Consider the following 54134-nt stretch of genomic DNA (forward strand, 5'->3'; position numbering starts at 1 on the left):
GGCTCGACGCGGTCCTGGACGTGCTGGCCGGTGCCGGCCATGCCCTGGACGTCGTCACCACCGCCGGGACGGCGACCGCGCCGCTGGCGGCCGTGCACCCGCGCGTGACCGAGCTCCAGCCGGGGTCCTACGCGCTGATGGACCGCGCGTACGCGCAGATCGGCGGCGTCGCGTTCGCGCAGGCGGCGTTCGTCCTGACGACCGTGACCGCCGTCCTCGGACCGGGGGAGGTCATCGTCGACGCGGGGAGTCGCGCGATCAGCAGCGACCTCGGCCTGCCGCAGGTCGACGGCCTGGACGCGACCTGGACGGTCGCGGGCGACGAACACGGTCGCATCACCGGGGAGGTCGGGCGTCTGCGACCCGGGGACGTGCTGCGGCTGATCCCGTCCCACACGGACACGACCGTCGTCCTGCACGGTGCAGTCGTCCCCGCACCGGGCTGAGGCGGCCGACCGACCGGATAGGCCGTGAGGCAACCGGCTTGTTCGGTCAGCGCACGAACCGCGGGCGGCGGAGGGCTCAAAGGTCTCGCGCCCACGAGTGCAGCGCGGTGGTCTCCACCTCGGTGAGGCCGGCAGCGGGCAGCGTCGGGACCAGCAGCGTCGGCCCCGGACGGGCCGTAGCCCACCGCTCGCAGGCCTCGTCGAGGAAGTCGTCGATCCACGCCAGTGGCCGATCGGGCCCGCAGAACGCGTCGATCGCGTCCAGCTTCCAGTGGCCCGCGACGCTGGTGCCGGCACCGCGACTGTTCTTGATCGGAATGACCGGCCACGGTCCAAGACCCAGCAATCCGGGTAGGTGATCGTTGGCGCGCTCCTCCCAGCCGGTGCACCAGACCGGATCGAAGTCCGACAGCAGGTCCAGCAGGTGCGTGGCGGCAGTCGAAGAAAGCAGGTGGGGGACACCTTCAATCTGTGCCCAGACGCCGGGTGGACGGGTGTCCGGTGTGAATCCGAACAGGCTGATCACGCCGTCTATGTCCACCAAAAGGGCTGGTTTGCTCCGCATTTACGAGAAGAGACTGACGATCCTCCACGACCGACACCATTCTGAGAGCAGCCCGGTACCCTCGAATGAGGTCGTGACCTTCAAGGTGAAGGGGAGTACCTCCGATAAGAGGGTTGTCCCCCCGCCATCCGCACGTAGGACCCGCCGCGAAGGCGCGCGACCCTCCTCCTCTCTTTTATGAGCACACAAATCGGACTCGTCCTCGCCCTTCTCTGCGCCGTCGCAGCCAACCTGGGCTTCTTCTACAAGCACCGTGGCTGCAACGAGGTGCCGACCGTCGACGTGAAGCACCCGCTTCGCACCGCCCGGTCGCTCTGGAGCTCGAAGTGGTTCGCGGTCGGCATGCTCCTCGGATTCGTCGGCTGGATCCTGCATGTCGGTGCGATCGCGATGGCACCGCTCTCGACGGTCCAGGTCGTGCTGTCCGGCGGCGTCGTGCTCATCGCCGTCATGGCGGACAAGATCTTCGGCTTCGCGGTCGACAAGCGTCAGTGGTGGGGCCTCGGCCTGACCGCCGTCGGCCTTGCGCTGCTCGGCCTGACGATGCCCGGGAGCCACGGCGCCGGCGGCGGCTACTCGCTGCAGGCCCTGGTCGTCTTCGAGGGCATCCTGCTCGGCATGGGCGGGCTGCTCATCCTCGGCCCGCGGACCGGCGCGCCGGCGCAGCACCACGGCGTCATGCTCGCCGCGGCCACCGGCATCCTCTTCGGCGTCTGCAACGTCGCCGTGAAGGCCCTGACCGAGGTCATCGGCCTCAACGGCATGATCGGCCTGCTCAGCCCCTGGCTGCTCGTCGCCATCGTCGCGTCGGCCACCGCCTTCTACGCCTCGGCCCGCTCGCTGCAGGACGGCGATGCCGTCTCGGTGATCGCAATCACCGGCACCGCGGCCAGCATCTCCGGCATCTCCGGCGGCATCCTCGTCTTCGGCGACCCGATGGCGGGCACCGCGCTCGGCATCGTCGTCCAGAGCGTCGCCTTCCTGATGGTGATCGTGGCGAGCGCCCTGACGCCCGCGCCGATCCGCTCGTCGGAGGCTGCCGCGAGCGGCAGCCGCACCGCCGTCGCCGCCGCCTGAACAGGGCCCCGGCTCCACGCGGCCGCCGCTCGCGCGGGCGGCGCCCCGCGTCGGACCACATTGCGGTTGGCGCGCTGACAACGCGGCGGTAGGGTTGGCGCGCCGTGGACGCCGCCTCCTTCTTCCAGTACCCGTCGGGCACGGACCCGGACTCCGGTCCGCCCGCCGTGCCGCACGGCGCGTTCCAGGCCGGCCCGACCAGCTTCCTCGCCGACCAGGGCGAAGCCGACTGGGCGCAGCTGCTCGCGCAGACCACGACGGTCCGCTTCCGCGCGGGCGACACCGTGCTGGTGGCCGGGGCCGAGGACCGGGCCTTCTACCTGCTGGTCGCCGGACGCGTGGCGGTCGATGGCGCCGACGGTCCGCCCATCGAGGCGCCCGCGGTGCTCGGCGACGCTGCCTTCTTCGACGGCCTGCCGCGTGCCGTCGCAGTAACCGCGCTCGGCCCCGGCGAGGCGATCCGCCTGTCCTGGCAGGCGTTCGAGGCGCTCGCGGTGCGCCACCCGCGGCTGGCCCAGGCCCTCCTGGGCGACCTGGGGCGCATCGCCGCCGCCCGGCAGCGGGCGTCAGCCGCGCAGGTCGGCGCGTTCTCCGGATGACCACCCGTCCGACGACCCACCGAGAGAGGTAACGGACCCATGGCCGATCGCGTGGCGTTTCCCAACTACACGCAGATCCCGAGCCGCGTCCCGCTCAAGGCGTGGCAGGCGATCCGCGTGGGCTCGCTGCTGTTCGCGTTCGCCGTCGCGGTGCTGCTGGTCGTGGACGAGGCCACCGGCCTGTTCATCTTCTGGAAGCTCATCATCCCGGCGCTGCCGATGCTGTTCCTCGTCGCCCCGGGACTCTGGCGCAACATCTGCCCGCTCGCCGCCTCCAACCAGACCCCCCGGGTCCTGGGGCTGACGAAGGCGCTCACCGCCCCTGCGTGGCTGAAGGAGTACGGCTACGTCATCGCGATCACCGGCTTCTTCGCCTTCATCACGCTGCGCAAGATCGTCTTCGACGACAGCGGACCGGCGACGGCGCTGCTCCTGGTCGGCGCGATGACGGCGGCGTTCGTCGGCGGCATGTTCCTGAAGGGCAAGAGCGGCTGGTGCTCGAGCCTCTGCCCGTTGCTGCCCGTGCAGCGGATCTACGGGCAGACGCCGCTCGCGCTCGTCGCCAACTCGCACTGCCAGCCGTGCGTCGGCTGCACGAAGTCCTGCTACGACTTCAACCCGCGCGTCGCCTACCTGGCCGACCTGAACGACCCGGACCCGTACTGGGCCGGGTACCGCCGGTTCTTCGTCGCCGCCTTCCCGGGCCTGATCGTCGCGTTCTTCACGACCGAGGCGCCGCCCGCGACGCCGGTCCTCGAGCTCTACGCGCGGTTCCTCGGCTTCGCGGCCGTCTCGATCGCCGTGTTCGTGCTGCTCCAGACGTTCGCCAAAGTCAGCCTCCACAAGCTGACGACGCTCTTCGGGGCGGCGGCGTTCAACCTCTTCTACTGGTGCGGGCTGCCCAACACCTACGAGGCGATCGCCGAGCGGGCCACGCCCACGGCCGTCGAGTGGGGCATGCACGCTGCGATCCTCGCGCTCACCCTGGTCTGGGTGCTCCAGACCTACCGCAAGGAGGGCGCGTTCGCGGCACAGCAGCAACCGGCCGGCGCCGGTGCCCGGGGCGGGGGCGCGGCCATCACCCTGGACGGCACCGGGGAGAAGTCCGTCGTCGCGCAGCGCACGCTCGGCGCCGGGACGCCGGAGGTCGCCTTCGCGGGGGACGACGTCAGCGTCGCGGTGTCCGCGGGCCAGACCCTGCTCGAGGTCGCCGAGGCGCAGGGCAAGCAGATCGAGTCCGGCTGCCGCATGGGCGTCTGCGGCGCCGATCCCGTCTGCGTCACGGGCGGCATGGAGAACCTGTCGGCGATCTCCGACGACGAGCGCTCGACCCTGGAGCGGCTCGGCTACGCGGACAACACGCGCATGGCCTGCTGCGCGCGCGTCAGCGGACCGGTCGAGGTCGCGCTCACCCCGGAGCGACCGAAGCAGAAGACCGCCTCCCAGATCGCCGGCTTCCAGTACGACCGCTCCATCGAGCGCGTCGTCGTCGTCGGCAACGGCATCGCCGGCGTCACCGCCGCCGACCACGTCCGCCGCCGCCATCCGGTCTGCACGATCGACCTCGTGGCGGACGAGCCGCACCCGCTCTACAACCGCATGGGCATCGCGCGGCTGGTCTACGGGCGCTCGGCGATGCAGGGACTGCACCTGAACCCGGACGCGTGGTACGAGGACAACGCGATCACGACCTGGCTCAACACGCGTGCGACGCGGATCGACCGCCAGGCGAAGACGGTCACGCTCGGGACCGGCGACGTGCTGTCCTACGACCGCCTGATCCTCGCGATGGGCTCGTCGGCGCTCGTCCCCCGCATCGACGGGTTCGGCCTGCCCGGGACCACGGTCCTGCGGACGGCCTCGGACGCACTCGACCTACGCGCGTTCGTGCAGCGCCACGAGGCGACGCGCGCGGCCGTCGCCGGCGGCGGGCTCCTGGGGCTCGAGGCGGCGTACGCGCTGTCGAAGCTCGGCGTCCAGGCCGCGGTCCTGGAACGCGGTGACCGGTTGCTGCGACGGCAGCTCGACGCACGCTCGTCACAGCTGCTGCGCGAGTACCTGGAGGGCCTCGGGCTGGCCGTCATGGTCGGTGCCGAGACGGCTGCGGTCAGCGGCGACGAGCGGCTGCGCGCGATCACGCTGAAGGACGGCCGGACGCTGAACGCCGACATCCTCGTGGTCGCTGCGGGCATCGACCCGAACGTCGCCCTCGCCCGGGACGCGGGGCTCGACGTCGCCCGCGGCGTCCTGGTCGACGACCGGATGCGCACCTCGGACCGGGTCGTCTTCGCCGCGGGGGACGTGGCGGAGTACGGCGGCGGCATTCCGGGTCTGTGGCCTGCGGCCGTCGAGCAGGCGACGATCGCGGCGGACAACGCGGTCGGCGCCGGGACGGGGAGGACCAAGCGGTACGAGGGGTCGATCCCCGTCACGGTCCTGAAGGTCGTCGGGATCGAGCTGACCTCGATCGGCGAGTTCGAGGAGTCGCCGGGCGACGACGTCATCGCGCTCGAGGAATCCGGGTCGCGGTACCGCAAGCTCGTGATCCGGGACGGGCGCATCGTCGGGGCGATCCTGCTGGGCTACTCGGCCGAGGTCTCGCCCGTGACGACCGCCGTCAAGCGCGGGTTCGCCGTCACGCCGCTGCTCCCGCGGCTGCGCGCGGGCGAGTGGACGTCGCTGGCCGACCTCTCGGGCGAGCACCCGCTGGTGCCGGTCGCGGTCGCCCACCCGACCTGAGCCCGAAGGGGCTGCCACTCACCCTTGTCCGCCGTGCGTCAGGTCCCCGGGTCGATCCGGGTGACGGTGCCGTCGCCGGCGTTCGAGACCCACACCGAGTCCGCGCCGACCGCGATCCCGGCCGGCTTGGACCCGACGGGAATCGGCGAGCCGACGACCCGCCCCGTGCCCGCCAGGATGCGCGTGACCGTGCTGTCCGCGGTGTTGGTGACCCACAGCGAGCCGAACCCCAGGACGAGCTCGCGCGGCTCGCCGCCCACCGGGATCGGGGCGCCGACGACCTTGCCGGTGACCTTGTCGATGCGGGTCACGGTGTCGTCGCCGCTGTTGGCCACCCAGACCGTCTTCTCGCCCTCGACCACGGACCGCGGGTCCTTGCCGACCGGGATCGGCCGGCCGATCGTGCTCGTGTCGCTGACGTCGAGCCGCGTGACGGTGTCGTCGCCCGAGTTCGCGATCCACACCGTCGACTCGCCGACGAACACCCCTGCCGGCTTCTTGCCGACGCCGATCGGCCCGCCGACGAGGACCGGTGTCGCGCGGTCGATCCGCTGGACCGTGTCGTCCCCCGAGTTCACGACCCACACGAGCTGCTTGCCGATCGAGACGCCCTCCGGGTCCTTGCCGACCGGTATCTTGCGGCCGGCGACCGGGACCTTGCCGCCCGCGTCGACCCGCCGGACGAAGCCCTCCTTCGTCGAGGTGGTCCAGACGACGCCCTTGCCGACCGCGACCGAGTCCGGGTTGCCGCCGACGTCGATCGGGTCGCCGACGACCGTGTTCGTCCCGGCGTCGATCCGGGCGAGCGTCGAGTCGCCGACGTTGACCACGAAGACGTTGCTGCCGTCGACGCCGATCCCCTCGGGTCCCTTGCCGACGTCGATCGTCGCCGCGGGCGTGGCCGGGGTGGCGGGCTCCGCGTCCGGGTCGGCCGCGGTGGTGCCGGTGGTGGTCCCGGTGGCCGTGGCGCCGGTGGTCGTCGCCGGTGGTGTCGACGCCTGGGCCGGCGTAGTCGCGGTGTCGTCGTCCCCGCCACCCCCGACGACGCCGGTCGCGGCCAGGACGGCGGCGACGATCAGCACGCCGAGGACCGCGGGCAGCGCCACCCCGAGCGCGACTCGCCGCCGTCGTCCGCCGTCGCCGGACCCGTCCGCGCCGGACCCGCCTGCGTCGTCCTCGCCGCCCGCTCCCGTCGCGCTGTCCGCCGCAGCGGCAGCAGCGCCTGTACCGACGCCCGCGCCGGAGGCGACCCCGGGGCCCGCACCCGCTGAGGTTCCCCCGGTCCCGCCGCCCGTCGCCGCCACCGCAGCCCGCCCCAGCTCACCGGCCGACGCGTAGCGGTCCGCCGGGTCCTTCGCGAGCGCACGCTCGAGGACGGCGTCCAGGGCGTCCGGCAGCCCGGCCCGGGCCTCCGAGAGCCGCGGCACCGCGTCGTGGACGTGCGCGTACATCGTGGCGACATCGGTCCCGCGCTGGAACGGCGCCGCGCCCGTCAGCGCGTGCCACAGCACGCAGCCGAGGGCGTAGACGTCGGACGCGGCGGACGCCTGGGTGCCCTGGATCTGCTCAGGCGAGATGTACGACAGCGTGCCGACGAAGAGCCCGGTGCGGGTGAGGTTCTCGCCGTCCCCCGCGGCCGTCGTGAGCCCGAAGTCGGTGAGGTAGACGTGCTCGCCGTCCTCGACCGTCACGAGGACGTTGGCCGGCTTGACGTCGCGGTGGACAAGCCCCCGCCGGTGGGCCGCGTCCAATGCGGCGGCGACCTGGGCGACGAGCCCGGTCGCGCGCTCGGCGGCGAGGCCCTCCGGACTGGACAGGATCATCTCGCTGAGGTCGGTGCCGTCGACGTAGCGCATGGCGATGAACAGCTGCCCGTCGAGCTCCCCGGCCTCGTAGACCGGGATGACGTTCGGGTGGTCGATCGACGCGGTCAGGCGCGACTCGCGCACGAACCGCTCGCGGAAGCCCGGGTCGGTCGCCAGGTCGCCGGCGATCAGCTTGAGGGCGACGGTCCGGTCCAGGCCCTCCTGCGTCGCGCGGTAGACGACCCCCATCCCGCCGCGTCCCGCCACCGCATCGAGGCGGTAGCCGCCGAACTTCGTCCCCAGTTTCGGCTCGCCCATGCCGGTGTTATACCGGCGTCCCGCCCGTCCCCCGGCAGGATTTCCCCGACGGGAGCGCTCAGGCCGCGCTGTGCGCGCCCGAACGCAGCACCGACGCGAGCAGTTCCGGGTCGTCGCTGAACGGCGCGTGGCCGCAGCCGGGGAGGGGCACGTGGCGTGCGCCGGGAAGCACCCGCCGCGCCCGCTCGCGCTGGCGGGTGAGCAGCAGCAGGTCGTAGTCGCCCCAGGCGATCGTCACCGGGACGCCGCTCAGCTGCTCGGCGTCGTGGAAGGTGTAGTCGGCGAAGGCCGCGCAGCAGGCGTCGAACGCGGGCGCCTTCGTCAGCAGGTCCATGTGGTCGAGCGCCGCCTCGCCGTCCATCAGCCAAGGGCGCCACACGAGCTGCCGCAGCAGCGCGGTGCGGCCCGCCGGACTGCGCAGCAGGGCCGGCAGCACCGGGGCGATCCCCGCGAGCAGCTTGCGGGAGAGCTGCAGGGACTCCTGGCAGAAGCGACGCTCGCGCGGGGTCCAGAAGCCCGCGGGGGAGACTGCTGTCGCACTGCGGACCGCGCCCATCCGCGCGAGCTCGAGGGCGATCGCACCGCCCATCGAGTTGCCCGCCACGTGCGGGAGCTCGATGCCGGCCTCCTCGAAGAACCGCACGACCCGCACCGCCTGGTCCTCCACGGACGGCCCCGTGCCGTCGTGGGGGCTGTGCCCGAAGCCCGGAAGGTCGATCGCGAGCACGTCGAAGTCGCGTGCGAGCGCGTCGAGGACCGGCTCCCAGATGCGCCATTGGCTGCCGATGCCATGGACGAGGACCAGCGGCTCGCCGGAGCCGCGCCGTACGTGGTTCAGGGACACCGCCTGAGCCTAACCCGGTGCAGCCGTGCTGCCGTTGTGGACACACGCCAAGGGTGGCCTTGGCCACATGTGCCGATGCCCATCCGTCCCCACCCCGGGTAGCCTCGACGCAGGCGGTCTGTTGTCCAAAGCGATGACGACTGCATCAGATCGGACAAAAGACCTCGGAGAGGATCCGGATGGCGACCACGCAGCCGCACACCACGAGCGACCTGCAGGACCTGGCGAAGCGGCATCTGTGGATGCACTTCAGCCGGATGGGGGCCTACGCGAGCGGCGCCGAGATCCCGATCATCGTCAAGGGCGACGGCTGTCACGTCTGGGACGAGCACGGGAAGAAGTACTTCGACGGGCTCAGTGCCCTGTTCTGCGTGAACATCGGCCACGGCCGGGCGGACGTCGCGCAGGCCGGGGCCGACCAGGCCAAGGAGCTCGGGTTCTTCACCAACTGGAGCTACGCGCACCCGCGGGCGATCGAGCTCGCCGCGCGGATCGCGGGTCTCGCCCCCGGTGACCTGAACCGCGTCTTCTTCACGAGCGGCGGCGGCGAGAGCGTCGAGACCGCGATCAAGCTCGTCCGCCAGTTCCACAAGCTGACGGGCAGTCCGAACAAGACGAAGCTCATCGCCCGGGAGACCGCCTACCACGGCACCACGCTGGGCGCCCTCGCCGCCACCGGCATCACGAACCTGCGCCAGCCGTTCGAGCCGTTCACGCCGGGGGGCTGCCACGTCCCGAACACGAACCTGTACCGGCTGCCCGAGGGCCAGGGGGTCGAGACGCTCGCCGAGTCGATCCGCGACCGCATCATCTTCGAGGGGCCGGAGACCGTCGCCGCCGTCATCCTCGAACCGGTCCAGAACGCCGGCGGCTGCTTCACCCCGCCCGAGGGCTACTTCCAGCGCGTCCGCGAGATCTGCGACGAGCTCGACGTGCTGCTGATCTCCGACGAGGTCATCTGCTCGTGGGGACGCCTCGGCGAGTACTTCGGCGCCGAGCGCTACGGCTACCAGCCGGACATCATCACGACGGCGAAGGGCCTGACGTCGTCCTACGCCCCGATGGGCGCGGTCATCGCGTCCGACCGGCTGATGGAGCCGTTCCTGGAGGGGACGGCCTCGTTCGCCCACGGCTTCACGTGGGGCGGGCACCCGATGTGCGCCGCCGTCGCGATGGCGAACCTCGACGTCTTCGCGGAGGAGGGCATCCTCGAGAACGTCCGTGACAACGAGGCCGGGTTCCGCGGGATGCTCGAGTCCCTGCGCGACATCCCGATCGTCGGCGACGTCCGCGGCGCCGGGTACTTCCAGGCGGTCGAGCTCGTCAAGGACCGGGACACGAAGCAGTCCTTCTCCAAGGACGAGTCCGAGTCGCTGCTGCGCGGCTTCCTCTCCGGCGAGCTCTACCGCCGCGGCCTGATCTGCCGGGCGGACGACCGCGGCGACCCGGTCATCCAGCTCTCGCCGCCGCTGATCTCGGGTCCGGAGCACTTCGAGGAGATCGAGTCGATCCTGCGGCCGACGCTCGAAGATGCCTCCAAGCGGATGCTCGCCTGACCGATGCTGACGCTCCGCGACCTGGTCCGTGACCTGCAGGTCCCCGTGCGCAGCGGGGACGAGCAACTCGACCGTCCCGTGCGCTGGGTGCACATCTCCGAGCTCGAGGACCCGACGCCCTGGCTGTCCGGTGGCGAGCTGCTGCTGACGACCGGCCTGGCGCTCTCGACCGACGACGGGCAGCGCGCGTTCGTGCACGCGCTCGACGACCACGGGCTGGCGGGCCTCGGGTTCGGCCTCGGCTTCGCGCACGCGTCGATCCCGGACGCGCTGCTCGACGCCGCCCGGCAGCGGAACTTCCCGATCCTCGAGATCCCCTACGAGCAGCCGTTCATCGCGGTGACCGAGAAGGCGTTCACCCGCCTGGTGAACGAGCAGTACGCCGTCCTGCAGCGGTCGATCGCCGCGCAGGAGCGGCTGCAGCGGATCGTCCTCTCCGAGCGCGGGCTGGACGCGATCGTGGCGGCGATCGCCGCGCTGGTCGGCGGGACCGCCCTGGTCTTCGACGGTCGCGGGGAACCGATGTCCTCGCACGCGTTCCGGCGCGAGCTGCCCGAGCCGGCCGTCGCCCGCATCGCCGCCGAGCTGCACGACCGCGCGCGCCGCGGCGAACGCCGTGCGTTCGTCCCGAGCGACCCCGACCTGGGCCCGCGGGCCCTCGCCCTGCCGATCCTGGCGACGGAGGCGAGCGAGCGCGGCGGCGTGCCGCAGGCCTGGCTCGTCGCCGTCAAGGACGCCGGCGGGCTGTCCGAGCTGGACCGCCTGGTCCTGCACCAGGCCGTCACCGTCGTGGCGCTGGAGCTGCTGCGCCACCGGGTCGCCGACACGACCGAACGGCGCCTGGCGGGGGACGTGCTGAACGCGCTGGTGTCCGGGGAGGTCGAGGGCGCCGAGCTGACGCGCCGGCTGCAGCCGTTCGGGCTGGGCGGGGACGTGACGGCCCTGGTCGTCCAGGCGACGGCGCCGGGCGCGAGCGCGGTCGCGGCCTGCGAGGGGGCGGTCGCGGCGGCGCTCAGGGACGAGGCGGTCGGCGGCCTGGTGGCGGCGACCGGCGGACTCGTCTGCGCGCTGATGCCGGGCGTGGGGGACGAGGAGCTCTTCGAGCTCGCCGGGCGGATCGTCGCGCGCGTGAGCGCGCAGTCGGCGAGCCCGCCGGACGCCGGTGTCGGGCGCGCCGTGCCGGCGGGCCGTGCGCGCGAGACCTTCCACGAGGCGCGGTGCGCGATGGAGGCCGTGCTGCTCGGCGGCGAGGGGGCCGCGGACGCGGACGGTGTCCGCGCCGGGACGCCGCCACGGGTTGCGACCTACCGCGACCTCGGGTCGTTCCAGCTGTTGCTCTCGCTGCAGGACTCGGACGCGCTGCGGCTGTTCTGCGACTCGCTGCTGGCCCCGATCGAGCGCGGGGAGGGCCACTATGGCGGCGAGCTCATGCGGTCGCTCGAGGCGTTCATCGAGTGCAACGGCCAGTGGGAGGCCGCCGCGCGCCGGCTGTACTGCCACCGCCACACGCTGCGGTACCGGATCCGGAAGATCGAGGAGCTCACCGGCCGCGACCTCGGGTCGGCGCGCGACCGGATCGAGTTCTGGCTCGCGCTGCGCGGCCGCGAGATAGCCGTGCGTCGTCCCGCCGGGTCGGATCCGCGGGCGCCGGCGCTGGCGAACGGCCTCACGGGAACGCGGGCGAGCGGCGAGGGCGGTGCGGACGGTCGCGGTGGTGCCGGCGGGGTCCGGCTGCTCGGCGCGGAACCGGACGCGGACGCCGGGGACGGGGCCGGGGCGGGCGCGGCGTGAGGGTCGCGGTCCTCGGGGCGGCGGGCATCATCGCCCCGGCGATCGTGCGCGACCTCGCGGACGCCCCCGGGATCGACGGGCTGACGCTGCTGGACCTCGACGGTGACGCGGCGCGGGCGGTCGCCGCCACACACGGCGGCGGGATCGCCACCGGCGCCGCCGTCGACGCCCACGATCGCCAGGCGCTGACGCTCGCGATCGAGGGTCACGGCCTGCTGCTGAACGCCGCGAGCTACCGCGTGAACCTCGCCGCCATGGACGCGGCGCTGGCGGCCGGCGTCAACTACGTCGACCTCGGCGGCCTCTACCACGTCACCCTGCAGCAGCTGCGACTGGACGCGGCGTTCGCCGCGTCGGGGCTCGTCGCGATCCTGGGCTGCGGCGCCGGGCCGGGCAAGACGAACGTCATGGCCGCGCGGGCCGCCCGCGAGCTCGACGTGGTCCACGCGATCCGCTGCGCGTCGGCCGGACACGACGAGACGCCGCCGCCGGGACTGGCCGTCCCCTACGCGCTGCAGACGCTGATCGACGAGCTGACCGAGGCGCCGATGACGGTCCGCGACGGGCTCCCGACGCCGCTGGAGCCGCTGGCAGCGGGCGGGTACATCGCCTTTCCGGAGCCGATCGGGGACCGCCCGACCATCTTCACGCTGCACTCCGAGGTGGCGACCCTGCCGGGCACGCTCGGCGCCGCGGCCTGCGACTTCCGGCTCGCGCTGGCGCCGACGGTCGAGGCCGCGCTGCGCGAGGTGGTCGCCGCCGGGACGCCGGTGGCCGACGTCCCGGTCGTGCCGTCGTCCCCGCGGACCTGGTCGGCGCAGCACGTCGAGGTGTCGGGCCTGCGCGGCGGATCGCCGGCCGTCGTCACCATGACCGCCGTCACGCAGCCGCACGCGGAATGGGGCCTCGGCGGCGGACCGGTCTCGACGGCGACCGTCGCGGCCGCCGTCGCACGGCTGCTGGCGCGCGGGGCCCTCGGCCCGGTCGGCGGCGTCCTGCCGGTCGAGTCCGCGGTCACGCCTGAGCTGCTGTTCCCCGAGCTCGAGGCCCGCGGCTGCACGTTCTCCCTGCGTCTAGACACCACGAGCGAGGTCCACACACCATGAAGGTCGGCGTCCCCAGCGAGATCAAGACGGACGAGTACCGGGTGGGCATGACGCCCGCCGGGGTGCGGGAGCTGGTCGAGCACGGCCACGCGGTGTTCGTGCAGTCGGGGGCCGGTGTCGGCTCGGCCATCGCCGACGCGGACTACGAGGCGCAGGGCGCGACGGTGCTGCCGGACGCCGACGCCGTGTTCGACGCAGCCGAGCTGATCGTGAAGGTGAAGGAGCCGCAGCCGGTCGAGGTCGCGCGCCTGACGCCGGGACACACGCTGTTCACCTACCTGCACCTCGCCCCGGACCCCGAGCTGACCGCCGGGCTGATCGCGTCGGGGGCGACCTGCATCGCCTACGAGACCGTGGAGGACGCGCGGGGACGGCTGCCGCTCCTGGCCCCGATGAGCGAGGTCGCCGGGAAGATCGCGACGCAGGCCGGCGCGTTCATGCTGGAGAAGCCCCTCGGCGGGCGCGGGCTGCTGCTCGGCGGGGTGCCGGGGGTCGCGGCCGGCAAGGTGATGGTGATCGGCGGCGGCGTCGTGGGGCAGAACGCGGCCGAGATCGCCATCGGGATGGGCGCCGAGGTCTACGTCTTCGACCGCTCGATCGACCGGTTGCGCGACCTCGAGACCATCCTCAACAACCGTGCGTCGACGGTCTACGCGTCGACGCTGGCGATCGAGGAGCTGCTGCCGGAGGTCGACCTCGTCGTTGGTGCGGTGCTCGTCCACGGCGCCAAGGCGCCGCGGGTGATCACGCGGGCGCAGCTCGGTCTGATGAAGCGCAACGCCGTCCTGGTGGACGTCTCGATCGACCAGGGCGGGTGCTTCGAGACCTCGCGGGCGACGACGCACACCGACCCCACCTACGAGGTCGACGGGATCACCCACTACTGCGTGGCGAACATGCCGGGGGCCGTGCCGATCACGTCGACCTATGCGCTGACGAACGCCACGATGCCGTACGTGGTCCGGCTGGCGACGCAGGGGGTGCACGCCGCCCTCGGTGCCGATCCCGGCTTCATGGCGGGGCTGAACGTGGCGGCGGGCAAGCTGACCTACGCGCCGGTCGGCCGCGACCAGGACCTCGAGTTCACCGCGCCGGAGGCGGCGCTGGCCGCGGTCGGGTCGGGGCCGGCCTGAGCGCGCGCTGCTCCCCGGTCTGTGCCGGAAGTGCTCGGCGGGTGCGCCGTTGCTCGCGCGGACCGGGGCGGACGTGGCGATCCGTGGTGCCCTGGACAGATGTGGTTCGGCATCCTGACTCCCGGCGCGCACGCCTCGCGCCCCACCCCGACCGTCGACGAGGTCACGATCTACGCGTGGACGCGTGATGGTCGCGCGCGAATAGACGGCCCCGCGTACGCGCTGCACGGCGGTCTGCGGGTGCTGCGGCGGCAGTTCCACGAGCAAGAGGGCGGGCGCTCGAGCCCGCCACGGTGCTTCGTCTGCCGCGAGCCGATCCCGGTCCCGGCGCCGGCCGAGGCCCGCGCGGACGCGATCGACACGGGCCCCGGCCAGGCGCCTCCGTCGCTCGATGAGATCGACGACGCCGCCCACTCGGCGGCCGCAGCGCTCGCCGGCGGCACGGCCTCGCTGGTGCTGGTCCACCTCGACGATCTCCCTGCAGACGGCACCGATCCGTCGCCGCTGGAGGAGGAGGCGCTCGTGGTGCTGCCGGGTCAGCCGGCGGCACTGCTCGTGCCGCTGCTGGCCTTGCCGCCGGTGCTCGAGATCGCCGAGGCGGCGCTCCAGGCGGACGCACCGGTGCCCTGCGAGCGGTGCGGGACCGTCCTGCCGGCCGGCTCGCGTGAGCGGGATGCCGCCAATCGCCAGGACCGACGCGCGGCGGCCCGGCGGTCCCGGTCGCCGGCTCGCCGCGGCGGACGGCGGGCGGCATGAGGCGCTGCACGCCCCCGCGGTACCGCACCGCGCTGTCAGACCCTCCGTTGCTACAGTCCGCCGTCGCATGCCCACGACTTCCCAGTTGATCCGCAAGGGCCGTAAGCCCAAGGCCAAGAAGCTCGCGACCCCCGGTCTGAAGTCCGGCAAGGGACGCAAGACCAAGACCGCTGCCCCGCAGCGGCGAGGCGTGTGCACCCGTGTGTACACGACCACGCCCAAGAAGCCGAACTCCGCGCTCCGCAAGGTGTGCCGTGTCCGGATCTCCGGCGGCATCGAGGTCACGGCTTACATCCCCGGCGAGGGCCACAACCTCCAGGAGCACTCCGTCGTGCTCGTGCGTGGCGGCCGCGTCAAGGATCTCCCGGGTGTGCGCTACAAGGTCGTGCGTGGCACGCTGGACGCCTCCGGTGTCAACGACCGCAAGAAGGCGCGGTCGCAGTACGGCGTCAAGAAGAAGTAGTTCGGAAAAGAGACTTAGAGCATGCCCCGTCGCGCAGCAGCACATATCCGGACGATCGAGCCGGACGCCGTCCACCGCTCCCGTCTGGTCCAGCAGGTCATCAACAAGGTGATGCTGGACGGCAAGAAGTCGACCGCCGAGCGGATCGTCTACGACGCCCTCGCCATCATCGGCGAGAAGACCGGCAAGGATCCCATCGAGCAGCTCGAGGCGGCCCTCAAGGTCCTCACCCCGCAGCTCGAGGTGCGTTCCCGCCGCGTCGGTGGCGCCACCTACCAGGTGCCGGTCGAGGTTCCGACCCGCCGCGCGAAGACCCTCGCGGTCCGCTGGCTCGTCGAGTTCGCTCGTCAGCGCCGTGAGAAGACGATGGCCCAGCGCCTCGCCAACGAGCTGATGGACGCCCTCAACAACCAGGGCGGCGCCTTCAAGCGCAAGGACGACATCTTCCGCATGGCGCAGGCCAACAAGGCCTTCGCGCACTACCGCTGGTAGCGGTCCGCTCGCGCCCGGGATGACCGGGCGCCGCAGCACTGCAGGATCCGGCGTCGCCCCTTGGGCGGCGTTCGTCGTTCCGGGCCGGAGCGACGGAAGGGGTTCGCGGCAACCGGCCGGCGGCGCACCACCTCGCTGACGTTCTTCCTCGAGGTCCCGAGCGCGCCCCTGCCCGCTGAGGAACCTGGTCTGGCGCTCAGCGACCGGCCGCCACGTCAGTCGGTGAACCACTCGCGAACGGGCGGCTTCGCCGCCGGGGACTCGGCGGCGTCGGGCCTGGCCGGGGGCTCGGTGGTGTCCTCGCCCGGCGTCGGGCCCGGCCCGGCTTGGTCGCCTCGGCGTGTGCCCGCACCGGACCCCGCCGGAGCCGTGCCCGCGGCCCGATCCGGCGCGCGCTCAGGATGGGGGTCCAGGCGCCGTTCGTCGCGCGGCTCCGCACCGGGGTCGGCCCCGCGGGGCGTGCGCGGCGGCTCGGAGGGCGCGGCACCCTGTGCGCTGTCGCCGCGCCTCCCGAGGCGACCCAGCAGTCCGCCCGACCGAGCAGGCCGGTCGGCCGCGGCGGGAGCTGCCCCGGCCGCCTCCCTGGCAGCGCGCCGAGCCGCGCGGGCGGCGTTCGCCGCTCGCGCCTTCGCGGTCGCGCCCGGGACGCCCGCGAAGTCCGGCGCCGCGCCGCCGTCCTCCGGCGCGTGGGTGGGGCCAGGTGTGCCGCCCGGCGTCGCGGGTGCCCCGGAGCTCTGGTCACGGTCGACGCGCGCCCGCTCGGCCTCCGCGGCTGCGACAGCGTCGGCAGCGGCACGCACTTCGGCTGCGCGTTCGGCCTCGGCTGCGCGTTCGGCCTCGGCTGCGCGTTCGGCCTCGGCTGCGCGTTCGGCCTCGGCTGCGCGTTCGGCCTCGGCTGCGCGTTCGGCTTCGGCGCGGGCTTCCGCGTCGTGCCCTGCCTGCGCCCGAGCGGCGGCCTCGCGTTCGCGCTGCTCGAGTTGCTCGCGCTCGTCCGCGCGGGCACGCTCCTGTGCCCGGCGTTCGGCGGCAGCTTCGCGCGCCGCGGCTTCACGGGCCTCCGCCTGCGCCCGACGGCGTCCCCGATCCGATTCCGCGGAATCGCCGGCCGAGCGGGCCGCCGGTCCGCGGGTCGTGGACAGCTTCTGCCGCCAACCGCGTCCCGACTGCGCGGAACCACGCGTCCCCGTACTCGCATCCGGTTCGGCCGCGCCACCGGGCGCGCCGGTCACCTCCGCCGGCCGTGTCGTCCGCCCTGATTCCGCGGAATCGTCCCGCTCGGCCTGGGCGCGGCCCCCGACGGTCCTGCCTCTGGCCCGCCGCCCCGCCTTTGCGGAACCGCCCGCGCCCCGGACCCCGTCCCGCGCCGCGACGCCGGCGTCGGTGGGCTCGGGCCACGACTGCGATGCCGGGGCGTCGACGTCGGCGTCGAAGGGCTCGAACCGCGACCCCGACCCCGCCCCGGACTGTGCGCTCGACCCCCGCCCGGCCCGGGCCCGGGGCACCGCGGGCTGCTCGGCGGTGGTGCCGCCCACTCCCAGCAGCAGCATGCCCCCTCCGGCCATCAGCAAGAGAGCCCCACCCAGGGTCTCGAGGTAGAAGCCCGTCCCCGCCCCGGCGGTCACGTCGTCGTAACGGAGGCCGATCATCCCGGTGTCGTGGATGTTCCGCGCGTCCCCGAGGATCGCGATGCCCAGAGCGATCACGCCGGCGGCGCCCAGGCCGAAGGCGGCCGGGGCGGCGTTCTGCAGGGCGCCGGCGAGCATCATCGCGGCGAACACGGCCACGACGATCAGCGCGATGCCGTGACGGTCGGCGCCGTTGAGGGTGGTGTCGATCCCGGCCGGCGCGGCAGCCCCGTCGCCGATGCGGATCTGGATGACCGTGGCACGCGTGGTGAGCACCAGGAGGCACACGCCGACGGCCCCCGCGACGGCCAGGAAAGCACGCAGGAGCAGGCCGAATTCGGGGGTCCGGGAGGGTCCCGAGGATGCGCGAGCCCCTCTGCTATCGTTCATCGTCGCTTCCGGACCTGGCGCGCTCACGCACGCCCTTCCACCGGTAGCGGTTCACGATTCCATGAAGACCCAGGGCACATAGCGCCAGCCTCAGGACATTCTCCTGATGTGCGCGCGGGCCTCAGGGGCCCGTTTTCTTTGCTCGACTTCATGGGCGTGACCCTAGCCGGACCGCAGGAAAACGCCGTATCGAGATAGCCTTCACTGGTTCGCCCACCGCGGACCGCCCGTCAAAACCGCAGAGGAGCAACTGAAGTGGCCAAGGAGAAGTTCGAGCGCGACAAGCCGCACGTGAACGTCGGCACCATCGGTCATATCGACCACGGCAAGACCACGCTCACCGCGGCCATCACCACGGTGCTCGCGGAGAAGATGGGCGGCGAGGCCAAGAGCTTCGCGGAGATCGACAACGCTCCCGAGGAGAAGGAGCGCGGCATCACGATCGCGACCTCCCACGTGGAGTACCAGACCGAGACGCGCCACTACGCGCACGTCGACTGCCCCGGGCACGCCGACTACGTCAAGAACATGATCACCGGCGCGGCCCAGATGGACGGCGCGATTCTCGTCGTGTCCGCCGCTGACGGCCCGATGCCCCAGACGCGTGAGCACATCCTGCTCGCCCGTCAGGTCGGCGTGCCGTACATCGTCGTGTTCCTGAACAAGGCCGACATGGTCGACGACGAGGAGCTCCTGGAGCTCGTCGAGGTCGAGGTGCGCGAGCTGCTGTCCATGTACGACTTCCCCGGCGACGACATCCCGTTCATCACGGGCTCGGCAACGGGTGCCCTCAACGGCGAGGAGCAGTACAAGCAGTCGATCTACGACCTCGCGGACGCGCTGGACACCTACATCCCGCAGCCCGAGCGTGACCTCGACAAGCCGTTCCTGATGCCGGTCGAGGACGTCTTCTCGATCACGGGCCGTGGCACCGTCGCCACCGGCCGCATCGAGACCGGCGTCATCAACACCGGTGACAACGTCGAGATCGTCGGCATCCGCGACACGACCACCACGGTCGTCACCGGCGTCGAGATGTTCCGCAAGATCCTCGACCGCGGCGAGGCCGGCGACAACGTCGGTTGCCTCCTGCGTGGCACCAAGCGCGAGGACATCGAGCGCGGCCAGGTGCTCGTCAAGCCCGGCTCGATCACGCCGCACACCAAGTACAAGGCCGAGGTCTACGTCCTGAAGAAGGAGGAGGGTGGCCGTCACACGCCGTTCTTCACCGGCTACCGGCCGCAGTTCTACTTCCGTACGACGGACGTGACCGGCGTCGCCAACCTGCCCGAGGGCACGGAGATGGTCATGCCCGGCGACAACGTCCAGATGGAGATCGAGCTCATCCAGCCGATCGCCATGGATCCGGGCCTCCGCTTCGCCATCCGCGAGGGTGGGCGCACGGTCGGCTCGGGCGTCGTGACCGAAGTCATCAAGTAGCGAGAAGCACCACGCAGCCGAGGCGGACCCTGAAGTTCGGAGGGTCCGCCTTCGGCGCGTCAAAGGAGCACCGCGGCGGAAGCCGCACCCGCAGGACCAGAGGGACACAGCGCAGACGTCCAGCGCATAGCCAACACCAGACGGCAGACGGAAAGACACCAGCACCATGGCGACCGCCACCCAGAACAAGATCCGCATCCGACTCAAGGCCTACGACACGTCGGCCATCGAGTCCGCGGCCAAGGAGATCGTCGAGACGGCGACGCGCACCGGCGCGACCGTCTCCGGTCCCGTGCCGCTCCCCACGGAGAAGAACATCTACTGCGTGATCCGCTCGCCCTTCAAGGACAAGGACTCGCGCGAGCACTTCGAGATCCGCACCCACAAGCGGCTGATCGACATTCACCAGCCCACGCCCAAGACCGTCGACTCGCTGCAGCGCCTGGATCACCTCCCGGCCGGTGTCGACATCGAGATCAAGTTGGTCGGCTGAGCCATGCCCGCGATTCTCGCCAAGAAACTGGGCATGACCCAGCTCTTCATGGAGGACGGCCGCATCGAGCGGGTCACCGTCCTGGAGGCCGGCCCGTGTCCGGTCACCGCCATCCGCTCCGAGGAGAAGGACGGCTACAACGCCGTGCAGCTCGCGTTCGGCGCCACCAAGGAGAAGCACCTCTCCAAGGCCGAGCTCGGCCATCTGAAGAAGGCCGACGCGCCCCCGATGCGCCACGTCGTGGAGTTCCGGGACGAGGCCGCCGAGCTGATGGTCGGAGAGACCGTCACCGTCGAGGCGTTCGAGGTCGGCCAGAAGGTCAAGGTCGCCGGCACCTCCAAGGGCAAGGGCTTCCAGGGCACGATCAAGCGCCACAACTTCGCCAGCGGCCCCAAGTCGCACGGCTCGCACAACGTGCGTGCACCGGGATCCATCGGTGCGTCCGCCTGGCCCGCCCGCGTGATGAAGGGCATCCGCGGCCCCGGCCAGATGGGCAACAAGCGCGTGACGCAGAAGGGCCTGACCATCGTTCAGGTCGATCCGACGCAGAACCTGCTGCTGGTGCGTGGCTCCGTCCCGGGCTCGCGCAACGGCGTGGTGGAGGTCCGTACCGATGCCTAGTGCCAAGAACCTGAGCGGCGGCGACCCCGTCAAGCTCGACGACAACGCGTACGGCGCCTCGTTCAACGGGCCGCTCGTCCACGAGTCGGTCCGCGCGGAGCTCAACGCCCGTCGTCAGGGCACCCACGCCACCAAGACCCGCGGCAACGTCCGCGGCGGTGGCGCGAAGCCGTGGCGCCAGAAGGGCACCGGCCGCGCCCGTGCCGGCTCGAGCCGTTCGCCGATCTGGACCGGCGGCGGAACGATCTTCGGCCCGCAGCCGCGTCACTACACCTTCAAGGTCAACCGCAAGGAGAAGAAGGCCGCGCTGCGGTCCGCCCTCTCCGTGCACGCCGAGCGCGAGACGCTGGCGGTCCTCGACCCGAAGGCGTTCGACACGCCGTCCGCAAAGGCCGCGACGAAGTTGATCGCGGACTGGGGCGTGAAGGGCTCCGTGCTCGTCATCCTCACCGAGGCGCAGGCGCAGGTCGCGCTCTCGTTCCGCAACCTCGCGCAGGTCCGCGCGGTGCTCCCCGCCGAGGGTGTCGGCGTCGCCGACGTCATCGGCGCCGCCAACATCGTCGCGTCGGCCGAGGCCCTCGCGGAGCTTGCCACCCGCGCCAACGGCACCAAGCAGGAGGCCTAGAGCCATGGACGCCACCCAGGTCATCATCCGTCCGGTCGTCAGCGAGAAGAGCTACGTGCTCGCCGCCGTCGACAAGTACACGTTCCGCGTGCACCCGGACGCCCACAAGACCGAGATCCGCCAGGCCGTCGAAGAGCTCTTCGAGGTCCACGTCGTCTCCGTCAACACGTCGTCGGTGAAGTCCAAGCCGAAGCGCCGTGGCATCACCAAGGGCCGCACGCGCTCCTGGAAGAAGGCCATCGTGCAGGTCCGTCCCGGCGAGTCCATCCCGATCTTCCAGGGCCTGCAGGGCCTCGAGGGGTAGTTGATTCACGATGGCCATCCGCAAGCCCAAGCCGACGAGCCCGGGACGCCGCTTCGCGACGTACCCCGACTTCGCCGAGATCACCAAGACGACCCCCGAGCGCACGCTCGTCGAGGGCCTGAAGAAGTCCGGTGGTCGTAACTCCAACGGTCGCAAGACGTCCCGCCATCGCGGCGGCGGCGCCAAGCGCCTGTACCGCAAGATCGACTTCAAGCGGACCCGCGACGGGATCCCCGCCAAGGTCGCCGCGATCGAGTACGACCCCAACCGGACCGCCTACATCGCCCTCCTGCACTACGCGGACGGCGTCAAGGCCTACATCCTCGCGCCGGCGCGCCTGACGGTCGGCATGACCGTCATGTCCGGCCCGACGGCGGAGATCAGCGTGGGCAACTGCCTCCCGCTGGCCAACCTCCCCATCGGTACGGTCATCCACAACGTGGAGCTGCAGCCGGGCCGCGGCGGGCAGATGGGCCGGTCCGCCGGCACGTCGATCCAGCTGATGGCCAAGGACGGCGACATGGCCACGCTGCGCCTGCCCTCGGGCGAGATGCGGCTGGTCCGCGCCGAGTGCCGCGGCACCGTCGGCACGATCGGCAACGCCGATCATCAGAACGTGACGATCGGCACCGCCGGTCGCAAGCGCCACATGGGCGTCCGTCCGCAGACGCGTGGTACCGCCATGAACCCGGTGGACCACCCGCACGGCGGCGGCGAGGGCTCGACGACCCCCGGTCGTCACCCGGTCACCCCGTGGGGCGTCCCGACGCTCGGGTACCGCACCCGGAAGAAGAACAAGGCGTCCGACAAGCACATCGTCCGCGCCCGCAAGCGCGGCAAGGGCAAGCGTTAGGAACTGATGTCCCGCTCAAGCAAGAAGGGCCCCTGGGTCGAGGAGCGTCTGATGGCGCGCATCGAAGCCCAGAACACGGCCAACACGAAGACCATGGTGAAGACCTGGTCCCGCGCCTCGACGATCTTCCCGGAGATGGTCGGCCACACGATCGCTGTCCACGACGGCCGCAAGCACGTGCCCGTGTTCGTGAGCGAGTCGATGGTCGGCCACAAGCTCGGCGAGTTCGCGCCGACCCGCACCTACCGCGGCCACGCAGACACAGGGAAGCGCCGATGACCGAAGAACCCAAGAACACCGAGGCGGACGTCGAGGAGACGCCCGTCGCGGAGACTCCCGCCGCGGAGAGCCCGACCGAGACGGAGGCTCCCGCCGAGGAGCCCGCCGTGGTCGAGGAACCGGTCGCAGATGCGCCGCAGCCCGAACCCGCTACCGAGAAGCCCAGTGAGCCCGTCACCACGACGAAGCCCGCTGCGAAGGCTCCGGCAGCGAAGTCTGCGCCCGTGCGCAAGCGCGGCTCGGACAGCGGTGAGCGTCCGGTCGTGCGTGCCCAGGCCAAGTACGTGAGGACGTCCGCCCGCAAGGCGCGCCTGGTCTGCGACCAGATCCGCGGCAAGGGCGTCGACGAGGCCTACGCCATCCTCGCCCACACCCCGCGAGCGGTTGCGGAGGACTGGGAGAAGCTCCTGAAGTCCGCCGTCGCCAACGCGGAGAACAACCACGAGCTGATCGGGGACGACCTCAAGATCGTCGCCGTGTTCGCTGACGAGGGACCGACGCTGAAGCGTTTCCGCCCGCGGGCCATGGGCCGCGCGACGCCGATCCGCAAGCGGACCTCGCACCTGACCATCCAGCTCACCCCGAAGGACTGACCATGGGACAGAAAGTCCATCCCGAGTCCATGCGCGTGGGGTACATCCACGACTGGAAGTCGAACTGGTTCAACGAGAAGAACTTCGCGGACTACCTTGCCGAGGACGTCGCCATCCGGCGCCACATCGTCGGCAAGCTCAGCCACGCAGGTCTCTCGCAGATCACGATCCGCAAGGACTCGAACGATGTGGAGATCAACATCCACACCGCGCGGCCCGGCATCGTGATCGGCAAGTCCGGCTCCGAAGTCGATGCCCTGCGTCGTGACCTCCACAAGATCACGAACAAGTCCGTCAAGGTGAACATCCTCGAGATCAAGCGTCCCGAGCTCGATGCCAACCTCGTCGCGCAGTCGATCGCGGAGCAGCTGCGCAACCGCGTCGCGTTCCGTCGCGCCATGAAGCGCGCGCTGACCAGCGCGATGCGCTCGGGCGCCAAGGGCTGCAAGGTCCAGGTGTCCGGCCGGCTCGGCGGCGCCGAGATGGCCCGCACCGAGTCCTACTCGGACGGTCGCGTCCCGCTGCACACCATGCGCGCGGACATCGACTACGGCTTCTACGAGGCCGTGACGACCTTCGGCCGCATCGGCGTGAAGTGCTGGATCAACAAGGGCGAGATCATGCCCGAGGGCTTCAGCGGCGTCGACCTGACCGAGATCGACGCACCGCAGCGTGCCGACGACCGTGACGGTCGCGGCGGCGGTGGCGGCGGTCGCGGTGACGGTCGCGGCGGCGGCGGTCGTGGCCGTGGACCGGGTGGCCCCGGCGGCCCCGGTGGCCGTGGCGGCGGACCGGGCGGCCGTGGCGGCGGACCCGGTGGACCTGGCGGCCGAGGCGGCCAGGGTGGCGGCGGACGCGGCGGCCAGGGTGGCGGCGGACGTCCCGGCGGCGGCTACGGCGGCGGAGGTGGCCGGTAATGCTCGCTCCTAAGCGCGTGAAGCACCGCAAGGTGCACCGCGGTCGCAAGGCCGGCCTCAGCCGTGCCCAGACGACCGTGCAGTTCGGCGACTACGGCCTCAAGGTCCTGGACGCCGGCTGGCTCACCAACCGCCAGATCGAAGCGGCTCGTATCGCGATGACCCGCAAGATCAAGCGTGGCGGCAAGGTCTGGATCAACTGCTTCCCGGACAAGTCGGTCACGAAGAAGCCCGCCGAGACCCGCATGGGCTCCGGTAAGGGCTCGCCCGAGGGCTGGGTCGCGGTCGTCAAGCCGGGCCGCGTGGTCTTCGAGCTCGCCGGCGTGCCGGAGCCGCTGGCCCGTGAGGCGATGCGCCTCGCCGGTCGCAAGCTTCCGGTCCGCACCAAGTTCGTGCTCCGAGAGGACGGCCAGTGATGGATACCAAGGCACTCCGCGACCTCGACGACGCCGAGGTCATCAAGCAGGTCAAGACGGCGCGCCGAGAGGTCTTCGGCCTGCGCTTCCAGCACGCCACCGGCGAGCTGGAGAACACCGCGGGCCTCCGCAGCGCGAAGCGCGATCTGGCCCGTGCCCTCACGGTCGCGCGTCAGCGCGGCCTCGACGAGAACACGAAGGCGTAGAGATGGCTGACGAGACCCCCGAGACCCCCGAGAACGAGACGCCCGAGGCGGCCGCCGCCCCGGAGCCCGCCGCCAAGGCGGAGCCCGTCGTCCAGCTCACCCCCAAGGAGCGCAAGGCCGCGGCCCGCGCCCGTCGCGGCAAGCGCCGTGGTGCGACGCCCGAGGAGCGTGCCGAGGCGCGCGCCAAGAAGGCCGTCGCCCGCCGTCGCCGCCGCGAGCAGGAGCGCGAGAAGGCGAAGGCCGCCAAGGCCGCCGCTCCGCCCGTCGAGCAGGCCGTCGCCGCGCCGAAGGGCACCGGCAAGCCGAAGGTGCGCCAGGGCATCGTCACGTCCGACAAGGGCGACAAGACGATCACCGTCAGCATCGACGACGCCCGCCGGCACCGGAAGTACCAGAAGATCGTCCGCTCGACGCACAAGCTCCACGCGCACGACGAGAAGAACGACGCCGGCACCGGCGATCTCGTCCGCGTGATCGAGTGCCGTCCCATGAGCGCCACCAAGCGTTGGCGCCTCGATGAAGTGCTGGAGCGTGCGAAGTGATCCAGACCGAGACCCGTCTCCGTGTCGCCGACAACACCGGCGCCAAGGAGATCCTCTGCATCCGCGTGAACGGCGGCTCCCGTCGTCGCTACGCCGGCGTGGGGGACATCATCACCGCGACGGTCAAGCAGGCCGCGCCCCAGGGCACGGTCAAGAAGGGCGAGGTCGTCAAGGCCGTCGTCGTCCGGACGAAGAAGTCGTTCGGCCGTGAGGACGGCACGTACATCGCCTTCGACGAGAACGCCGCGGTCATCATCGACGCGTCGAACAACCCGCGCGGGACGCGCATCTTCGGCCCGGTTGCCCGCGAGCTCCGCGATCGCAACTTCATGAAGATCGTCTCGCTCGCCCCGGAGGTGCTCTGACCCATGGCCGCCCTGAAGATCCGCAGCGGTGACGACGTCATCGTCATCAGCGGCAAGGACCGCGGCAAGACCGGCAAGGTCTTGCGCGTCGACCCGAAGAAGAACCGGGTCTACGTCGAGGGGATGAACATCATCAAGCGCCACCAGCGCCCCACGCAGTCGACGGACCCGGTGAAGGCCGCCGGTGGCGTCGTCGAGAAGGAAGCACCGATCCACATCTCCAACGTCCAGCTCATCGACCCGAAGAGCAAGAAGCCGACCCGCGTCGGCATCTCCCGCGACGGTGGCACGCGCAACCGTGTCGCCAAGCGCTCGGGCGAGAAGCTCGACTGAGCCCGGTTACAGAATGTCCCAAACTCTCACGAACGCCCGCCTCAAGCAGCGCTACCTGGACGAGATCCAGCCGGCCCTGATCGAGCGCTTCGGCTACACGACGCCGATGATGGCGCCCAAGCTGGTCAAGGTCACCCTGAACATGGGGCTCGGCGAGGCCAAGCAGGACAACAAGCAGTTCGCGGCCGCCGTCGAGCAGCTCGCGACGATCGCCGGCCAGAAGCCGAACACGCGCCTGGCCCGCAAGTCGATCGCGCAGTTCAAGGTCCGCGAGGGCATGCCCGTCGGCGCGTCGGTGACGCTGCGCCGCGAGCGCGCCTACGAGTTCATCGACCGGCTGACGTCCGTCGCGCTCCCGCGCGTGCGTGACTTCCGCGGGCTGAAGTTCACGTCCTTCGACGGGCGCGGCAACTACTCGATGGGCATCAAGGAGCAGACGATCTTCCCGGAGATCGACTACGACGCAATCGATGCGGTCCGTGGCCTCGACGTCACGATCACCACCACCGCCAAGACCGATGCCGAGGCGTACGCGCTGCTCGAGGCCTTCGGCTTCCCGTTCACCAAGGACGGGAACCCCTACATCACCGCCGAAACCACGGAGGCCTGACGCACCATGGCCAAGACGTCCCAGCGCGTGAAGCAGGCGCGCGGATCCAAGTTCTCCACCCGGGAGTACACCCGGTGCCGCCGTTGTGGCCGCGCCCGCTCCGTGTACCGCAAGTTCGGCCTGTGCCGCATCTGCCTGCGCGAGATGGCCCACAACGGCTACATCCCCGGCATGACGAAGAGCAGTTGGTGATCACATGTCGATGACCGACCCCATCGCCGACTTCCTGACCCGTATCCGCAACGCCATCCGCGCGTCGCACGAGACGGTCGACATCCCGGCGTCCACCTTCAAGAAGGAGCTCGCGAAGATCCTCAAGGAGCAGGGCTACATCCTGTCCTGGGAGGAGATCGCGCCGACGCCCGACCGTCCGGCGGAGCTCATTCGCATCCAGCTCAAGTACACCGACGATCGCCGCTCGGCCATCTCCGGCCTGAAGCGTGTCTCCCGTCCCGGCCAGCGGTTCTACGCGCCCAGCGCGCGTCTGCCGAAGGTCCAGGGCGGCATGGGCACCGCGATCATCTCGACGTCCAAGGGCGTCATGACCGGTCACGACGCGCGTAAAGCGGGCGTCGGTGGCGAGGTCGTGGCCCATGTCTGGTAGGTAGACCATGTCCCGTATCGGTCGTAAGCCCATTCCCGTCCCGGCCTCCGTGTCGATCTCGATCGAGCCTGAGCTCGTGACGGTCAACGGACCCAAGGGCGAGCTCCAGGAGCGCATCCATCGCGACATGACCGTCGCGCACGAGGGTGACGAGCTGATCGTCACCCGCCCGACGGATCGCGGCGAGCATCGTGCCCTGCACGGTCTCACGCGGTCGCTCGTCGCCAACATGGTGGAAGGCGTCACCACGGGGTTCACCAAGACCCTCGAGATCCAGGGCGTCGGGTACCGCGCGGTGCTGAAGGGCAAGGACCTCGAGCTCGCGCTCGGGTACTCGCACCCCATCAGCATCCCGGCGCCGGACGGCATCGAGTTCGAGGTCCCGGTCCCCACGCGCATCGTCGTGAAGGGTGCCTCCAAGCAGGTCGTCGGTGAGACGGCCGCACTGATCCGCAAGCAGCGCAAGCCGGAGCCCTACAAGGGCAAGGGCGTGCGGTACGAGGGCGAGTACGTCGCCCGGAAGGTCGGTAAGCGCGCATGAGCGTCGTCACCAAGCCTGCGCGGCGCCTCAAGCGCCGCCGTCGCGTCCGCGCGAAGATCACGGGGTCGGACGTCCGTCCCCGCATCTCCGTGTTCCGCTCCAACAAGGGCATCAGCGCCCAGCTCGTCGACGACGTCGCGGGCGTCACGCTCGCCTCGGTCCAGTGGACCGAGGACGCGTTGCGCACGCTGCCGAAGATGGAGCAGGCCACCGAGGCCGGCAAGGTCCTTGCGGACCGGGCCAAGGCCAAGGGCATCGAGTCGGCGGTCTTCGACCGTGGCGGCTACCAGTACCACGGCCGTGTCAAGGCGTTCGCCGAGGGCGTTCGCGAAGGAGGATTGACGGTATGAGGACCGCTATCGATCGCAGCGTCAGCCCGGCTGGGCTCGACCTGCAGGAGCGCGTCGTCGAGATCAACCGCGTCGCCAAGGTCGTCAAGGGTGGTCGTCGGTTCTCCTTCACCGCCCTCGTCGTCGTCGGTGACGAGCGCGATGTCGTCGGCGTCGGCTACGGCAAGGCCAACGAGGTCCCGCTCGCGATCCAGAAGGGCGTCGAGCAGGCCAAGAAGAACCTGATGCGCGTCCCGAAGCACAACTCGACGATCACGCACGAGTCGCTCGGCGTCTTCGGCGCGGGTCGCGTCTTCCTGAAGCCGGCCTCGCCCGGTACCGGCGTCATCGCCGGCGGTGGCGTGCGCGCGGTGCTCGAGCTCGCGGGCATCCACGACATCCTGAGCAAGTCGCTCGGGTCGCAGAACCCCATCAACCTCGTCAAGGCGACGGTCACCGCGCTCGCGCAGCTGCGCAAGCCGGAGGAGGTCGCGGAGATCCGCGGCCTGTCGATCAACGCCGTGCTCGGCCTCGCGCCGAAGGACGAGACCCCCAACGAGATCATCGACGGCAGCGGCGGCCACGACGCCCCGCACATCGAAGAGGCTCCGAGCGACCACGCGGCGCACGTCGCGGTCGAAGAGGCCGGCGACGACGTCACGACGGTCGGCGAGGCCGCTGCGGCCGCCGAGGCCGCGGCTCCGGCCGAGGACGCCCCGGCGGACGACGCCCCGGCCGCCGAGGCCGAGGCCGCTCCCGCCGCGGAGGAGGCCCCCGCGGCCGACGCCGAGGCCGCGCCTGCTGCCGCTGAGGAGGCGCCCGAATGAGCGACTACAAGGTCACGCAGACGAAGTCCAAGAACGGCTCCGACCAGAAGCAGCTCGACACGCTGAGGTCCCTGGGCCTCGGCAAGATCGGCAAGACGGTCGAGGTCAAGGACTCCCCCCAGGCGCGGGGCATGCTGCACCGCGTCCGTCACCTCGTGAAGGTGGAGAACAATGGCTGAACCCACGTACGACCCCAAGGACGTCGGCCTGCACAACCTGCAGCCGGCCCCGGGCTCCCGCAAGCCCCGCAAGCGCGTCGGCCGCGGCCACGGCTCCGGCATGGGCAAGACCGCCGGCCGTGGCCAGGACGGTTACGGCTCGCGTTCGGGCGCCAAGGACCGCCAGCGGTTCGAGGGCGGCCAGATGCCGCTGCACATGCGGATGCGCAAGCTGCGCGGCCCGCACATGAAGAAGTCGATGCCGTTCGAGATGTTCCGCACGCACACGCAGGGCGTGAACATCCAGATGCTCGAGCGTCGCTTCGAGTCCGGTGCGGACGTGACGCTGGACGCCCTGAAGTCCGCCGGCCTCGCGAAGGCCAAGGACGTCCCGGTGAAGATCCTCGCGAAGGGATCCATCACCAAGCCGCTGAACGTGCACGCGCACAAGTTCAGCGCCGCCGCCAAGGAGGCCATCGAGGCCGCCGGCGGCACCTGCACGATCGTCGAGTGAGCCCGGGGCGCGCTGCGGCGCGCCCCTCAACAGCTCGTCGCTACTCTCTGGAACTCCATGCTCTCCACGATCCTCAGTGCCTTCACCGTCGCGGAGATCCGCAAGAAGCTCGCCTTCACGGCGCTGATTCTCGCGCTCTACCGCGTCGGCTCCCACGTCCCGGTCCCCGGCGTCGACATCGACGCGGTCCAGGAGGTCCAGGAGCAGTTCGGCAACGGCGGCGTCCTGAACCTGCTGAACACGTTCAGCGGCGGCGGCCTGAGCCGAATCGCGCTGTTCGCGCTCGGGATCATGCCGTACATCACGGCGTCGATCATCCTGCAGCTGCTGACGGTCGTCGTGCCGTCGCTGGAGAAGCTGCAGAAGGAGGGCGAGGTCGGGACGCAGCGCATCACGCAGTACACGCGCTACCTGACGGTCGGCCTCGCGTTCGCGCAGTCCATCGGCTACGTCTTCCTCTTCAAGAGCTTCTCGCCGAACGCCGGCACGCCGGTCATCCCGAACTTCGACGTCCCGCACGTCTTCCTCGTCGTGATGTCGCTGACGGCGGGCACGATCCTGCTGATGTGGATGGGCGAGCTCATCACCCAGCGCGGCATCGGCAACGGCATCTCGCTGATGATCTTCGCGTCGATCGTCGCCGGCCTCCCGAACGGCCTGCAGGCCTGGTGGACGAGCCCGGACCAGGTCTTCCGCGTGATGATGCCGTTCATCGCCCTCGGCGTGATCGCGGCCATCGTCTTCATGCAGGAGGGGCAGCGGCGGATCCCGGTCCAGTACGCCAAGCGCGTCATCGGCCGCCGGATGAGCGGCGGCGGCCAGACCTACCTGCCGCTGCGGGTCAACATGGCCGGCGTCATCCCGGTCATCTTCGCGGCCTCGATCATGGCCTTCCCGCCCACCGTCGGTCAGCTGATCCAGCAGCCGTGGGCGCAGGACGTCGCGAACTTCTTCAGTCCCAGCAAGGCGCCGTACATCATCGGCGAGTCGATCATGATCATCATCTTCACCTACTTCTACACGGCGGTGACGTTCAACCCCGTGGATCAGGCCGACAACCTGAAGAAGTACGGCGGCTTCATCCCGGGCGTCAGACCCGGACGGCCGACGGCCGAGTTCCTGGACCGCATCCTGGCCCGCCTGACGTTCCCCGGCGCGCTCTACCTGGCGGCGGTCGCGGCGTTCCCGACGATCCTCATCAACTCGACGCAGGCTAACTTCTTCTTCGGCGGGACCTCGCTCCTGATCGTCGTCGGCGTGGCTCTCGACACCATGAAGCAGCTCGAGGCCCAGCTGATGATGCGCAACTACGAGGGATTCCTGAAGTAAGTAGGGTCCAGCGACCGTGTCTGAGCTGAACCTCATCCTCCTGGGCCCGCCGGGCGCCGGGAAGGGCACCCAGGCCGTGCGCCTGGTCCAGGACTTCCCGATCGCGTCGATCTCGACCGGCGACATGCTCCGGGCCGCAGTCTCCGAGGGCACGCCGCTCGGGCTGAAGGCGAAGAGCTTCATGGACGCCGGCGGCCTCGTCCCGGACGACGTCATCATCGGCGTCGCGCTGGAGCGCCTGCGCGCCGACGACGTCCGCGACGGGTTCCTGCTGGACGGCTTCCCGCGCACCGTCGGCCAGGCCGACGCGCTCGAGCAGGACATGGAGGAGACCGGCCGGAAGATGACGGCCGTCCTCCTGATCGAGGTCGAGGACGAGGAGATCGTCCGCCGTGTCTCCGGTCGGCGGGTCTCGAAGTCCGGCCGCACCTACCACGTCGAGTTCGACGCGCCGAAGCACGAGGGCCGCTGCGACATCGACGGCTCACCGCTGATCCAGCGCGAGGACGACAAGCCCGAGGTGGTGCGCGAGCGCCTCTCGGTCTACCACGAGCAGACGATGCCGCTCATCGAGTACTACGACGAGCGCGGGCTCCTGCGCCGCTTCGACGGCTCGCGCTCCCCGACCGAGGTCCACGACCACATCCGGGCGACGGTCGCGACCCTGCGCCTCGAGGACGCGCTCTGAGCGCGACGCCCGGCGCCGCCGGGCCTTCGGTTTCATGATCATCCGCAAGTCGCCAGAAGAGATCGAGAAGATGGCCGCCGCCGGCGCCATCCACGCCCGGACGATGAAGCTCGTCGCGGGCAAGGTGCGCGAGGGTGTCAGCACCGCGGACCTCGACGCCGCAGCGGAGAAGTACATCCGCTCGCAAGGCGCGACGCCGGCCTTCAAGGGCTACCGGGGGTTCCCGGGATCGATCTGCGCGTCGCCGAACTCGATGGTCGTCCACGGGATCCCCGGGCCGTACCGCCTCGGTCGCGGGGACATCATCTCGGTCGACATCGGGGTCGTCTACGACGGCTGGGTCGCCGATGGCGCGGTCACCTTCGCCGTCGGCCCGATCACCCCGATCGCGCGCAAGCTGCTCGAGGTGACGGAGCGGTCGCTGTTCGCCGCCGTCGAGCAGTGCCGTCCCGGCAACCGGCTGGGGGACGTCTCCAACGCGGTGCAGACCGTCGTCGAGGCGGAGGGCCTCAGCGTCGTGCGCTCGCTCGTCGGGCACGGCATCGGGCGCGCCATGCACGAGGACCCGCAGATCCCGAACTACGGCGAGCCGGGCCGCGGCCCGAAGCTCGAGCCCGGGATGGTGCTGGCGGTGGAGCCGATGGTCAACGCCGGCCGGCACATGGTGCGGATGGGCGACGACGGCTGGTCGATCTACTCCCAGGACGGGTCGCTGGCCGCGCACTTCGAGTTCACCATCGCGGTCACGGAGGCGGGTCCCCGGATCCTGACCCCGTGGCACGAGGAGCTCGCCGTCGACCTCGCGGCGACGTAGCAGTCCCGTCGGACGGACTGGTCGCACGGCGTCTTGCGTCCCAGCTTTGCTATCTTGACGAACCCGTGCGCGCTTGGGCATTCATGCGTGCGCGCCTCCGCGACTGGTAGCGGCAGCCTGCAGCGGCAGCCAGAGCCACGTCGCCGGAATAACAGCCGAAAGGGATCATGAAAGTACGACCGTCGGTCAAGCCGATGTGTGAGAAGTGCAAGATCATCCGCCGCCACGGCGCGGTTCTCGTGATCTGCCAGAACCCGCGTCACAAGCAGCGCCAGGGGTAAATAACGCATGGCACGTATCTCCGGGATCAACATCCCGCTCAACAAGCGCGTCGAGGTGGGTCTCACCTACATCTACGGCATCGGTCGCTCCACTTCGAACGATCTGCTCACGCAGGCCGGGATCTCTCCCGACACCTACGTGCGCGATCTCACCGAGGCTGAGGTCACCAAGCTCCGCGACCTGATCGACGGCGACCTCACGGTCGAAGGCGATCTGCGGCGCGAGCGCAGCCAGAACATCAAGCGTCTGATGGAGATCGGCTGCTACCGCGGCCTCCGTCATCGCCGCGGGCTCCCGGTCCGTGGTCAGAAGACGAAGACCAACGCCCGTACGCGCAAGGGTCCCAAGCGCATGTCCGTCGCAGGCAAGAAGAAGGCCGGTAAGAAGTAATGCCCGCTCCCAAGCGCCCGTCGCGCGGCCGCCGCAAGCCGAAGAAGAACATCCCCATCGGCCAGGCCCACATCAAGACGTCCTTCAACAACACGATCGTGTCGCTGACCGATCGCGAGGGCAACGTCATCGCGTGGGAGTCCGCCGGCGGCGCCGGGTTCAAGGGCTCGCGCAAGTCGACCCCCTTTGCCGCGCAGGTCACGGCCGACGCTGCTGCCCGCAAGGGCATCGAGCAGGGCCTGCAGAAGGTCGAGGTCTTCGTGAAGGGCCCCGGCTCCGGTCGCGAGACCGCCATCCGCTCGCTCCAGGCCGCCGGCCTGGAGGTCACCGGCGTCAAGGACGTCACCCCGCAGGCCCACAACGGCTGCCGCCCTCGCAAGCGGCGCCGGGTCTAAGGGCGAAGGGAACACCTAGAACATGGCTCGAGATACCAGCCCCCAGTGCAAGCAGTGCCGTCGTGAAGGCCAGAAGCTCTTCCTCAAGGGCGAGCGCTGCCTGACGGACAAGTGCGGCGTCGAGCGCCGCGCGTACCCGCCGGGCGACCACGGCCGCGGCCGCCAGAAGCAGTCCGAGTACCGGGTGCAGCTGCGCGAGAAGCAGAAGGCGCGTCGCTACTACGGCGTCCTCGAAAAGCAGTTCCGGCACTACTACGACAAGGCGTCCCGCCAGGACGGCATCACGGGCGAGAACCTGCTGACGCTCCTCGAGCGCCGCTTCGACAACGTGCTCGTGCGCCTCGGCTTCGCCGCCTCGCGTCGCCAGGCCCGTCAGCTGATCCGCCACGGCCACTGGAACATCAACGGCCGCCGCGTCGACATCCCCAGCTACCAGCTGAAGGAGGGCGACGTCATCTCGGTCAAGAACGGCACGCCGGCCGAGGCCCTCATCCGTGACGCGACCGAGCTCACTGCTCAGGTCCCCGCCTGGCTGCAGGCGGACCACGACGCCCTGACGGCGAAGGTGCTGCGCCAGCCCGAGCGGCGGGAGATCACCGCCCCGGTGCAGGAGCAGCTCATCGTCGAGCTCTACTCGAAGTAGCAACATTGCTGGACCCGCTGCGCGCGACGCTCACTGCGGCGCGCGCGGCGGCCACGAACACCGGGCGGCCTCCCTCCTCCGCCTCTTGACACGACAGACAGGACCCCTTAGATGCTCGACTTCCAGGATCCCCGGATCACCAGCGAATCCGTCGAGGAGAACCGCGGCCAGTTCACCATCGAGCCGCTCGACCGAGGCTTCGGCTACACCTTCGGCAACTCGCTGCGCCGCGTGCTGCTCAGCTCGCTCGCCGGTGCCGCAGTGACCTCCGTCCGCATCGAGGGCGTCGCCCACGAGTTCTCCACGATCAAGGGCGTCAAGGAAGACGTCACCGACATCGTGCTGAACCTCAAGGACGTCGTCGCGAAGATGCACTCCGACGCGACCGAGATCGAGGCGCCGCTCGTCGTCACCGGCCCCGGTGACATCACCGCAAAGGACATCGACCTGCCCGCCGGCGTCGAGATCCTCAACCCGGACGTCCACATCGCGACGCTCGAGAAGAAGACGAAGCTCGAGCTGTACCTCACGATCGGCCGTGGCCGCGGCTACCGCCCGGCCGAGGAGAACAAGTCCCCGGACCAGCCGATCGGCGTCATCCCGATCGACTCGATCTTCTCCCCGGTCAAGCGCGTCGCCTACGCCGTCGAGCAGGCCCGCGTCGGCCAGAAGACGGACTTCGACAAGCTGACGCTCGACATCGAGACGGACGGGTCGATCGACCCGACCTCCGCGCTGCGCGAGGCGTCCGAGATCCTGATCAAGCAGCTGGCGATCTTCACCGACCCCGAGCGGGTCGAGGAGCTGCGCGCCGGCGTCCCCGGTGCCCAGGCGCTCGACGGCCCCGGCGGCGTCGCTGCGGTCAACGGCGGCGGTGCGGCGGGCGGCCCGATGCACGACATCCTCATCGAGGAGCTCGAGCTCGGCGTCCGGTCCTACAACTGCCTCAAGCGTGCCGGCATCCAGACCGTCGGCGACCTGATCTCCAAGTCCGAGGGTGAGCTCAACGCGATCCCGAACTTCGGCAAGAAGTCGATCGACGAGGTCATCGAGACCCTTCACGCGCGCGGCCTGAACCTGCGCGACGACTGAGCGCCGCTCCCTCTAAGGAACCTTCGCAACCATGCGCCACCAGAAGAACCGTCACAAGCTCAGCCGCGACTCCGCTCACCGGAAGGCCCTCCTGGCCAACCTGTGCAAGGAGATCATCCAGCACGAGCGGATCAAGACCTCCGAGGCCAAGGCCAAGGCCGTCAAGCCCGAGGTCGAGAAGCTGATCACCCTCGCCAAGCGGGGTGACCTGCACGCGCGTCGTCAGGCGCTGAGCGCCCTCGGCCAGGACAAGTTCACGGTCCACAAGCTGTTCGAGGAGGTCGCGCCGCGCTACCAGGAGCGGCCCGGCGGCTACACCCGGATCCTCAAGCTCGGGCCGCGCCGGAGCGATTCGACCGAGATGGTCTTCATCGAGCTCGTCTGACCCATCGTCTTGTCTGTCGTACCGCGGGCCTCTACTTGGGGCCCGCAGTCGTTCTGCGGATGTAAAGTCGGGGGTGGTCTCCCGGATGCGGGTAGGGGGGTGGGTCGCGAGTATCCGGTCCATGTTCAAGCGCTCACTGCTCGCCGCCACGGTCCTCGCCGTCGCCGCCACCCCCGCCCTCGCGTCCGCCGCGACCCTGACCGTCGACAAGCCGTGCTTCTCGGACGGCTACGTCGACGGCCCGAAGCAGAAGATCGGCTTCACCGCCGGTGGCTTCCCGGCCGACGCCTTCGTCCAGCTCAACGGCGGCTTCGACAACAGCTACATCGGGGACTTCACGACGACGGCGGGCGGGGGCTTCGAGGGGGAGTTCGACACCCCGAGCCTCGGGTCGCTGAAGCGCATGACGTTCCCGCTCAGCGCCGCGCTGTCGCCCAACCGCGAGGTCTCCGCATCCACGACCTTCACGGTCGCCGACGCCGCGGTCTCCATGTCCCCGCCGGTGGCCCGTCCCACGACGAAGGTGTCGTACAAGGCGCAGGGCTTCGTCGGCGGGAAGTTCCTCTACGCGCACTACGCGTACACGAAGTCGCCGGTCAGCCATCCGCTCGTGAAGACCGTGAAGCTCGGCGCGCTCACGGGCCCGTGCGGCGACCTGACGACGAAGAAGGCGAAGCAGCTGCCGCTCGCGAAGCTGAAGCGCAAGACCGTCTACGAGATCCAGATCGACGCGTCCCCGGTGTTCAAGCGCCAGCAGGGCAACTACATCACGCGCACGGTCTTCGTCCCCTAGCCCCGGCTGGAGCGGTACCGTGCGCCGCCGGTGACCGCGCGGCTCGACATCGAATACGACGGGGGCGACTTCTACGGCTGGGGTGTCCAGCCCGGCCTCCGGACGGTCCAGGGCGAGCTCGAGCGTGCGCTGGGGGTGATCGGCCGGCGACGGGTGGTGCTGACCGTCGCGGGGCGGACAGATCGGGGGGTGCACGCCACCGGGCAGGTGGCGTCGCACCCGGGGGACCCGATTCCGGCGTACCAGGTGAACGCGATCCTGCCGCCTGACGTGCGGGTCCTGTCCAGCACCGCGACGGCGGACGGGTTCGACGCCCGCCGGCACGCCCTGGCACGCGCGTACGAGTACCGGATCCTCACGCGGCGGGCGGCCAGCGCCCTCGGACATCGCCACCAGCTGCACCTCTCGCGGCCGCTGGACGAGGATGCGCTGGCGGCCTGCGCCGACGTCCTGGCCGGGACGCACGACTTCACCGCGTTCACGCCGACCGAGACCGACCACGTCCGCTTCCGGCGCGACATCCACCGTGCGGCCTGGACGCGTGACGGAGACCTGCTGCAGTTCGCGGTCGAAGGCGACGCGTTCATGCGCAACATGGTGCGCGCGCTCGTGGGGACCATGCTCGACGTGGGGCGGGGGAAGCGGTCGGTCGAATCGTTCGCCACCCTGCTCGAGGGCGCTCCGCGGTCCGCGGCCGGCATGACCGCGCCGCCGCACGGGCTGACGCTGGTGGGGGTCCGGTATCCGGAGCCGCCGCGTCCGGGATCGGGCGGGGCGTCGACGGTCGGCTGAAGCCGCCGCGATGGGCCGTGCCGGCCGGGTGAGGCCGGCCGGGTGAGGCCGGCTCGCGGGCCGGGCGGCGATTCCGCGGAATCGGCCGGGTGTGGCCGGCTCGCGGGCCAGGCCGATTCCGCGGAATCGGCCGTCGGGCCCCGCGGCCGTCGGCCCTGCTGGCCGGGAACGACGGCCTAGAGCGACGGCTGATCCTCGAGTGCGAGTGTGTTCAGCGTTCCGGCGGGCGGACGTCGACCCAGCCGCGGTGCTGCTCCAGCTGCGCGGCGAGCGTGATGAGGGTCTCCTCGTCGTGGCTGCGGCCGAGCAGCTGCGCCCCCAGCGGGACCCCGGTGGCGTCGAGACCCGCCGGGACGTTGATCCCGGGCCAGCCGACCACGTTCCACGGGAACGCGAACGGGCACGCGGCCTCGGACGCGGTCTCGGTCGTCCACCAGCCCTTGCCGTCGAGCTGCCCGACGCGCAGCGCCGGCTCCGCGGTCGTCGGCGCCAGCAGCACGTCGACGCGGTCGTACACGCGTGCCATCCGGTCGGCGAGGAAGCGCTCTGCCTTGACGGCGCCGGCGACCAGCGGGCCGCCGAGCAGCGCTCCGAGGCGGGCGTTGGTCCGCGTTCGCGGTTCCACCACGGCGCTCGGCCCGTACTCCCGCAGCAGTCCGGTGACCCCGTTCATCCCGCGGGGCACGAGTAGCGCCCCGGCGAGGGCGTGGTCCGGCTCGGCGTCGATGACCATGTGCCCGAGCGCGCGGAGGTCTTCCGCGAGGGCGTTCACGGCGTCCCGGACGTCAGGGTGGACGCGATCAGGGACCCCGAACGGTGTGGCCCACGACAGTCCGATCCGCAGCGGGCGCTGCTCGCGCCTCGCCGCTACGGCGAACGGGCCGGCGTCGTCCGTGACGTGCCCACTTAGCACGTCCAGGAGCAGCGCGGCGTCGGCCACCGAACGCGTGAGCGGTCCGTTCACCGCAAGGCCGCGGAAGTGCCGTTGCCCCGGGTTCTCGGGGACGCGCCCGCGCTGCGGCTTGATGCCGACGAGGCCGCACCACGCGGCCGGTATGCGGATGCTGCCGGCGCCGTCCGACCCGACGGCGGCCGGAACGAGCCCGGCTGCCACGGCGGCGGCCGACCCTCCGCTGGAGCCACCGGGCGTACGATCGAGCGCGTACGGGTTGCGGGTGCGCCCGAACGCCGGCGCCTCGGTGAACGGGAACTGCCCGAGCTCGGGGGTGGTGGTCTTGCCGACGATGATCGCGCCCGCGGCGCGCAGGCGACGGACGACCTCGCCGTCGGCCGGCTCTGGCTCGTGCAGGCCGCCGGTCCCGAAGGGCGTCGTCTCGCCGGCAATCGGCATGTCGTCCTTGATCGCGATGGGGACGCCGAGGAGCGGGAGGTGCTCACCGGCGGCGAGACGCGCGTCCGCTGCGTCGGCCTCGGCGCGCGCTGCGTCGGACCGGATGGTCCGGAAGCTGTTCAGCTGCCTGTCCGCCCCGGCGATTCGGGCCAGCGCGGCGTCCACGAGGGAGCGGCTGCTGGCGGCCCCCGACGCCACTGCTGCCGCCGACTCGAGCAGTCCGTCGGCCGGCGGTGCCGGGGTTGGGGTTGCCGGCGTGCGTGTGGACGTAGAAGGGAGTGGACGCGTGCTGAGCGGAGGCATGTGACACCGGATTGGGCTGATTGGGGCGAACGCGTCAGAGGTCGAAGCCTGTCGTTCGCTCGAACGAACGGACACGGTACACTCTGACGATGGCCCCTGCAACACCCCACCGGTCGGACGTCGAGCAGGCGGATGACCGCAGCGGTGCGGGCGTCGGGCGACGCGACCCGGTCGTGCTCGGGGAGGCGCGCCGGAGGCTGCTCGATGCGACGCTCGACGTCGTAGGGACGGAGGGGATAGCCGCCGTGACCAACCGACGGGTGGCCGGCCGCGCCGGCGTCTCACTGGGTTCCCTCACCTACCACTTCACCTCGCAGGCTGAGCTCCTGCGCGAAGCGCTGATTCTCCAGGTCGACCGCGAGGTCGAGCGGATCGAGGCGATCACGGCGCGGATCGGTCAGGCGGGCGTGCCGCTCGAGGCGCTGCTCGCCGAGGCCGAGGGCCTGGTGGCGGAGACCGCCGACGACCCTGCCCAGCTCGCAGAACTCGACCTGCACCTGCACGCCGCCCGCGACATGGATCTGCGCGAGGCGTCGGAGCGCTGCTTCGCGGCGTACGACGCGCTGGCCGCTGCGGCGTTGCGGGCTCTCGGACTTCCTGACGCCGACGCACGGGCGCCGCTCGTGGTCGCGATGTTCAACGGACTTGCGCTGCGACGGTTGGCCCTGCGCTCGCCCGATGCGGGAGGGGTCGCCGAGGCGCTCACGGTCCTGGTCCGCGGCCTGGCCGCGCCGAGCTGACGGCGACCCCGTAGGCGGCGAGGACAGGGGACGGGCTTGGTGAAGGGCTTGGTGACCCCGTTCCGGCGTGGCGGCCGCCGTGATCGGGTCGCGGCGATTCCGCGGAATCGCCGGAGCGTCCCCCGGCGCCGGAGAGATGTGATGCTCGTGGCTGCGGGCGGCCTGGCGCGCGATTCCGATGCAGATCCGTGCTCCGATCCGCACATTGCCCGCTTCCCTTCGATCCGCCATAATGCGAACATGTGTTCGTGTTGATCGAAGCCGGAAAAGAGCGGACGAGCGAGGAGCTGGGCGACGAGATCGCGGCGTTCGCCGCGCACATGAGCGCGGCGATGTGCCGCTGGCTTGCGCTCGTCGCGGAGTTCGACGTGCGTGAAGCCTGGGGCGAGCTCGGGTTCATCTCGTGTGCCCACTGGGTCTCATGGCGCTGCGGCGTGGCGCCGGTGACCGCTCGGGAGTACGTCCGGATCGCCGCGCGCCTGCGCGAGATGCCGCTCACCGAGGCGGCCTTCGCGCGGGGTGAGCTGAGCTACTCCAAGGTTCGCGCCCTGGCCCGGGTCGACGGCGTGGTGCAGGAGGCCGAGCTGGTGGCGATGGCCCGCGAGGCGAGCGCCGCCCAGCTCGAGCGCATCGTCGCGTCGTTCCGCGGGGTCACCCGCGCGGACGCTGACCGCTCCTATTCCTTGCGGACGCTCGACACCTACACCGACGACGATGGCTCCCTGGTCATCCGCGGCCGGCTCCCGGCCGAGATGGGCGCGATCCTGTCGGCCGCGCTCACGCGTGCGGAGGCCGAGCTCGACCGCCGACTGCTGGCTCACGCAGCCGACGGTCAGCGACCACCGGGAAGCGAGGCGGTCGACGGTGAGACCGCGGTACGGCGGGACAGCCCCGGCGACCCGGCCGGGGCCGGATGCTCCGCGCGACGCGCGGATGCTCTGGCGTGGCTGGCGCAGGTCGCGCTCCGCACGTCACCCGACGAGGGCGCGAGTCAGGTGACCAGCGGCGGGGTCGAGGTCATCGTCGAGGTGTCCGCCGAGGCGCTCACCGGCCCCGATGACGGTGAGCTGCACGACGGCGCGAGGCACGCGGAAGTGCAGGGAGGTCCCCCGCTTGCGGTCGCGACCATCCGGCGCCTGTGCTGCGACGCAGGGCTGGTGCCGCTGGTGAGCGATGCCGGTGGCGCTCCGCTGAACGTCGGTCGCCGGACGCGCGCGATCCCGCCGTCGATCCGACGCGCGATGGTGGCGCGCGACCGGTGCTGCCGGTTCCCGGGCTGCGATCGCACGCGCTGGCTGCAGGCACACCACATCGAGCACTGGGCCCGCGGCGGCGAGACGCGCCTAGGGAACCTCGTGCTGCTGTGCCACCACCACCATCAGCTCGTGCACGAGGGCGGGTTCACCCTGACGACGGACGATCGGGAGGGCGGCGGGTACGAGGTGCGCACGCCACACGGGCACCGTTTGGAGCAGGTCCCTGGGCATCCGGTCGTTTCGCACGACATGTCTCCGGTGTCCGCGTCGGGCGCAAGGTGGACCGTGGCGGCCGACGCCGCGTCGGCTTCGGACGCGGCACGCGACACCGGTGGCAGGGCCGAAGACACCGAGCCGTCGTCGCCCGGGCCGATGTCGCTGTTCCCTGGCTCGGCCGGCGCGCCGTGGGACCTCGGGTACGCCGTCGACGCCCTGCTCGACTGGACCTCCCCGACTATCCTGGCCGGGTGTCCATGAGGGTCCTGCTCACCAACGACGACGGCGTGGACGCGGAGGGCCTCCAGGTGCTGCGGCGCGCGCTCGCAGCGGTGCCCGGGATCGATCTGCAGGTCATCGCGCCAGACGGAAATCGGTCGGCGATCGGGCGTGGGATCACGACGCGGCGGGCGTTGATGGTGCAGCGCGTGCGGTTCGACGACGGCTCGGACGGCTATGCGACCGACGGCACTCCCGTCGACTGCGTCCGGCTCGCTGCGCTGGGCCTGATCGACGGCTGGACGCCGGACCTGGTCGTCGCCGGCATCAACCACGGGTCGAACCTGGGCGACGATGTGACCTACTCAGGGACGGTGGCCGCGGCCATGGAGGGCCTGATGCTCGGGCTGCCCGCGGTCGCGGTGTCGCAGCAGTCGGATGCCCGCGAGATGGACTTCCGGCAAGGGGACAGCTTCGGGTTCGACCTGGCCGCCCGCTTCACGGTGCGCCTCATCGAGCAGCTCGAGCACATGCCGCTGCCGCCGTCCACGCTGCTCAACGTGAACGTGCCGGCCGGCGACCCGTCGGGGGTCGAGGTCGCGCGGCTGGGCCGCCGGATCTATCGCGACCGCCTGGACCCGCAGGCCTCGGACTCGCCGGTCACAGCCGAGCGAGCGGGGGCATCCGACCCGCCGCAGAGCTACTTCATCTACGGGGCGGAGCCCGGCTTCGAGGACGATCCCGGGACCGATCTCAACGCGGTGCACGAGGGCCGGATCGCGGTCACGCCGGTCCACCTCGACCTCACCCACCATCAGAGCCTCGGCGTGCTCGGCGCCTCGGGGCTCGATCGGCTGCTGGCATGACCGAGACCGCCGCGGACCGCGTCCTGCGCCTGCGGGCCGAGCTCGAGCACCACGGACGGCGCTACTACGTCGACGACGACCCTGAGATCGACGACGAGGCCTATGACCTGCTGCTCGACGAGCTGCGCGGGTTGGAGGAGCAGCACCCGGAGCTGGCGACCCCGGACTCGCCGACGCAGCTGACCGGCGGCGTGCCGGTCAGCTCGCTCGAGAAGGTGGAGCACCTGCAGCCGATGCTGTCGCTCGCGAACGCACGCAGCGAGGACGAGCTGCGGGCCTGGGTGGTGCGCATGCGCAGTCACCTCGCCCGTGAAGGGATTGAGGACCCGATCTTCCGCTTCGTGTGCGAGCCGAAGGTGGATGGCCTCGCGATGTCGCTGGTGTACCGCGACGGCGTCCTGGCACGCGGTGCGACACGGGGCGATGGCACGGTGGGCGAGGACGTCACGCACAATCTGAGGACCATCGGCGCGATTCCGCGGAAGCTCGGCGGGACCGGGGTGCCGCCGGCGCTCGTCGAGGTGCGCGGGGAGGTCTACATGTCGCTTCCGGACTTCGCCGCGCTTAACGAGCGCCGTGCCCGGACGGGGCAGTCGACGTTCATGAACCCCCGGAACAGTGCTGCCGGGACGGTCCGGCAGCTGGACCCGCGGTTGGCTGCCGAACGGCCGCTGTCCTTCTGGGCCTACGGGATCGGCGTCACCGAGGGCGTGACGTTCACGAGCCACCACGACGGGCTCACGTGGCTGCGGCAGCAGGGGTTCCCGGTGAACGACGACATCGTCGCGCTCGACGACGAGGACGCGGTGGTCGCCCAGTGCCTGGCGTGGCAGGAGCGGCGGGCAGGCCTGGACTTCGAAATCGACGGTGTGGTGGTGAAGGTCGACGACCTCGAGCTGCAGCGGCGTCTCGGAGTGGTCGGCCGGGATCCGCGGTGGGCGATCGCGTGGAAGTTCCCGCCGACGATCAAGGTCACCACGCTGAAGCACATCATGTGGAACGTCGGCAAGTTCGGTGACCTGCACCCGTTCGCCGCGCTCGAGCCGGTGAACGTCGGCGGGGTCACCGTCAAGCTCGCGACGCTGCACAACGAGGAGGACCTCGCGCGGAAGGATGTCCGACCCGGTGACGAGGTGCTCGTCCTGCGCGCGGGCGACGTGATTCCGCAGGTGCTGTCGCCTGCGCCACACGCGGTCGAGCGACCGGACCGTGCCGCGGCGCCGCGCCCGCCGGCGCTGTGCCCCAGCTGCGAGACCCCGACGGTCAAACCGGAGGGCAGCGTCTTCACCCGTTGCCCGAACCGGCTGTGTCCCGCGCGGCAGTGGCAACTGCTCAAGCACTTCGTGAGCCGCGGTGCGATGGACGTGGACGGGCTCGGCGAGACGCAGGTGTCGCGGCTGATGCGGGAAGGCCTCGTGCGGACCGCCGGCGACTTCTACCGGCTCAGCGTCGACGCGTTGACGGCGATCGACGGGTTCGGGCAGGTCAGCGCCGAACGCCTGGTCGCCGCGATCCAGGCGTCGAAGGAGCGGCCCTTCGCACGCGTCCTGTTCGCCGTCGGGCTCGAGGAGGTCGGGTTCGTGACAGGGCGGAGCCTCGCGCAGCACCTGCGGACCGTCGACGCGCTGCTCGCCGCCACGCCTGAGCAGGTCGCTCAGACCCCGGGGGTCGGACCGATCATGGCCGAGCGGATCGTGGCGCAGCTCGCGGACCCCCAGATGCGGGCGCTGCTCGAGGATCTGCGCGGACTTGGGCTCCGGCTGCACGAGGATGGGCTGCCGCCGGGGGAGGGGCCGCTGGCCGGGCTCACGCTGGTGCTGACCGGCACGCTCCCGACGCTCACGCGGGAGAGCGCCACCGAGCGCCTGGTCGGACAGGGCGCCAAGGTGACGTCGTCGGTCTCCAAGCGGACGAGCTACCTCGTGGCGGGCGATGCCGCGGGAGCGAGCAAGCTCGAGAAGGCCGACCGGCTCGGCGTCGCGGTGGTGGACGAGGCGGTGCTGCTCGACCTGCTCGAGCACGGGCCGCCCGTCGGCCCCGGAGATCCCGCCGCCGACCCGGCCGACCCCGCCGCCGACCCGGCCGACCCCGCCGCCGACCCGGCCGACCCCGCCGACGCCGCTGAGCCCGTCGACCCGACGGGGGCCGGGTAGCTCGGTCTGGCTATCTCCTGATCCGGAGCGGTGCGGAGTCGCCGGCCGCGAGGCCGCGGGAGTCCGGCTTCACGTGGACCAGGTAGCGGCCGGGCCTGGTCTTGAGGGTCATCGTGTAGCGGGCGAAGACGGTGCCGGCGATCGGCCGGGCGCGGACGCTCTTCACGACCAGCTTGCTGTCGTTCGGGAGGATCCGGCGCAGGGTGACGGCGCCGGTGCCGCGCGGGCGGATCACGCCGCTGATGCGCACCCGGCCACCGCGGACCCGCCTCAGGGTGGCCGTGACCCGCGGGACCACGGTGACCCGGAGGGTCCTGCTGGCGATCGTGAGGCCGGCGACCGTCGTGCTTCCGCGGTATCGCGTGGTCCGCAGCGGGACGACCTGGGTCGTGGCGACGCCGCTCGCGTTCGTGCGGATCCCCGGGGCGAAGACGGCGTACGGCGCGCCGAACGGGAACGGGGACGCAAACAGGTTCAGGGCGACGTTGCCCGACCCGGTGCCGGCGAGGGCCGCGGTGAGCGTCGCCGCTTGGCCGTAGACCACGCGCGCGGGCCTGGCGGCCAGGGTGAGGCTGTTCGGGACGCGGGCGGTCTTGAACGTGCGGTCCTTGCCGAAGACCGTCCCGGCGTCGCTGACGGCCACGAGCCGGTAGTGGTAGGTGGTGACCGGGTTCAGGCCGGCGACCGGCACCCTGACCGCCACCGCGCTCCCGCCGGAACCCGCGCTCACCGTCGGCGTCTGCGCGCCGTACTTGTTCGTCTGCCCGATCTGGACGAACGCGCTGGTGGGCCGGCCGTTCGGATCGACCTTGCCGTTGACCGTCGCGGTGGACGCCGTGAGGTCGCTCACCGTGCCCGTCGACACCCCGGGCTTCGTGAAGCTGCCGGTCTTGAAGGTCCGGCTGGCGCCGTTGGTGGTGCCGGTGGCGTTGGTGGCCCGCGCGCGGTAGTGGTACGTGGTGTTCGGCGCCAGGCCGGTCAGGGTGGCCTTGAGGGTCACGCCGAGCGAGCCGGCGCCCGCGCTCTGCGATGGCGTGCTGGCCCCGTAGGCCGTCGACGTGCCGTAGTCGAAGACGACGTCGGTCTGCTGCCCGTTCGGATCGATCGACGCGCCGACCGTCGCCCCGCTGTTGGTGACCGCGCTCGCGGCCTGGCTGGTGACGCTCGGCTTCGCCGGCGCCGCGGGGGTGGTGAACGTCCGGTCAGGACCGGCTGCCGTGCCGCCGCTGTTGGAAGCAGCGAGGCGGTAGTGGTACGTCGTCGAGGGCTTCAGCCCGGTCAGGGTCGCCTCGACGGCGGCCGCGGCCGTCCCGTCGCCCGCGCTCTTCGCCGCGGTGCTGGTGCCATAGGCCGTGGAGGTGCCGTAATCGAAGGCGACGGTCGTCGCCAGCCCGTTCGGGTTCACGGTGCCGGCGAGCTTCGCCCCGGTCGGCGTGACGGCGGTGGCGGCGCCCGTGACCGGAACGGGTGGGCCCGCCGCGAGCGCGACGGTCGCGATCGTGCCGAGCGCGGCCAGGAGGACCAGGCCCATCAGCGTCCGCAGGCGGGTCATGGCTTGTAGCTCACGATCGCCGGGACCATCCGGTCCTCCACGGCCTTGGCGGACAGGGCGTCCATGTTGTTCTCCAGGAACGAGAACGCGACGATGCGGTCGGTCACGGTGCGGCAATAGCCCGAGAGCGCGCTGACGCCGCGCAGCGTGCCGGTCTTCGCCTGGCAGCGCCCGTCGGCGGCCGTGCCGCGCATGCGGCCGGCCAGCGTCCCGATCCGGCCCGGCACGGCGAGCGACCCGATGAACTCCTCGCTGACCGCCGACTCCCTCATGGCCTTCAGGAAGGTGACGATCTGCCGCGGGCTGGCCTTGTCCTTCCGCGAGAGGCCGCTCCCGTCGACGATCTTGGGCTGGACGCCGAGCGTCTTCAGCTGCGCGCCGGCGACCTTGACCCCGGCCGCTGTGGTCCCCGCGCTGCCGTGGTGCGCGCCGAGACCCTTCAGGAGCATCTCGGCGTAGAAGTTGTCCGACGGCTGGTTGGTGGTCGCGGCGAGCACCGACATCGGCGGCGACACCGCGGTGCCGAGCGTGCTGCCCGGCCCGCCGGGGGCCTTGTCGACGTCGCCGGCGCGCGGCGCCTTCCTCACCTTGACCTTCAGCTGCTTCAGGAAGAACTCGAGGCGCGTGGCGGCGACCGTCGCCGGGCCGCCCGGTGAGGCGCGACCGTGGCCCCAGGTGAGGCCGCCGAGCTGGCCGCCGAGGTCGTCGTCCGGGGCGAAGCCCGAGTCGGGGCCGCCACGACGGGTGTCGAAGATCGTCTCGTCGCCGACGATCCCGCCCTTGATCGACGTGACCTTCCCCTTGGTCACGATCGTCCGCGCGAGCGCCTTGAGCGCGACGTCGTTCAGGCTCGGGTCGCCCGCCCCGACGAGGTACAGGTCGCCGTCGAGCACGCCGTCCTCGACGGTGCTGTCGGCACCGATTCGCGCGTCCGTCTTCAGGGTCCCGTCGGCGCCGAACTGCAGCAGCGCGGCGGCCGTGGTGAAGAGCTTCTCGTTCGACGCGGGCGACAGCACCTTGTCGGCGCGCCGGGAGAACAGGGTCCGCCCGTTGGTGAGGTCCACGATGAGCGCCCCGGACGCCGAGCCGAGCTTCTTGTGCTCGGCGTCGAGCTTCCCGCGTAGCTCCTTCAGGTTGCGTGCGTCGGCGGGACCGGCACCGGCTGCGGAGCCGGCCAGGACGGCGGCAGCTGCGAGACACGACAGGACACGGCCGGCGGGCCGGCGGACAGGCGAGGACATTGGCATGCAGACTAGGCAACACGCCCGACGCCGCCGGGTAGCGGCGACGCGCCCCGACGCGCCACTCGTCGCCGGGAACCGGTCGGCGTAGACTCACGAGCCGAATGGGCAAGGTCGTCAAGCTCGACCCCGGGGAGGGGCGCGAAAAGACCGCCGCGGCGCGCCGCGGGGCAGCCGCGCGCCGCCGCAAGCGCCGTTCGAAGACCGCGCTCGTCCTCGGCGGCGGAGGGTTCACGGGCGGGGTGTACGAGATCGGGGCGCTCCGGGCGCTCGACCTGCTGTCCGTCAACCGGACCGTCAACCAGTACGACGTCTACGTCGGGACGTCATCCGGCGCGCTGATCGCCTCGATGGCGGCCAACGGCGTCACGCCCGAGGAGATGATGCGGGTCGTGAACCGACAGGTCCCGACGCCGTTCCGCGACATCGACCTCGGCCAGCTGCTGCGCCCGAACGTCCGCGAGTTCGCCAAGACCGGCGCGCTGCTGCCGTGGCGGCTGCTGTCGCTCGCGCGGGAGCTCGGCCCGCGGATCGGGTCCGTGACGGCGGTCGACGTCGTCATCGGCCTCGCCAGCACGCTGCCGAGCGGGCTCTACTCGGGGTCCGGCATCGAGCAGTACGTCCGGTCCGTCCTCAGCGACCCCGACCGCACCGACGACTTCCGCGCCCTGGAGCGCGAGCTCTACCTGCCGACGACCGACCTCGACACCTGCGAGCGGATCATCCTGGGCAGCGAGGGCTGGGACGACATCCCGATCTCCACCGCGGTGCGCGCGTCGACGGCGATGCCGATGATCTACAAGCCCGCCAAGATCCGGGACCGGCACCTGGTCGACGGCGGCATCGTGTCGACGACGAACATCGACGTCGCCGTCGAGGCCGGAGCGAAGCTGATCGTCGTCATCAACCCGCTCGTGCCGTACGTGAACGACTTCACGCGGACCGTGCCGACGCTCTTCGGCGCCCGCCCGCGGCACGTCAGCGACTTCGGCTTCGCCCAGATCGGCTACCAGGCGTACAAGCTGCTGGCGTACCAGCGGCTGCACGAGATGTCGCGGCAGTGGGAGGCGCGATACCCGGGGGTCGACATCATCCTCATCGAGCCGGAGCCCGACGACGAGCTGATGTTCCAGACGTCGATGCTCAACACGGGAGCGCGGACGGACATCGCCCGGCACGGGTTCCAGTCGGTGACCCTGAAGCTGACCGAGGACTACGACCGCTTCGCCGCCATCTGCGAGCGGCACGGCATCGAGATCTCCGCAACCCGCGTGCGCAAGGTCGTGCAGCACTTCGGCGGGGCGGAACCCGAGCGCACGCGCGCCTGGCGGAAGATCCTCGAGCAGACGACCGGGGCGCTGCTGCGGCAGTCCTCCGGCCCCGCCGACTGAACCGCCGCCCCCTTCCGTAGACGGGGTTCGTCAGTCCCCGCGGGCGAGCTCGGCCGCGCGCAGGACCCGGAGCGCCAGGTCCTCGCGGTGGGGGACGGTCAGCCGGACGTGGTCCTCGTCGCCGAGCGGACCGCCGGGGGCGACGACGATCCCGAGCCGCTGCAGCGCGCCGGCGAGCTGCCCGCCGGACAGGCTGCCGCGGGCGGAGACCCAGAGGACGTTCGCCTCGCTCGGGGCGACCGAGTAGCCGAGGCCACGCAGCCCGTCGCCGAGCTGCCCGCGGACTGCCGCCACCTGGGCACCGTGTCGCCGCGCCATGTCCGGGTATCCGCGCAGCGCCTCGAGCGCGCCGGCCTGCGCGAGCTCGTCCAGGCCGAGCTCCGGCCGCAGACCGTCGAGCAGCGGCTCCGCCCCGGCGGCACCGATCGCGTAGCCCACGCGCAGGCCGGCGAGCCCCCAGGCCTTCGAGAACGTCCGGAAGAGCAGCAGCCGCGGGTGCGCGTCGAGCAGCGCGACGGTGTCGTCGACCGCCTCGGCGGTGCAGAAGTCGCGCAGCGCCTCGTCGAGCAGGACGACGACACGCTCGGGCAACGCACCGAGCAGGCGGCGCAGCTCGGCGGTCGGGAGCAGCGCGCCGGTGGGGTCGTTCGGGTTGCACAGCGCCACCAGGCGCGTCCGCGAGGTGACCGCGGCAAGGACGGAGTCGACGTCGAATCCGGCCACCGGCACCGCGACGGCACGCGCGCGGCGGGCCATCAGCGGGTAGAGGCCGTACGACGGCCACGGGGTGATCAGCTCGTCGGTCGGTCCTTCGACCAGCGCCTGGGTGGCCGCACCCAGCAGGTGGGCCGCGCCGCCGCCGACCACCACACGCGCGGCGTCCACGCCGTGCCGGGCCGCAAGCTCGTCGCGCAGCGTCGCCGCGTCCCGCTCGACGTACCGGTGCAGGCCCCGGCGCGCCGCGAAGGTGATCGCGCCGACGACGTCGGCGGGCGGGACCTCGGGCCACGTGGTCCGCGCGAGGTCGAGTGGCTCGACGCGGGCGAGCTCGCGCGCCCGGCGTTCGCGCGCGACGGTGCGCTTGCCGACGTTGACCTCTTCCTCGGTCAGCGCCTCGAACTGGCGATAGCGGTCCAGGAGCCCCACGGCGACCGGCGTCAGGCCTGACCCGACACGGCCATCGACCCGAGCCCGCCGATGAGCAGCAGCCAGAGGAGGAACGCCGACCCGCCGACCACGGCGCAGACGCCGAAGATCACGCCGAGGACGCCCTCGCGCTGGTCGTGGCCCGCCGCCCGGCGCACCAGGACCCAGGCGTGGTCGAGGCGCTTGAGGAACGCCAGCCCCGCGAACAGGACCGCCAGCAGGACGGCGAACCCGACGAAGATGCCCAGCGACACGCTGCCCGCGTGGTACTGGACCTGCGAGGCCACCCACAGCGACCCGGCCGGGATCGGTCCCCAGAACAGCAGGTTCAGCGCCACCTGCAGCGTGAGCAGCACCCCCGCGATGACGCCGTCGACCCGCCGCCGCGCACGCGTGCCGACGTCGGGGAGGTCGCGGTACTGCACCGGGGCCGTCCCGGGACGCCGCCCGACGAACAGGCCGCCGTTGTCGGTCGGGTCGGTACGCACTCCTCGCAGGTTAGCCGTGAACACCCGCGTTCAGCCGCACCTGCCGCGTATTCGCCCACGCGCGCACCAGCACCTTCGCACCCGGCGCCGAGCGCGGCTCCCGACGAGCCTTACGTCTCGTACAGGGCATCGAACCGCGCCGCGTACTTCTCGGCAACCACGGCCCGCTTGACCTTCATCGTCGGCGTGAGCTCGCCGCCTTCCTGCGTGAGGTCGTGCTCGAGCAGGGTGAACCGCTTGACGCGCTCGACCGGCGCGTAGTTCGCGTTGGCGCGGTCGACGACCTCCTGGATGAGCGCGCGCACGCGCGGATCCGACGCCAGCGCCGCGACCGAGGTGTCCTGGATGCCCTCGGCCTTCGCCCACGGGACGATCTCCTCCTCGTCGAGCGTGATGAGGACCACCGGGTACGGGCGCCGGTCGCCGTGCATCACCGCCTGCGAGACCCAGCGCGTCTGCTTGAGGTCGTTCTCGAGGTTCGCGGGCGTGATGTTCTTTCCGCCCGCGGTGATGATGATGTCCTTCTTGCGGCCCGTGATGAAGAGGTAGCCGTCCTCGTCGAGCCGGCCGATGTCGCCGGTGTGCAGCCAGCCGTCCACGATCGTGCCGAACGACGCCTCGGCGTTGCCGTGGTAGCCGGCGAAGACGTTGCCGCCGCGGATCAGGATCTCGCCGTCCTCCTCGGCGATCCGGACGTCGACGCCCGGCAGCGCGCGGCCGACCGAGCCGAACCGGTGATGCTCGCGTGTGGACGTCGTCGCGACGGTGGCGGTCTCCGTCATCCCGTACCCCTCGAGGACCGGGACGCCGCAGGCGTAGAAGAACTCGAGGATGTTCCTGCTGATCGGGGCGGCCCCGGTGACCGCCTCCTCGACCCGGCCGCCGAACGCGGCCCGCACCTTGCTGAACAGCTGCAGGTCGGCCGCGTCGAACTGCGCCTGCAGCTCGCTGGGGACAGGATCGCCCGCCGCCTGCAGCGCACGGACCTTCAGGCCGATCTGGGTCGCACCCGCGATCAGCTCCGGCGGCGCCGCCGCGGTCACCCGCGTGTAGAGCTTCTCGAAGATCCGCGGGACCGAGGGCAGGTACGTCGGCTGGACCTCGCTGAGCTCGGCGATGACCTGCTGCGGGTCACGTCCCCAGTACGCGAGGCAGGCGCCGCTGTCGAAGCACGCGAGCTGCAGCAGCAGCGCGTACGAGTGGGCCAGCGGGAGGAACAGGTAGACGACGTCGTCCCCCCGCGACAGCAGCCCGCGCGAGGCGACCATGTCGAGCACGGTGCGGTAGTTGGCGTGGGTGAGCACGCAGCCCTTCGGGGGCCCGGTCGTCCCCGACGTGTAGATGAACTTCAGGGGCAGCTCGGGCGGAACGGCCTCGGTGCGGGCTCGGAGCACGGCCTCGTCGACGCCGCGGCCACGCTCGCGCAGGACCGCGAGCGGGATGGCCCCCGCGGCGTCGGTCTCCGGCGAGGGCTCCATCACCACGATGTGCTCGAGGGCCGGCAGCTCGGCGCGGACGGCCACGATCTTGGCCACCTGCTCGGCGTCCTCGCAGATGATCGCGCGCGCGGCGGAGTCGCCGGCGACCCACTGGCACTCGGCCGGCGAGTTCGTCTGGTAGACCGGGACGACCGTGATGCCCGCGGTCACCGCGCCGAAGTCGCAGTAGCTCCACTCGGGGCGCGTGTTCGCGAGCAGGCACAGGCGGTCGCCCTGCTGCAGGCCGAGGTCGATCAGGCCGCGGCCGATCTCCGACACGATCCGCCCGACCTCGTCGAACGTCACGTCGTGCCAGGCGCCGCCGGACTTGTACCTGACCGCGACCCGCCCGGCGAACTGCTCGGCTGCGCGCGGCAGCAGGTCGGCGATCGTCGTGGACGTGGTCTTCGATGCCTCCATGGAGCGATCCTAAGCCGCTCGGGACACCCGCGCGCGGGAACCGGCGTGGGCGGGGTCTCCGGTCAGATGGGGTTCGGGACGTCGACGAACTCGTGCTCGACGCCGTGCCGCTCGGCCAGGAGCTCGCCGAGCCGCCGCACGCCGAACCGCTCGGTCGCGTGGTGGCCTGCCGCGATGAACGTGATGCCGTAGTCGCGTGCGACCGCCATGATCCGCTCCGACGGCTCTCCGGTCAGGAACGCGTCCAGGCCGGCGTCGAGCGCGTCGTGGATGTGGTCGGCCGCGGCCCCGGACACGATGCCGATGCGGCGGACGGGATCGGGGCCGTCGAGGAACGCGAGTGGCTCCCGGCCTGCGGTGGCCGTCCGGACGCGGTCGACGAGCTCGGCGCGGCTGATCCCGTCCCCTGAGAAGGTGGCGGCGACCCCGATCGGGCTGCCCTTGTATTCGGCGAACGGGACCCAGGACTCCGCGCCGAGCGCCGCGGCCAGCAGCGCGTTGTTGCCGTGCTCCTGATGGCCGTCGAGCGGCAGGTGGTAGGCCGCGAGGGCGATGTCGTGGTCGAACAGCAGTCGCAGCCGCCGGACCGCCACGCGATCCAGCGCCCGCGGGCCGCTGTTCCAGAACAGCCCGTGGTGGACGAGCACCAGGTCGGCGCCCCGCTGCGCTGCGGCCTCGAACAGCTCCGCGTGGGCCGAGACGCCGGTGATGACGCGCGTGACGTGCTCCGGCCCCGGGACCTGGAGGCCGTTGGGGCAGTAGTCCCTGTAGCCACCGGGCTTCAGCAGCCCGTCAAGGGTGTTTATGAGTGTGTCGATCGGTGGCATAGAAGTGTGTTGAAAAACGTCTCAGTACGGACGGAAAGCCTTGCGGAGGACGGAGCGCCGACGGTATGGTCCCCATTCCAAGCGCCGGGGCCATGAGGGCTGAGGGGCAGGGATCGGGGAATGACACCAACCGCCACGGCCACGCTGCGCAGTCTCGCACCGACGCGAGCCTGCGGTGACGACACCTCCGACGACGAGCTCGTCGCCGCGCTCCGCACCGGCGACGACCGGGCGTTCGAGCAGCTGTACCAGCGGTACCACCGGCGTGTGGCCGCGTACGTCTACGGCATGGTGCGCGACCACGGCCGTGCCGAGGACATCAGCCAGGAGGTCTTCATCTCGGCGCTCCGCCGGATGCGCGAGACCGATCGGCCGATCGCGTTCAAGCCGTGGATCTACGAGATCGCGAAGAACGCGTGCATCGACCACTTCCGGCGCTCGCGCCGCGGCGAGGAGGTCTCCTACGACGCCGGCGAGGGCGATGGCGGCGCCGACTACGGCCGCGTGCTGGCCTCGGTCCGCACCCCGGACACCGTCGTCGACGAGAAGCAGGCGATCGACAACCTCTGCGGCGCCTTCGGCGGCCTGAGCGAGACCCACCACCAGATCCTCGTGATGCGCGAGCTCGAGGGCCTGAGCTACCGCCAGATCGGCGAGCAGCTCGGCATGAGCCGCCCGGCCGTCGAGTCGACGCTGTTCCGCGCCCGTCGCCGGCTGGCCGAGGAGTACCAGGAGCTCGTCAGCGGCGAGCGCTGCCGTCGCGTGCAGGGCATCATCGCCGGCGCCGGCGAGATCACGCCCGGGATCCGCGACCGGCGGCGCCTCGCCGTCCACATCTCGCACTGCCAGCCCTGCCGCCGGACCGCTCTGGCCGCCGGCCTCGAGGTCAAGGCGCGGACGGTGACCCGTGCCCGGGTCGCTGCTTTCCTGCCGCTGCCGGCCTTCCTGCGGCGGCGCGGGACCGCCGATCTCCCCGTCGCACCCGGGGGCGGCCACGGGTCGTCCGCTGCGCAGTGGGCGGTGCAGCTGTCGTCCTCGCTGGACCCTGCCCTCGCCGGCTGGGTGAAGGCGGCCGCAGCCGCCGCGACGGTCGCCGCCGTCGGCGTGGGGGCCGGCCACAGCCTCGACCGCCCCGACCGCGCTCCGTCCGCCCGGTCCAGCGCCGGCGCGGTCGAGCGGCCCGCACCCGCGTCGTCCGCGCGCCGGGCCGCGAGCAAGCCCGTCCTGCTCCCCGTCGCCACCGCGCTCGTCGCGCCGGCGGTCGTCGCCGCACCGGTCGTACGCCGCGTCGAGGAGCAGCTCACGGTGTCGAAGGGACCGGTCGCGCACCGCATCGGGTTCCCGCCGGGCGGTGGCACGCCGCCGGCGCCGGCGCCCGCGGCCGCGAAGCCCACGGCGGCCGCCGCGCCGGCCGCCGCCGCGCTGCCCGAGTCGGCCAAGCAGATCCTCGAGCCGCTGAGCAGGACGCCCGGCCGGCCCGCGGCCACGCTCCCGTTGCCCGCCGTTCCGGTCACGGCCGCCGTTCAGCGGGTCGAGGATGCGTTGTCCGAGCTCGGCGGGCAGGTCGAAGGCGCCGCGGCGACCGCGACCGCTGCCGTCACGGGCGCGA

At 71.5% G+C, this 54134-nt stretch carries 60 protein-coding genes and 1 pseudogene (2 of these 61 running past the window's edge); 50 read left to right on the top strand and 11 right to left on the bottom strand.

Features of this window, described 5'->3' with window-relative positions; all coding sequences use genetic code 11:
* Nucleotides 1–446, top strand: the final stretch of a protein-coding gene (locus tag DSM112329_RS06445; protein WP_354702448.1) for an alanine racemase. The gene continues 553 nt to the left of window position 1, outside the view; only the last 446 of its 999 coding nucleotides appear in the window; its start codon lies off the left edge, out of view; the stop codon is at nt 444–446.
* A 76-nt stretch (nt 447–522) separates the two neighbouring features.
* Here DSM112329_RS06445 and DSM112329_RS06450 read toward each other — a convergent pair whose 3' ends face one another.
* Nucleotides 523–972 (bottom strand): hypothetical protein, encoded by a 450-nt coding sequence (locus tag DSM112329_RS06450; RefSeq protein ID WP_354700990.1) that lies wholly within the window; start codon nt 970–972, stop codon nt 523–525.
* Nucleotides 973–1188: 216 nt separating this feature from the next.
* Between DSM112329_RS06450 and DSM112329_RS06455 the strand changes: the two genes are divergently transcribed.
* The 3 genes from DSM112329_RS06455 (at nt 1189) to DSM112329_RS06465 (ending at nt 5426) form a co-directional block, all read left to right on the top strand.
* Entirely contained in the window at nt 1189–2088 is a 900-nt protein-coding gene (locus DSM112329_RS06455) for a hypothetical protein (RefSeq protein WP_354700991.1), read from the top strand.
* 104 nt (nt 2089–2192) lie between these two features.
* Entirely contained in the window at nt 2193–2687 is a 495-nt protein-coding gene (locus DSM112329_RS06460; protein WP_354700992.1) for a cyclic nucleotide-binding domain-containing protein, read from the top strand.
* Nucleotides 2688–2726: 39 nt separating this feature from the next.
* Nucleotides 2727–5426, top strand: a complete 2700-nt coding sequence (locus DSM112329_RS06465; RefSeq protein WP_354700993.1) for an FAD-dependent oxidoreductase — start codon at nt 2727–2729, stop codon at nt 5424–5426.
* A 38-nt stretch (nt 5427–5464) separates the two neighbouring features.
* On the opposite strand, the gene DSM112329_RS06470 is transcribed toward DSM112329_RS06465, so the two are convergent.
* Both DSM112329_RS06470 and DSM112329_RS06475 read right to left on the bottom strand, forming a co-directional pair.
* Nucleotides 5465–7549: a protein kinase gene (locus DSM112329_RS06470; protein WP_354700994.1), complete on the bottom strand. Its 2085-nt coding sequence runs from the start codon at nt 7547–7549 to the stop codon at nt 5465–5467.
* 58 nt (nt 7550–7607) lie between these two features.
* The gene (locus DSM112329_RS06475) at nt 7608–8393 is read right to left on the bottom strand and encodes an alpha/beta hydrolase (protein ID WP_354700995.1); all 786 of its coding nucleotides are present in this window, start codon (nt 8391–8393) and stop codon (nt 7608–7610) included.
* A 179-nt stretch (nt 8394–8572) separates the two neighbouring features.
* Here DSM112329_RS06475 and DSM112329_RS06480 point away from each other — a divergent pair, with 179 nt between their 5' ends.
* The 7 genes from DSM112329_RS06480 to rpsG all read left to right on the top strand — a co-directional run bounded on the left by DSM112329_RS06480 (nt 8573) and on the right by rpsG (nt 15690).
* Nucleotides 8573–9949 carry an aspartate aminotransferase family protein gene (locus DSM112329_RS06480; RefSeq protein ID WP_354700996.1) on the top strand — a complete coding sequence of 459 codons (1377 nt, stop codon included), beginning with the start codon at nt 8573–8575 and terminating at the stop codon, nt 9947–9949.
* A 3-nt stretch (nt 9950–9952) separates the two neighbouring features.
* Nucleotides 9953–11740, top strand: coding sequence for a PucR family transcriptional regulator ligand-binding domain-containing protein (locus tag DSM112329_RS06485; RefSeq protein WP_354700997.1), 1788 nt, complete (start codon nt 9953–9955; stop codon nt 11738–11740).
* The gene (locus DSM112329_RS06490; RefSeq protein ID WP_354700998.1) at nt 11737–12846 is read left to right on the top strand and encodes a saccharopine dehydrogenase NADP-binding domain-containing protein; all 1110 of its coding nucleotides are present in this window, start codon (nt 11737–11739) and stop codon (nt 12844–12846) included. Before DSM112329_RS06485 ends, DSM112329_RS06490 begins: the two co-directional genes overlap by 4 nt.
* Entirely contained in the window at nt 12843–13979 is a 1137-nt protein-coding gene (gene ald / locus DSM112329_RS06495) for an alanine dehydrogenase (RefSeq protein WP_354700999.1), read from the top strand. Before DSM112329_RS06490 ends, ald begins: the two co-directional genes overlap by 4 nt.
* A 99-nt stretch (nt 13980–14078) precedes the next feature.
* Nucleotides 14079–14735 (top strand): hypothetical protein, encoded by a 657-nt coding sequence (locus DSM112329_RS06500; RefSeq protein ID WP_354701000.1) that lies wholly within the window; start codon nt 14079–14081, stop codon nt 14733–14735.
* 67 nt (nt 14736–14802) lie between these two features.
* Complete coding sequence (gene rpsL, locus DSM112329_RS06505; RefSeq protein ID WP_354701001.1) at nt 14803–15198, top strand: 30S ribosomal protein S12; 396 nt, start codon at nt 14803–14805, stop codon at nt 15196–15198.
* Between the two features lie 21 nt (nt 15199–15219).
* Nucleotides 15220–15690 (top strand): 30S ribosomal protein S7, encoded by a 471-nt coding sequence (rpsG, locus tag DSM112329_RS06510; protein ID WP_354701002.1) that lies wholly within the window; start codon nt 15220–15222, stop codon nt 15688–15690.
* A 215-nt stretch (nt 15691–15905) separates the two neighbouring features.
* On the opposite strand, the gene DSM112329_RS06515 is transcribed toward rpsG, so the two are convergent.
* Nucleotides 15906–17591 carry a hypothetical protein gene (locus tag DSM112329_RS06515; protein ID WP_354701003.1) on the bottom strand — a complete coding sequence of 562 codons (1686 nt, stop codon included), beginning with the start codon at nt 17589–17591 and terminating at the stop codon, nt 15906–15908.
* A gap of 369 nt (nt 17592–17960) precedes the next feature.
* Between DSM112329_RS06515 and tuf the strand changes: the two genes are divergently transcribed.
* The 33 genes and pseudogenes from tuf (at nt 17961) to truA (ending at nt 36878) form a co-directional block, all read left to right on the top strand.
* Nucleotides 17961–19145 carry an elongation factor Tu gene (gene tuf / locus DSM112329_RS06520; protein WP_354701004.1) on the top strand — a complete coding sequence of 395 codons (1185 nt, stop codon included), beginning with the start codon at nt 17961–17963 and terminating at the stop codon, nt 19143–19145.
* Between the two features lie 166 nt (nt 19146–19311).
* A complete protein-coding gene (rpsJ, locus tag DSM112329_RS06525; protein WP_254572222.1) occupies nt 19312–19638 on the top strand; it encodes a 30S ribosomal protein S10 in 327 nt (108 codons plus the stop codon).
* A gap of 3 nt (nt 19639–19641) precedes the next feature.
* Nucleotides 19642–20259, top strand: a complete 618-nt coding sequence (gene rplC, locus DSM112329_RS06530; protein WP_354701005.1) for a 50S ribosomal protein L3 — start codon at nt 19642–19644, stop codon at nt 20257–20259.
* Nucleotides 20252–20884, top strand: coding sequence for a 50S ribosomal protein L4 (rplD, locus tag DSM112329_RS06535; protein WP_354701006.1), 633 nt, complete (start codon nt 20252–20254; stop codon nt 20882–20884). Before rplC ends, rplD begins: the two co-directional genes overlap by 8 nt.
* A 4-nt stretch (nt 20885–20888) precedes the next feature.
* The gene (gene rplW / locus DSM112329_RS06540; RefSeq protein WP_354701007.1) at nt 20889–21188 is read left to right on the top strand and encodes a 50S ribosomal protein L23; all 300 of its coding nucleotides are present in this window, start codon (nt 20889–20891) and stop codon (nt 21186–21188) included.
* 10 nt (nt 21189–21198) lie between these two features.
* Nucleotides 21199–22041, top strand: a complete 843-nt coding sequence (gene rplB / locus DSM112329_RS06545; protein ID WP_354701008.1) for a 50S ribosomal protein L2 — start codon at nt 21199–21201, stop codon at nt 22039–22041.
* Between the two features lie 6 nt (nt 22042–22047).
* Nucleotides 22048–22320 carry a 30S ribosomal protein S19 gene (gene rpsS / locus DSM112329_RS06550; protein ID WP_354701009.1) on the top strand — a complete coding sequence of 91 codons (273 nt, stop codon included), beginning with the start codon at nt 22048–22050 and terminating at the stop codon, nt 22318–22320.
* A gap of 263 nt (nt 22321–22583) precedes the next feature.
* Nucleotides 22584–22913: a 50S ribosomal protein L22 gene (rplV, locus tag DSM112329_RS06555; RefSeq protein ID WP_354702449.1), complete on the top strand. Its 330-nt coding sequence runs from the start codon at nt 22584–22586 to the stop codon at nt 22911–22913.
* 2 nt (nt 22914–22915) lie between these two features.
* Nucleotides 22916–23830: a 30S ribosomal protein S3 gene (rpsC, locus tag DSM112329_RS06560; RefSeq protein WP_354701010.1), complete on the top strand. Its 915-nt coding sequence runs from the start codon at nt 22916–22918 to the stop codon at nt 23828–23830.
* Entirely contained in the window at nt 23830–24246 is a 417-nt protein-coding gene (rplP, locus tag DSM112329_RS06565) for a 50S ribosomal protein L16 (protein WP_354701011.1), read from the top strand. The genes rpsC and rplP overlap by 1 nt, the downstream gene beginning before the upstream one ends.
* Complete coding sequence (gene rpmC / locus DSM112329_RS06570; protein ID WP_354701012.1) at nt 24246–24452, top strand: 50S ribosomal protein L29; 207 nt, start codon at nt 24246–24248, stop codon at nt 24450–24452. The genes rplP and rpmC overlap by 1 nt, the downstream gene beginning before the upstream one ends.
* 2 nt (nt 24453–24454) lie before the next feature.
* Nucleotides 24455–24994 (top strand): 30S ribosomal protein S17, encoded by a 540-nt coding sequence (gene rpsQ / locus DSM112329_RS06575; RefSeq protein ID WP_354701013.1) that lies wholly within the window; start codon nt 24455–24457, stop codon nt 24992–24994.
* A complete protein-coding gene (rplN, locus tag DSM112329_RS06580; RefSeq protein WP_354701014.1) occupies nt 24991–25359 on the top strand; it encodes a 50S ribosomal protein L14 in 369 nt (122 codons plus the stop codon). The genes rpsQ and rplN overlap by 4 nt, the downstream gene beginning before the upstream one ends.
* A 3-nt stretch (nt 25360–25362) precedes the next feature.
* Nucleotides 25363–25692, top strand: a complete 330-nt coding sequence (gene rplX, locus DSM112329_RS06585; RefSeq protein ID WP_354701015.1) for a 50S ribosomal protein L24 — start codon at nt 25363–25365, stop codon at nt 25690–25692.
* A 13-nt stretch (nt 25693–25705) separates the two neighbouring features.
* Complete coding sequence (rplE, locus tag DSM112329_RS06590) at nt 25706–26302, top strand: 50S ribosomal protein L5 (protein WP_354701016.1); 597 nt, start codon at nt 25706–25708, stop codon at nt 26300–26302.
* Between the two features lie 6 nt (nt 26303–26308).
* Nucleotides 26309–26494, top strand: a complete 186-nt coding sequence (locus tag DSM112329_RS06595) for a type Z 30S ribosomal protein S14 (RefSeq protein ID WP_254572231.1) — start codon at nt 26309–26311, stop codon at nt 26492–26494.
* Nucleotides 26495–26498: 4 nt separating this feature from the next.
* On the top strand, nt 26499–26906 hold the full coding sequence (gene rpsH / locus DSM112329_RS06600) for a 30S ribosomal protein S8 (protein WP_354701017.1): 408 nt from the start codon (nt 26499–26501) through the stop codon (nt 26904–26906).
* A gap of 7 nt (nt 26907–26913) precedes the next feature.
* Complete coding sequence (gene rplF / locus DSM112329_RS06605) at nt 26914–27447, top strand: 50S ribosomal protein L6 (protein ID WP_354701018.1); 534 nt, start codon at nt 26914–26916, stop codon at nt 27445–27447.
* Entirely contained in the window at nt 27444–27797 is a 354-nt protein-coding gene (rplR, locus tag DSM112329_RS06610; RefSeq protein ID WP_354701019.1) for a 50S ribosomal protein L18, read from the top strand. The genes rplF and rplR overlap by 4 nt, the downstream gene beginning before the upstream one ends.
* A pseudogene (rpsE, locus tag DSM112329_RS06615) lies at nt 27794–28291 on the top strand (30S ribosomal protein S5); the annotation flags it as partial. The gene rplR and the pseudogene rpsE, both read left to right, overlap by 4 nt.
* A gap of 308 nt (nt 28292–28599) precedes the next feature.
* Complete coding sequence (gene rpmD, locus DSM112329_RS06620) at nt 28600–28782, top strand: 50S ribosomal protein L30 (protein ID WP_354701020.1); 183 nt, start codon at nt 28600–28602, stop codon at nt 28780–28782.
* A complete protein-coding gene (gene rplO / locus DSM112329_RS06625) occupies nt 28775–29275 on the top strand; it encodes a 50S ribosomal protein L15 (RefSeq protein ID WP_354701021.1) in 501 nt (166 codons plus the stop codon). The genes rpmD and rplO overlap by 8 nt, the downstream gene beginning before the upstream one ends.
* A 57-nt stretch (nt 29276–29332) precedes the next feature.
* Complete coding sequence (secY, locus tag DSM112329_RS06630) at nt 29333–30604, top strand: preprotein translocase subunit SecY (RefSeq protein ID WP_354701022.1); 1272 nt, start codon at nt 29333–29335, stop codon at nt 30602–30604.
* Between the two features lie 25 nt (nt 30605–30629).
* Nucleotides 30630–31292, top strand: coding sequence for an adenylate kinase (locus DSM112329_RS06635; RefSeq protein WP_354702450.1), 663 nt, complete (start codon nt 30630–30632; stop codon nt 31290–31292).
* A 34-nt stretch (nt 31293–31326) separates the two neighbouring features.
* Nucleotides 31327–32106, top strand: coding sequence for a type I methionyl aminopeptidase (gene map, locus DSM112329_RS06640; protein WP_354701023.1), 780 nt, complete (start codon nt 31327–31329; stop codon nt 32104–32106).
* Between the two features lie 167 nt (nt 32107–32273).
* Nucleotides 32274–32387 carry a 50S ribosomal protein L36 gene (gene rpmJ, locus DSM112329_RS06645; RefSeq protein WP_037400725.1) on the top strand — a complete coding sequence of 38 codons (114 nt, stop codon included), beginning with the start codon at nt 32274–32276 and terminating at the stop codon, nt 32385–32387.
* A 7-nt stretch (nt 32388–32394) separates the two neighbouring features.
* Nucleotides 32395–32778 (top strand): 30S ribosomal protein S13, encoded by a 384-nt coding sequence (gene rpsM, locus DSM112329_RS06650; protein ID WP_354701024.1) that lies wholly within the window; start codon nt 32395–32397, stop codon nt 32776–32778.
* The gene (gene rpsK, locus DSM112329_RS06655) at nt 32778–33173 is read left to right on the top strand and encodes a 30S ribosomal protein S11 (RefSeq protein WP_254572241.1); all 396 of its coding nucleotides are present in this window, start codon (nt 32778–32780) and stop codon (nt 33171–33173) included. The genes rpsM and rpsK overlap by 1 nt, the downstream gene beginning before the upstream one ends.
* Nucleotides 33174–33195: 22 nt before the next feature.
* Nucleotides 33196–33816 (top strand): 30S ribosomal protein S4, encoded by a 621-nt coding sequence (gene rpsD / locus DSM112329_RS06660; RefSeq protein WP_354701025.1) that lies wholly within the window; start codon nt 33196–33198, stop codon nt 33814–33816.
* 111 nt (nt 33817–33927) lie between these two features.
* On the top strand, nt 33928–34908 hold the full coding sequence (locus tag DSM112329_RS06665; RefSeq protein ID WP_354701026.1) for a DNA-directed RNA polymerase subunit alpha: 981 nt from the start codon (nt 33928–33930) through the stop codon (nt 34906–34908).
* Between the two features lie 31 nt (nt 34909–34939).
* Nucleotides 34940–35293, top strand: a complete 354-nt coding sequence (rplQ, locus tag DSM112329_RS06670; RefSeq protein ID WP_354701027.1) for a 50S ribosomal protein L17 — start codon at nt 34940–34942, stop codon at nt 35291–35293.
* A 121-nt stretch (nt 35294–35414) separates the two neighbouring features.
* On the top strand, nt 35415–36086 hold the full coding sequence (locus DSM112329_RS06675; protein WP_354701028.1) for a hypothetical protein: 672 nt from the start codon (nt 35415–35417) through the stop codon (nt 36084–36086).
* Nucleotides 36087–36116: 30 nt separating this feature from the next.
* Nucleotides 36117–36878, top strand: coding sequence for a tRNA pseudouridine(38-40) synthase TruA (truA, locus tag DSM112329_RS06680; protein WP_354701029.1), 762 nt, complete (start codon nt 36117–36119; stop codon nt 36876–36878).
* 211 nt (nt 36879–37089) lie between these two features.
* Here truA and DSM112329_RS06685 read toward each other — a convergent pair whose 3' ends face one another.
* Nucleotides 37090–38448, bottom strand: a complete 1359-nt coding sequence (locus DSM112329_RS06685) for an amidase (protein WP_354702451.1) — start codon at nt 38446–38448, stop codon at nt 37090–37092.
* Between the two features lie 173 nt (nt 38449–38621).
* Here DSM112329_RS06685 and DSM112329_RS06690 point away from each other — a divergent pair, with 173 nt between their 5' ends.
* The 4 genes from DSM112329_RS06690 to ligA all read left to right on the top strand — a co-directional run bounded on the left by DSM112329_RS06690 (nt 38622) and on the right by ligA (nt 43982).
* Nucleotides 38622–39272, top strand: coding sequence for a TetR family transcriptional regulator (locus tag DSM112329_RS06690; protein ID WP_354701030.1), 651 nt, complete (start codon nt 38622–38624; stop codon nt 39270–39272).
* Nucleotides 39273–39520: 248 nt separating this feature from the next.
* Complete coding sequence (locus DSM112329_RS06695; RefSeq protein WP_354701031.1) at nt 39521–41005, top strand: DUF222 domain-containing protein; 1485 nt, start codon at nt 39521–39523, stop codon at nt 41003–41005.
* Entirely contained in the window at nt 41002–41829 is an 828-nt protein-coding gene (gene surE / locus DSM112329_RS06700; protein WP_354702452.1) for a 5'/3'-nucleotidase SurE, read from the top strand. The genes DSM112329_RS06695 and surE overlap by 4 nt, the downstream gene beginning before the upstream one ends.
* On the top strand, nt 41826–43982 hold the full coding sequence (ligA, locus tag DSM112329_RS06705) for an NAD-dependent DNA ligase LigA (RefSeq protein WP_354701032.1): 2157 nt from the start codon (nt 41826–41828) through the stop codon (nt 43980–43982). Before surE ends, ligA begins: the two co-directional genes overlap by 4 nt.
* 10 nt (nt 43983–43992) lie before the next feature.
* On the opposite strand, the gene DSM112329_RS06710 is transcribed toward ligA, so the two are convergent.
* A complete protein-coding gene (locus tag DSM112329_RS06710; protein WP_354701033.1) occupies nt 43993–45534 on the bottom strand; it encodes a fibronectin type III domain-containing protein in 1542 nt (513 codons plus the stop codon).
* A complete protein-coding gene (locus tag DSM112329_RS06715; protein WP_354701034.1) occupies nt 45531–46775 on the bottom strand; it encodes a D-alanyl-D-alanine carboxypeptidase in 1245 nt (414 codons plus the stop codon). The genes DSM112329_RS06710 and DSM112329_RS06715 overlap by 4 nt, the downstream gene beginning before the upstream one ends.
* A 104-nt stretch (nt 46776–46879) precedes the next feature.
* Between DSM112329_RS06715 and DSM112329_RS06720 the strand changes: the two genes are divergently transcribed.
* A complete protein-coding gene (locus DSM112329_RS06720; protein WP_354701035.1) occupies nt 46880–48166 on the top strand; it encodes a patatin-like phospholipase family protein in 1287 nt (428 codons plus the stop codon).
* A 30-nt stretch (nt 48167–48196) separates the two neighbouring features.
* On the opposite strand, the gene DSM112329_RS06725 is transcribed toward DSM112329_RS06720, so the two are convergent.
* The 4 genes from DSM112329_RS06725 to DSM112329_RS06740 form a co-directional block, all read right to left on the bottom strand.
* Nucleotides 48197–49312: an aminotransferase class I/II-fold pyridoxal phosphate-dependent enzyme gene (locus DSM112329_RS06725; RefSeq protein ID WP_354701036.1), complete on the bottom strand. Its 1116-nt coding sequence runs from the start codon at nt 49310–49312 to the stop codon at nt 48197–48199.
* 11 nt (nt 49313–49323) lie between these two features.
* Nucleotides 49324–49800, bottom strand: a complete 477-nt coding sequence (locus tag DSM112329_RS06730) for a hypothetical protein (RefSeq protein WP_354701037.1) — start codon at nt 49798–49800, stop codon at nt 49324–49326.
* A 110-nt stretch (nt 49801–49910) separates the two neighbouring features.
* Nucleotides 49911–51698 carry a long-chain fatty acid--CoA ligase gene (locus DSM112329_RS06735; protein ID WP_354701038.1) on the bottom strand — a complete coding sequence of 596 codons (1788 nt, stop codon included), beginning with the start codon at nt 51696–51698 and terminating at the stop codon, nt 49911–49913.
* 62 nt (nt 51699–51760) lie between these two features.
* A complete protein-coding gene (locus tag DSM112329_RS06740; protein ID WP_354701039.1) occupies nt 51761–52525 on the bottom strand; it encodes a Nif3-like dinuclear metal center hexameric protein in 765 nt (254 codons plus the stop codon).
* 120 nt (nt 52526–52645) lie between these two features.
* Between DSM112329_RS06740 and DSM112329_RS06745 the strand changes: the two genes are divergently transcribed.
* A protein-coding gene (locus tag DSM112329_RS06745) for a sigma-70 family RNA polymerase sigma factor (protein ID WP_354701040.1) crosses the window boundary here: on the top strand, nt 52646–54134 show its 5' portion. 23 nt of this gene lie beyond the right edge of the window; only the first 1489 of its 1512 coding nucleotides appear in the window; it begins with the start codon at nt 52646–52648; its stop codon lies beyond the right edge, outside the window.

Origin of the sequence: Paraconexibacter sp. AEG42_29 (assembly GCF_040581415.1) — a bacterium.
Lineage (GTDB): Bacteria > Actinomycetota > Thermoleophilia > Solirubrobacterales > Solirubrobacteraceae > Paraconexibacter.

What these genes read in the sequence shown, in the direction of transcription:
- DSM112329_RS06595 (WP_254572231.1), top strand. Translation starts at nt 26,309, where the DNA reads ATGGCCAAGACGTCCCAGCGCGTGAAGCAGGCGCGCGGATCCAAGTTC.
- DSM112329_RS06455 (WP_354700991.1), top strand. Translation starts at nt 1,189, where the DNA reads ATGAGCACACAAATCGGACTCGTCCTCGCCCTTCTCTGCGCCGTCGCA.
- DSM112329_RS06500 (WP_354701000.1), top strand. Translation starts at nt 14,079, where the DNA reads ATGTGGTTCGGCATCCTGACTCCCGGCGCGCACGCCTCGCGCCCCACC.
- DSM112329_RS06465 (WP_354700993.1), top strand. Translation starts at nt 2,727, where the DNA reads ATGGCCGATCGCGTGGCGTTTCCCAACTACACGCAGATCCCGAGCCGC.
- rpsD (WP_354701025.1), top strand. Translation starts at nt 33,196, where the DNA reads ATGGCTCGAGATACCAGCCCCCAGTGCAAGCAGTGCCGTCGTGAAGGC.
- rpsH (WP_354701017.1), top strand. Translation starts at nt 26,499, where the DNA reads ATGTCGATGACCGACCCCATCGCCGACTTCCTGACCCGTATCCGCAAC.
- rpsJ (WP_254572222.1), top strand. Translation starts at nt 19,312, where the DNA reads ATGGCGACCGCCACCCAGAACAAGATCCGCATCCGACTCAAGGCCTAC.
- DSM112329_RS06480 (WP_354700996.1), top strand. Translation starts at nt 8,573, where the DNA reads ATGGCGACCACGCAGCCGCACACCACGAGCGACCTGCAGGACCTGGCG.
- DSM112329_RS06675 (WP_354701028.1), top strand. Translation starts at nt 35,415, where the DNA reads ATGTTCAAGCGCTCACTGCTCGCCGCCACGGTCCTCGCCGTCGCCGCC.
- rpsS (WP_354701009.1), top strand. Translation starts at nt 22,048, where the DNA reads ATGTCCCGCTCAAGCAAGAAGGGCCCCTGGGTCGAGGAGCGTCTGATG.
- rpmC (WP_354701012.1), top strand. Translation starts at nt 24,246, where the DNA reads ATGGATACCAAGGCACTCCGCGACCTCGACGACGCCGAGGTCATCAAG.
- DSM112329_RS06665 (WP_354701026.1), top strand. Translation starts at nt 33,928, where the DNA reads ATGCTCGACTTCCAGGATCCCCGGATCACCAGCGAATCCGTCGAGGAG.
- rpsG (WP_354701002.1), top strand. Translation starts at nt 15,220, where the DNA reads ATGCCCCGTCGCGCAGCAGCACATATCCGGACGATCGAGCCGGACGCC.
- rplD (WP_354701006.1), top strand. Translation starts at nt 20,252, where the DNA reads ATGCCTAGTGCCAAGAACCTGAGCGGCGGCGACCCCGTCAAGCTCGAC.
- rplR (WP_354701019.1), top strand. Translation starts at nt 27,444, where the DNA reads ATGAGCGTCGTCACCAAGCCTGCGCGGCGCCTCAAGCGCCGCCGTCGC.
- DSM112329_RS06735 (WP_354701038.1), bottom strand. Translation starts at nt 51,698, where the DNA reads ATGGAGGCATCGAAGACCACGTCCACGACGATCGCCGACCTGCTGCCG.
- rpsK (WP_254572241.1), top strand. Translation starts at nt 32,778, where the DNA reads ATGCCCGCTCCCAAGCGCCCGTCGCGCGGCCGCCGCAAGCCGAAGAAG.
- DSM112329_RS06710 (WP_354701033.1), bottom strand. Translation starts at nt 45,534, where the DNA reads ATGACCCGCCTGCGGACGCTGATGGGCCTGGTCCTCCTGGCCGCGCTC.
- rplF (WP_354701018.1), top strand. Translation starts at nt 26,914, where the DNA reads ATGTCCCGTATCGGTCGTAAGCCCATTCCCGTCCCGGCCTCCGTGTCG.
- DSM112329_RS06715 (WP_354701034.1), bottom strand. Translation starts at nt 46,775, where the DNA reads ATGTCCTCGCCTGTCCGCCGGCCCGCCGGCCGTGTCCTGTCGTGTCTC.
- rplB (WP_354701008.1), top strand. Translation starts at nt 21,199, where the DNA reads ATGGCCATCCGCAAGCCCAAGCCGACGAGCCCGGGACGCCGCTTCGCG.
- ligA (WP_354701032.1), top strand. Translation starts at nt 41,826, where the DNA reads ATGACCGAGACCGCCGCGGACCGCGTCCTGCGCCTGCGGGCCGAGCTC.
- DSM112329_RS06470 (WP_354700994.1), bottom strand. Translation starts at nt 7,549, where the DNA reads ATGGGCGAGCCGAAACTGGGGACGAAGTTCGGCGGCTACCGCCTCGAT.
- rpsC (WP_354701010.1), top strand. Translation starts at nt 22,916, where the DNA reads ATGGGACAGAAAGTCCATCCCGAGTCCATGCGCGTGGGGTACATCCAC.
- DSM112329_RS06485 (WP_354700997.1), top strand. Translation starts at nt 9,953, where the DNA reads ATGCTGACGCTCCGCGACCTGGTCCGTGACCTGCAGGTCCCCGTGCGC.
- DSM112329_RS06740 (WP_354701039.1), bottom strand. Translation starts at nt 52,525, where the DNA reads ATGCCACCGATCGACACACTCATAAACACCCTTGACGGGCTGCTGAAG.
- rplE (WP_354701016.1), top strand. Translation starts at nt 25,706, where the DNA reads ATGTCCCAAACTCTCACGAACGCCCGCCTCAAGCAGCGCTACCTGGAC.
- secY (WP_354701022.1), top strand. Translation starts at nt 29,333, where the DNA reads ATGCTCTCCACGATCCTCAGTGCCTTCACCGTCGCGGAGATCCGCAAG.
- surE (WP_354702452.1), top strand. Translation starts at nt 41,002, where the DNA reads ATGAGGGTCCTGCTCACCAACGACGACGGCGTGGACGCGGAGGGCCTC.
- rplP (WP_354701011.1), top strand. Translation starts at nt 23,830, where the DNA reads ATGCTCGCTCCTAAGCGCGTGAAGCACCGCAAGGTGCACCGCGGTCGC.
- rpmJ (WP_037400725.1), top strand. Translation starts at nt 32,274, where the DNA reads ATGAAAGTACGACCGTCGGTCAAGCCGATGTGTGAGAAGTGCAAGATC.
- rpsQ (WP_354701013.1), top strand. Translation starts at nt 24,455, where the DNA reads ATGGCTGACGAGACCCCCGAGACCCCCGAGAACGAGACGCCCGAGGCG.
- rplX (WP_354701015.1), top strand. Translation starts at nt 25,363, where the DNA reads ATGGCCGCCCTGAAGATCCGCAGCGGTGACGACGTCATCGTCATCAGC.
- ald (WP_354700999.1), top strand. Translation starts at nt 12,843, where the DNA reads ATGAAGGTCGGCGTCCCCAGCGAGATCAAGACGGACGAGTACCGGGTG.
- rplC (WP_354701005.1), top strand. Translation starts at nt 19,642, where the DNA reads ATGCCCGCGATTCTCGCCAAGAAACTGGGCATGACCCAGCTCTTCATG.
- rpsM (WP_354701024.1), top strand. Translation starts at nt 32,395, where the DNA reads ATGGCACGTATCTCCGGGATCAACATCCCGCTCAACAAGCGCGTCGAG.
- rplO (WP_354701021.1), top strand. Translation starts at nt 28,775, where the DNA reads ATGGCTGAACCCACGTACGACCCCAAGGACGTCGGCCTGCACAACCTG.
- rplQ (WP_354701027.1), top strand. Translation starts at nt 34,940, where the DNA reads ATGCGCCACCAGAAGAACCGTCACAAGCTCAGCCGCGACTCCGCTCAC.
- rplW (WP_354701007.1), top strand. Translation starts at nt 20,889, where the DNA reads ATGGACGCCACCCAGGTCATCATCCGTCCGGTCGTCAGCGAGAAGAGC.
- rpmD (WP_354701020.1), top strand. Translation starts at nt 28,600, where the DNA reads ATGAGCGACTACAAGGTCACGCAGACGAAGTCCAAGAACGGCTCCGAC.
- map (WP_354701023.1), top strand. Translation starts at nt 31,327, where the DNA reads ATGATCATCCGCAAGTCGCCAGAAGAGATCGAGAAGATGGCCGCCGCC.
- DSM112329_RS06720 (WP_354701035.1), top strand. Translation starts at nt 46,880, where the DNA reads ATGGGCAAGGTCGTCAAGCTCGACCCCGGGGAGGGGCGCGAAAAGACC.
- DSM112329_RS06690 (WP_354701030.1), top strand. Translation starts at nt 38,622, where the DNA reads ATGGCCCCTGCAACACCCCACCGGTCGGACGTCGAGCAGGCGGATGAC.
- rpsL (WP_354701001.1), top strand. Translation starts at nt 14,803, where the DNA reads ATGCCCACGACTTCCCAGTTGATCCGCAAGGGCCGTAAGCCCAAGGCC.